We start from the raw sequence: 57,671 nt of genomic DNA, 5'->3' as shown, positions 1-57,671 counted from the left end.
ACCGGACTAGTTCTTCCTGCGAAGGAGGAACGCCGCACCAGCCACCAGCGCCAGAGCGCCGAAGCCCGCGTCGCAGCCGCCGCCGGAGCTGGACTTCTTGTCGGAGCCGCCGCCCTTGGTCACGGTGATGCTGGTCGTCGCGGAACCCTTGACCGTCGCGTCACTCTTCAGGACGGAGGTAGCGGTAACCGTCATGGTGCCCTCGGCACCGGCCGTCAGAACGACCTTCTTGCCGGCAAGCGGCGTCTTGATCGTGCCGCCCGTGACCGTCACGTCCTCTGAAACCACGTCGGCCGAGGCGTTCTTGTAGGTCCACTCGCCCAGGGTCACGGTGACGTCGGCGCCAGGAGCCACGGACGTCGCAGAAGGCGTCAGGGTGGCTGTCAGCTTATCCTCCGCAGGAGGCGTGGGATTGCTCGGGTTCACCGGGTCGGTGACGTTGGCGCCGAACTCGATGAGGATCGTGTTGCTGTTCTCGTCGAGGTGCGCAACCGCCTTCGTGTTCTCGGGCAGGTCAGAGGTGTTGGACCACACAATGCGGACCTTCGCGTAGTCCTCGTAGTTCACGTTGCTGTTCTCACGCAGGAAGTGCAGGCGGTTCCACTGAGGAGCGTTGGTGGAGAAGACCGCCTTCACCCAGCCGGCGGGGATGCTCTTCGGGTTGCTGAGCTTGGAGGTATCCAGCTGGATGACCAGACGACGGTCGCGGTCCTTCTGGCCCGCGCCGAGGCCGGTGTAGTCGATCTCGTGAGCCTGGAACACCGGGGCCTTGCCCATGGCGTCCGCGCGGCTCGACGCGATGTCGCTGTCGTTCAGCACGAGGTTGATGCGGCTGTCGTCGGTGACCCACAGGTTCATGCGGTGCGCCTTGTCCAGGTTGAAGTCGCGGACGCCGTCGGCCAGGGAGAGGACGGCCTCGGGCCACACGAAGACGTGCATGAAGGGCTCCGCATTCGCGGGGATGAGGCTCGTGCTCATGGGATAGCTGTCGAGGCGCAGCGCGCCGCGCTCGATATCAACACGCGTCGGGTTGCTCATCGTTCCCGCCACGTCCCAGCTGCCGCTGCCGCCGAAGGCAACCGTGCCGGTCCAAGAGTCATGGAAGGCGTTGCCCGTAGGCGTCGCATCCGTCGTGAACTGCTCGCCGCTCTTGTCGCTTCCCTGGTAGCCGTAGCCCAGCTTGACGGCGCGCGGGTTGATGCGGAAGTTGGCCGTCTTGGCGATGCCGCGGTTCAGCAGGGAGAGGTCCTTGAAGGTCAGGGTCGCGCCGTTCACCGCGCCCGCAGCGCCCAGCTTCTGGCCGCGCGTCACGTTCGGCAGGTCGAAGCTCGCAGCGGCTGCAAACACGCCGACTTCTTGGGTCGTATAGCCGCGGTCCCAAGCCTCAGCCCCCTCAGCACCGATGGTGACCTCGCCGGCGCCGATGGACTTCGCCTTCGCGATCTGGAGGACGCCCGTGCTCACCAGCGTGTCGCCCTTCTCGCCGGCGCCGTTGCCGCCGATCTCGTTCTCGCCGTTGATGTAGAGCACCGCCTGCTGCGGGTCGATAAGGCCATCGTCCTTCTTGTCGTCATCGGGACGAAGCGTTCCAGCACCCTTAGCTTCAAGGATCAGGTCGAAGTTACCCTTCAGCAGGCCGTCGGCCACGCTGTTCTTCTGGTGCAGGAAGATGGCGATCTGGGGATAGAACTTCTTCCCGGCGATCAGGTAGTCGTCGGCCTCGAAGACACCGCCCGTCACGATGTTGAAGTCGTCGAAGAACTGGCTGCGGTCCACGATGACCTTACCCTTGCCCTCCACGCGCAGCGGGTTGTAGATGTCCACGTGGTTGGCCACCTTCACGAAGTTGGCGTTGCCGTCGGCAGGGGCATAAGCAGCCGAAGACCCCTGATAGGGGACCCACGTTCTGCCCAGCGAGCCACGGAAGTGGTCGTTGTTCACGGCGCCTGCGCCGGCAATCACCTGCAGGGTGCCGTCCACCACCGTGGTGCCGCCGCGGTGGAAGGCGCCGTCCAAAGCGAAATGCTTACCCGCTACGCTGGCATTGCCTGCCACGTGCGTCGCATCCGTCGCCAAGCTGGTGTCCTTGGCGCTGCCATAGATCTTCATCATGCCGTTGCCGGTCTTGACCAGACGAAGGTAGTGCCTATCGGTTTCCGTCGCAGGCTTGACCGGAACGTCTTTAGCAGCCTGAAGGGTGGGCTTCACCATGTCCAGCTGGGCGAGGCCGTCCCGGAACTCGAGGCCCTGCAGCGCACCCGCCATGCTGCTCGGCGTGGAGTCCACCACGACGTAACGGAGCTCATTCTCCTTGGGGCCCGCCGTGGCCTGATCGGCCCACAGGAGGTAAAGAGGCTGACGGCCGGCTACAACCACGGTCCCGTCCGGGTCGGTGTGGCCGAAGATCAGGGAGTCCACGCCCTCGCCCATAAGGACGGGAGCACTCTTTTCCCCGCGGCCCATCACGCCCACCCAGCCCTGGCCGATGGCGTTGCTGTTGGTCAGGCCCAGCGTGCCGCCCATCAGGACGGTACCGCCGGCGAAGACGTTGCGGGTAGCCGCCAAGGGGTTGTCCTTGTTGGCGCCCCTCAGGACGACCTTGCCCTCCTCGCCCTCGGCGTTGACGACGATCTGGGCGTCATCATTACCTTTGAGCGTCTTACCATCCTTAGGCGCTACGTCGAGGACATCATCCTTCGCCGCGCCCTTCAGGTAAAGGTGGTCAAGCGTGAAGTCAATAGTTCCCGTCGTCTTGCCCGCCTTGCCGGAACCCACAAGGGTGTTTGCGGTAGCGACCGCCGTCTCGTAGTCATTGGGGTCCTCGGTCGTCACGGTTATGACGTTGGTCATAGCCACCGCCCAGGCCACCCCGGCCGTCAGCGCCAAGGTCAGCGTCAGCAGGCCAAACAGTTTCAGTTTCTTACTCAACCGAAATTCCTCCTCTCAAAATCCGAATCCCAAGGGCAGGTGCAGCGCCCCGAGGATTCAAGCCACAAAGCGCGCGTCCGTTTTTCAAACGGACAAATTTAAATCCTGATCTTGCCTGTTATCCTTCCCTAGTTGCGATAACATGCCGCGGCCCTAGAGCCGCACCGCGCGCGCCGCCTTCCTTACAGGCAGCACGGCGTAAGCGCAGAGGGCCGTTTCCAGCCCGCAAAGCCAAAGAACGCCAGCGCCGACAAACACTCCTTTCTGGCAGAGACTCCGCCCCCACGGCGTTTGGTTCGTCGCACGGGCGCGGCCGCCGGGGACGTTTTTGAAGTTCGGCAGAAGACAAAGCGACGCCGATAGAGAAGCCGCGCCTTTGGTATAGAATTATACACGCAACGCCGCGGTAAATGCAAGACCTAGGGACCCTTTTTTGCAGAAAACCGCAAGTTTGTTCCGGGAGGCGCGGGGAAACGGCCGGAGGAGCGGAAGATAACCCCCTCCACCTCACTTCGTTCGGCCACCTGATGAAGCCCCTATTTGTCTAACATCTCCCGCTAACGCCGAAAGACGACAATAAATTGTCCTCTTTCGGCACAGCCGACCGACACGACGCCGACCGCCTGTCGGCGTCCGTAAGTCGTGTCGTCTGGCCGAACCCCTCCGCTACCGCTTCTGCAGGGCCCGGACCTCCTCCGGCGTCATCCCCACCGCCCCGGCGATCTGCTCCGGCGTCAGGAGTCCCGACGCGCAGAGTTGGGCCACAACCTCCGCGCGGCCCAGCTCACGGCCCTCATCCTTCACGTGCACCAGGATGCTCTCCATCTTCGCCCGTTCCTCCGCGCGGCCCTCCGCGCGGCCCTCCGCGCGGCCCAGCTCACGGCCCTCAGTACGGCCCAGTTCCTGCCCCTCGCGCATCAGTCTTTCCGAGTACAGCTCAAGAACCTGTCCGCCCATAACCTCGTGAACCTCCCTTCGTATCCTACTCTCAGTCCCCAGCATGTGGTCCACTACCCTCATGATCAGCTCCATCAGGTCCGCTCGCGAAAGTTCCTCGTCCTCGTCCTGCACCAGCCCCCTCAGGATCGCCTCAAACTCCTGACGAAGCTCCGCAAGCCTCCCCTCGTCCTCCTCGATCCGACAGAACTGCTTCTCGTAGCGCATGACGTAGTACGGCAGAAAAAACAGCAGCCGCTTCTCGAAAATCTTCTCCCGCGTGTACTCCTGAACCTTGACTACAGGCGTCCTGTACCAGAACACGCCCCCGTCCGGCAGGTTCACCTTCACCTTGAGCTCCTCAGGAGTGGTCCGCCCGTGGCGCAGGTACAACACGCAGGAGTGCGGAAAGCTCATCTCGCAGCTCCCTCCGGCCCTCAGCGCCCCATCCAGCGCGATGCGAAAGTCGTACTCGATCATCCGCACCGCCATCGTCCCGTCCGGCGTGCTCTGGCACTCCACGTGGTACGTCCTGTCCCGAACCTGCAGCACGGAGTCCGTCACCGTCCTCCCGCCAGGCCCGATCTGCTCGTTGCGGAACTGCTCCATGCGTTCGTCCGGACCATAGTCCGTCCCAAACACCTCGTTCAGCACCGCTGGCACAAGACGCGGCAGCTTCTGGAGCATCGTCCGAAACACGTCGTCAAAGATCGTCCCGCTGCCAGGCTCCCCAGCCGGACGCCCCTCCAGCTCCTCCGTCCCCATCGTCCTCTCTCGCCTCCACACCCTCGACTGCACTTCTCCGCCTGCATTATAACCCAACGGCGCACCGTACAAAAAGGGCGGAAAGGCCGCAACCTTCCGCCAAAAACCGTTCAATATGCCCACTTCCCCGACAGAAGGCGGGCCGAAAAACGACCCCTCCCACCCTTCGGGCCACCTCCCCTTTCAGGCGAGGCAGGGCAAGCGCCGAGTATTCCCCTGTTTCGGACGGTTTTGAGCGAGAGGGCTTGTTTGTTATAATGAGGCCAGGAGCTGAAGGGATGGGGGGATGGTGCGGATGCTGGTCAACACGCCCTACGACGACGTGTTCCGAACGCTTCTGAACGATTGTTCGAGCCTCATTATCCCATTGGTGAATGAGATATTTCACGAGTCGTACTCCGGGGACGAGGCGGTGGAGCTCTACCCGAACCAGCACTTTATCAACGGTCAGGACGGCAAGGAACGTGAGCGCATCACGGACTCGTGTTTCGGGATACGGGGCAAGTCGCTGAAGAAGTACCACATCGAGTGCCAGAGCACGTCGGACGACACGATGCTGGTGCGGATGTTCGAGTACGACGCGCAGATCGCGCTGGATGCGGGCGAGGTCGAGGGTGGCGTGTTGACGGTTCGTTTTCCTGCGTCAGCGATCCTGTACCTTCGGTGCCGCGCGACCACGCCGGACGTGCTGACGGTCCGCATCGAGCTGCCCGGCGGAAGGTCTGCGGCCTACGATATCCCGGCGATGAAGGCCCAGCGGTACACGCCGGAGGAGATATTCTCCAAGGGACTGCTGTTTCTCATCCCCTTCCACATTTTTGCGCATGAGAGGCGACTTGGGAGGTACGAGAGGGACGAAGGGTTGCTGCGGGACTTTCTGTCGGAGTACGCAGGGATACGGGATCGGCTTGAGGGGCTGGCGGAGAGCGGGAAGTTGACGGAGTACGTGAAGCGGACGCTCGAGGAGATGTCTGGTAAGGTGTTGGAGCACGTAGCCCGTCGACACAAAAAGGTGAGGGAAGGAGTGAAGTCCATCATGGGAGGCAGGGTGTTGGAGTACGAGGCGAAGACGATCCTGAGGGAGGGCATCGCTCTGGGCGAGGCCAGAGGGCTGGCCAAAGGCCTGAACGAGGGTATCGCCTCCACGGCACGGCGGATGCTGGTGCGGGGCGTCCCACTGGAGCAGGTCGTTGACTTCACCGGGCTGTCCCTCGGCGAGGTTGAGGCGCTGCGGAGCGGGGAACCGTGAGGTTGCCGGCGAAGCCCAAAGATGCGATGATTGCACAGGCGCTCCCCGCGTGGGGAGCGCCTGTGCTTTAGCTCCCCGAAGGGGGGTGGGGAGACAAACTTACGCAGTAGGTTTCACTGAAAACATTTGTCTGACATCTCCCGCCAACGCCGAAAGACGACAATAAATTGTCCTCTTTCGGCACAGCCGACCGACCGGCCCCCTCCGCCCCCGTCCGGCTAGCGCCTCCTGAGAAGGAGGAGGCCCGCCACGACGGCCAACCCCATCAGGCCCGACAGGCCGGCGCTGCACCCGTTCAGGCCCTCGTTCTTCCGGTCCGAGTCCAGACTGAAGGACAGGTCCCGGCTGTACTGCCGCCCGTTTATCTTCCAGTGGAGCGTGGAGCGCCACTCCCCCTCCCCGATGCGGAACCTGAACCGGTACTGGTAGAAGCCCTCGCTGCGGCGCGCGTCGTCGTATTCGAACCTTCCGCTCAGGCTCCCGTTCCGCTGTCTCAGGACCATGTAGACGGAGCCCGTGTCCGGCTGGCGGTTGAAGCGCGCCGTCGTGGTCATGTAGTCGCCCGGGTAGGCGGGGTCGGAGGTCACCCGGTAGGAGGCGAGACCATTCTCAACGCTTTCCTCCCGGATCAGCGAAATGCTCTCCTCGTACCGCTTCGTCTCCGCGTCCCCACCCGGAGCGTTCCAACGGAGGAAGGCGCGGCGCATCCCGGACTCCGCCTTGAAGGTCACGGAGACGCGCCACTCGGAGGCGCCCTCGTACGTCCGCTGCTCGCCGTCGCTCTCCCGGAGGGACCAGGAGCGGAGGGTCCTGCCCTCAGCATCCGTCACGGAGACGACCAGCGTCCCGTCCTGGGGACGGAGGCCGTAGCGAAAGCGGACCGTCAGCGTCATGTTCTCGCCCGCGACGGGTTCGTCGGGGTAGGACCGGAACTCGATCAGCCCGACGTCCCCGGAACTCGTCACCCCCGCCTCCGCAGCACAGGGGAAAAGGCAAAACGCCGCCAGGGCCGCCAAAAGCAGCCCCACCCCTCCGAAAGCCCTCAACGGTCCGCACACAAATTTCCTCATCAAATCAACATGCTCCTTTCAATATATATTGATGCTCGATATTTTATGATGCTCTTACGCTCCCCATTGCCGTTGCACCACCCCTCGGCGGAGCGTTTCAACGCGCTCAGTTGCCGATGTGCAGCAGGTTGTCCAGCAGTTGCTCCGTGATCTGGTCCTTCGTGGACCGATCCTCCGGGCTCCCGCCGCCGGGGCCGGTGGGGAACTTCAGGTTCAGACGGAACTGGGTGTCATCCCTCTGCTTCTGCTGGTTTCCGTTGAGGGAGTCCAGCGGAAGGTAGTCCTGCAGGGGCTTGTCGATCTTCAGGTTCAACAGGCGCAGCTCCTGCCAACTGTTGGACAGGGTGAAGGATACGTCCTGGAAGTCCCGGCCCCGCAGCCCGATGGCGCGGCCCAGCGTGTCGCGCACCAGGCCCCCGGACAGCCCGCCCGTCATGTACTGAAACACGCCCTTCAGGGCCCCAAGGATCTGGTCCAGCAGCTTGAGGTCGAAGCGCCCTTTGCAGACCAGCTTCAGCCCCTTGCCGGGGATGCCCAGGGAGCCGTTGACGGAGAAATAACGGTAGAGCGGCTCCTCCGGCCCCGCCGTGGCCTGGGACCCCGGGTTCAGGAAGAGGTCCGACCCGTCCCAGAAGAAGGTCCCCCGGACGTGCTCAAAGCTGATGCGCTTCGTGGGGGAGATCGCGTCGATGAGCTCCATCCCCCGCAGACAGCCGCTGGAGGTGATGAAGCGCCCCGCGGCAAAGCTCGTGGCCAGGAAGCCGAAGTTCCCCTTCAGGTCCGCCTCCAGGTCCGCGCTGCCCACCAGCTCTCCCTCCGTCAGGAACGGCGCGGTGAGACGACCCAGGTCCACGTCCCGCGCGGTCAGCCGGCCCTTCCATCGGGAGCCCTTCAGGTCCGCCTCGACGCTCAGTCGGACGACACCCCCCGCCAGGTCGGCGCTGCCCTCCTTCATGAGGACCTTCCCCCTCCCCGTCAGGACCGTCATCGGGAGGGAGACGTTCGCGACGTCCACACTGCCCACGGCGGTGAGCTTCTTCGAGGCGACCGTCACCTCGATGGGCCCGTCCCCCGGCGCCGTGCCCCTGACGCTCACCGTCGCCGCGCCGGAGACCATGCCCACGGCCTGAGGGGCCACCTCCGCCGCCAGGACCCCCAGGTCCATCGGCGCCGTCCGCACCGTCCAGGCCCACGCCTTGCCCGCCCGCTTCAGGACGCCTTCCATGGAGAGCTTAAAACTCCCCTTCCGCCCGCTGGCCGTCAGGGCGTACCGGCCGGCCGATGGGGACGTGAGGGTGAGGGACGCAGCGTCGATCACCACCTGGTTGACGGAGACGGGGGAGTCCACCCGCAGCGTCAGGGCGGGCCGCGCCAGGGTCCCCTTCAGGGCCAGAGAGCCGTCCAGGGAGCCGCCCAGGGGGGCAGCCTCCAGGAAGCGCTCGGCCAGCGGCCGCAGCGCCAGCCCCTTGACGCTCATCGAAACGTCCAGGACGCTGTCCGCCAGACGCTTCTTCCCCGCCGTGACCCGGCCGCTGCCCGAAATCAGGGCCGACCCCACCCTGGCTTCCAGCTTTCGAATGGAGACCTGGGCCGCGTTTCCGCCCGCCGCGAGCGTCACCGTCGGGACCTCGACCCCCCAGGCCCGCACCCCCTCCGCCTGGAGGCTCGCCTGCAGGGAGGCCGTCGAGAGCTCGCCCTTCACGCTGAGGTGGCCTCGCACCGTCCCCGCCACCGGGACGGAGGGCGCGAGGTCCTTCACCAGGCGGGCCAGGTCCAGCGCCGGGACGGAGGCCGAGAGGTCCAGACGCGGGGAGCCCGGCGCGAAGGTCACATCGCCCCGCAGGGACACGACGCCCCCCGCCAGGCTCACCCGCGTCTCGGGCAGGGAGAGGCGGCCCGCCGCGTAGGTGGCCGAGACGTCCAGGTTCCCCAGGGGGACGTTCGCCGCCCGGTTGTTCCGCCCCCTCAGGCGCACCGTCGCGCGGGGGTCCTCAAAGCCCCCCTCGACCTCCGCCTCCAGGTCGCAGAGGCCTCGAAGCTGCCCCGCCAGTTGGGGGAAGGTTCGGGGGTCCAAGTCTCGGAGGCTGGCCTGGAAGGACAGGGTCCGATCCCCCAGGTCCGCCGCGCCCGACGCGGAGAGGGAGGCGGAGCCCAGCCGCGCCGTCAGGGAGTCCAGGCTCGCCCGTCCCCTTCGCCAGCGGAGGTCCGCCTGAAGGCCCGACAGATTGAGGCCCGCCGCGGAGAGCTTCTCCGACGCGACCCGGCCGGAGACGGAGAGGTCCTCCGCCACCCTGAGGGTGACGGTGGCCCGGCCCGAAAGCCGGTGCTCCGCCAGCGCCGGCAGCACGGCGGCGGCGCTGGACAGGTCGGCGTTCACCACGGAGAGGATCAGCCGGGGCAGGAGCTTTCCGTCCTTCTCCGCCACCTCGCCGCGCCCGAAGAGCTTGCCGCCGAACACCTCCCCGCCACAGGAGACCCTGGGGGCCTCCCCAGCCCCCAGGCGGGCGTCCAGGGTCAGCCCCTTCACCAGGCGCTGCCCCCCTGCGGAGACCTCCGGGAGGCGCGCCGCGAGGCGCCCCTCCCACCTCTCCAGGTCCCCGGAGAGGTCGAAGCTCACCAGCCCCCCCTCGCCTTCCAGCCCCGCGCCCGGGGCTGCAATGCGCCCGATCTCCCTCAGGGAGAGGTTTTGCGCTTCGCCACGGGCCGCGACGCGCAGCGCTTCCATCCCGCGGCTCAGGTCCGCCGAGGCCTCCAGCCGGATGGAGGACGCCGCCGTCCGGAGCTCGCCCCCCGCCACCGACAGGACCCCACCGGCCCAGCGCCAGGGCACCCGCAGGGAGAGGGGAACGTCCGCCACCGCGCCCTTCCGGAGGGTGAGCACCCCCTCGGCCCTCACGTCCCCGGAGTCCGCACGGACCTGAAGCCGTCCGTGCAGGAGGCCGGAGGCCCGCGGGGTTCCATCGGGAGCCAGGGCCATGAGGGGCGCCAGCGGCAGCGCCGACAGGTCCGCCCTGAGGTCCAGCGCAGGCAGAATCCGGCCCTGAAGCGCCCCACGCCCCCCGCCGACGCGGAGGTCGGAGGAGAGGACCTCGAGGGGCTGAAAGCTCAGCCTCCCCTTCAGCGCGATCGGCAGGTCCTCCGCCGGGGTTTCCGCCCGCGGCCTGAGGTGGGCGGAGAGGGCCAGGTCCCCCTCCTCCGTCAGCGTCAGCTCGGAGAGGTCGAGAGTTCCCTGAGAAAGGATCAGGTGCAGGTCCCGCAGGGAGGCCCTCAGGGGGTACACGGCGGGGCTGGCCCCCTCCGCACCGCCTGCGAAACGTCCAGCCAGCTCTTGAATCCTCTCCACGTCGGCGCTTAGTCCCTGAACCTCAAGGGATCGGACCCAGGGGGTCCCCCGAAGGGTCAGCCCCCAATCCAGGCTGACGGCGGCCCGGTCCAGCGTCAGGTACGTCGCGTCCCCCGACGCCAGGACAAGGCCCTGCACCTCATAACCCTGGAACAGGGACCCCTCCACCCCCTCCAGCCTCAGGGCCGGCGTCATGGCGCCGCCGATCCATCGAGCCAGGGGTAGCACGAGCCAGGAGCCCGTGGGCAGCCAGAAGAGCGTCGCGGCCGTTGCCGCAACCAAAAGGAGCAGGGCCAACAGGCCCTTCAAGAACTTTGTCAAATGGAAAGACCTCGCTTCGTTCCTCATCAATTCCCACAACCGCAAAACAGCGAACGGACGCCGGGGCCACCTCTCCCCCGCGTCCCTGGACGCGATTATAAAGGAAACGGGGGGAAAAATCCTGGAGGCTTTTCCTCAATCTTACGGCCCCTCAAAAAACGCGCAGGAAGCCTGAGCCCTTCGACCTGCGGTCTGTGGGCTTCGAGGCTCCAATGCCGAAAGTGGGGCAAAAAATGAACCTTTGGTCCGTGTGGATGGAATTGTGGACAAGTGGACAACCCGGTGGATATTTTTCCGCGATGCGTTACGACATCGCCGTTCCGACCCGCAATGTGGATAAGTGGACGGTGTGGAAGAAGCGACGCCGGGGAAAAAATCAAGTCTTGACTTTTTTCGATTTTGACCTCAGCGTCCATTCCTCCATTCTCGCGAAAAGCACAAAAGGATTTCTACAAAATCGCAAAGTATGGTATAAATAGCCCCGTGCGCGCCGGAGAGCCAAGGTCCCGGAGCGCACACGACCGAACCCTTAAGGAGAAGTGCCCGTGAAAAAGACGCAGAAAAACCAGGCCCCATCAGACGTGCGGAGAATCCAGGGCGGCGCGGGGGCCCGCCGCATCTTCAGCGACGTGGAGCGCCGCTACATCGCGCCGGAGGCCCTGGCCCTGGCCTCGTCGCTCCTGGAGTCCTGGGCCGTCCCCATGGAAACGATGGAGAAGGCCCTCATACAGGCCCTCGTCCTGGGGATGGCCAGCAACTCCGCCACCGACGCCTCCACCCTTCAGAACCTGGTGGACGCCGTGTCGCTGGACCCCACCTTCAGTATCCCGCTCCTGCTGGCGCCCTCCCAGTCCCAGCCGAGCTGGGTGTGCTGATGAGCCCCGCCAAGAAAGCGGCGGCCAAAAAGCGTACGGCCCAGGGGCCGGAGGCCGCCACGGAAAAGGCACCCACGACCGCAGCAAAGGCGCCGGCCGCAAAGCGCGCGGCCAGGAAGCCAAAGGCTGTCGCAGAGAAGGCACCCGCGACGAAAGAGCCGGCCGCGAAGCCTGCGGCCAAGCGAACGAAGGCCGCCACGAAAAAGGCACCCGCGGCCGCAGCAAAGGCGCCGGCCAGGGCGTCCCGCAGGCGCACCGGCCCCCTCAGCGCCGAGGGGCGGACGCTGATCATCGTGGAGTCCCCGGAGAAGGCCCAGACCATCAATGGCTTCCTGGGGAAGGACTACCTCGTCCGGTCCAGCAAGGGGCACATCCGGGACCTGCCCCGCAGCCGCATGGCCATCGACATCGAGCACGACTTCAAGCCGGAGTACATCCTGGTCAAGGGCAAGGCCGCCCTGAAGAACGAGCTCCTGGCTCTGGCCCGGAGCGCCGCGAACGTCCTCCTGGCCTCGGACCCGGACCGCGAGGGGGAGGCCATCGCCTGGCACCTGGCGGAGGTGCTGGGGGTGGACCTGGCCAGCCGGTGCCGCGTGCGCTTCTACGAGATCACGGCCAACGCCGTGCGGAGCGCGGTGCAGGCGCCGGACTTCATCGACCAGAACCGGGTGGACGCCCAGCAGGCCCGCCGCGTCCTCGACCGGCTGGTGGGGTACACGCTGAGCCCCCTCCTCTGGAAGAAGATCCGCTACGGCCTCTCCGCGGGGCGCGTGCAGTCCGTGGCGCTGAACCTGATCTGCCAGCGGGAGCGCGAGATCCAGAAGTTCGTCCCGGACCCCTACTGGGTGGTGACGGTGCGGGCCTCCGCGCCGGGGGACCGCCTCTACGAGCTGAGGGCGGACCGGCTGGACGGGAAGTCCCTGATGAAGGGGACGCTGCCGCTCCTGATCAAGGACGAGGCCACGGCGGACGATATCCTGGAGGAGGTGCGGAACCACCCCCTGACCGTTTCGGAGTTCCGCCTGCGCGAGAGCCCCAGGGCGGCGCCGGCCCCCTTCCGCACCAGCACCCTGCAGCAGGAGGCCTCGCGGCGCCTCGGCATGGTGCCGCGGCGCACGATGCGCGTGGCCCAGGAGCTCTACGAGGGCCTGAACGTCCCCGGCCGCGGCAGCGTGGGCCTCATCACCTACATGCGCACGGACAGCCTGAGGCTCTCCGAGGAGGCTTTGGGGCTCTGCCGGGACTTCATCGAGCGGACCTACGGCGCCGAGCGGCTGCCGAAGGCCCCCAACGTCTACGCGGCGCCGGGCCGCAGCCAGGACGCGCACGAGGCGATCCGCCCGACGGACGTGACCCTCACGCCGGAGGCCGTCCGGGACGCGATGTCGCCCGAGCAGTTCCGCCTCTACGACATGATCTGGCGCCGGTTCACGGCGTGCCAGATGGCGCCCGCCGTCACGGCGAAGGCCACGCTGCGGGCGGAGGCCGGCCGCGTCGGCCTGAAGCAGGAGGGCGAGAGCCTGGTCTTCGACGGATGGAGCGCGGTGTGGCCCCTGGACCTGAAGGGGGAGCGGCTGGAGCCTGTCGAGGCGGGGACGGTCCTGACCCCCACCGACATGACGAAGGAGCAGCGCTTCACGCGCCCGCCGGCCCGCTACTCGGAGGCCAGCCTAATCAAGACGCTGGAGGAAAACGGGGTGGGGCGCCCCTCCACCTACGCCACGATCTCCGGCACGCTCGACGTGCGCGGCTACGTGGAGAAGAACGAGGAGAAGCGCTTCTGCCCCACCGCCCTGGGGATGACGGTGGACGAGTTCCTGATGCGCTACTTCGACCGCAAGGACCTGTCCTCCATCGTGGACGCGGGCTTCACCGCCCAGATGGAGCGGGAGCTGGACGAGGTGGAGGAAACCCGCCGCCGCTGGCTGGACGTGGTGCGGGAGTTCTGGACCGAGTTCTCGCGAACGGTGGAGGAGGCCCAGAGCGCGGAGCGCGTGCCCCTTCCGGAGCCGGAGCCCATCGGTGAGGACTGCCCCGAGTGCGGGAAGCCTCTGGTGAAGAAGCGCGGGCGCTTCGGGGAGTTCATCGCCTGCACCGGCTACCCGGAGTGCCGCTACACCCGCGCCATCCTGAAGACCATCGGCGTGCCGTGCCCCAAGTGCGGCTCGGAGCAGGGCGGCACGGTGGTGAAGCGGCGCAGCCGGACCGGCAGGACCTTCTACGGCTGCTCCCGATACCCCGACTGCGACTACACCTCCTGGAACCAACCGACGGGCGACCGGTGCCCGGAGTGCGGGGCGGACCTCTACCGGCGCGGACGGACCCGCTTCTGCACCCAGTGCGGCTACAAGGCCGCGGACGACGCGCCCTCCGACGAGTGACGGGACGAAGCCAAGAGATGGACGAAAAGGTCGGAGGGCTCATGGACATGCCGTTCACCGTCGTCGGCGGCGGGCTTGCGGGATGCGAGGCGGCGTGGCAACTGGCCCGGCGCGGCCTGCCCGTGCACCTGTTCGAGATGCGGCCCCTGGCCACGACGCCGGCCCACAGCACGGACCGGCTGGCGGAGGTGGTGTGCAGCAACTCCTTCGGGGCGGACCGGGGACGCGAGCGCCCCTCCGCGGGGGGCATCCTGAAGGACGAGCTGGCCCTGGGCGGCTCCCTGATCCTGGAGTGCGCCGAGGCCTGCCGCGTGCCCGCGGGCGGCGCGCTGGCCGTGGACCGGGAACGCTTCTCGGCCCTGGTCACGGAACGGATCACCGCCCGCCCGGAGGTCCAACTGATCCGCCAGGAGGTCACGTCCCTGCCGGAGGGCCCGGCGATCCTCGCCACGGGCCCCCTCACCTCCGCCCCCCTGGCGGACGCCCTGGCCGCGGCACTGGGCCGCGGGTACGTGGCCTTCTTCGACGCGGCGGCCCCCATCGTCACCCGCGACTCCATCGACATGGAGAGGGCCTACGTCGCGGGACGGTGGGGCGGGAGCGGGGACTACATCAACTGCCCCATGACGCGGGAGGAGTACCTGGCCTTTCACGACGCGCTGGTCCACGCGGAGCGCGCGCTGCCCCACGACTTCGAGCGGGGGATGTACTTCGAGGGCTGCATCCCCATCGAGGCCCTGGCGGAGCGGGGCACGGACACCCTGCGCTTCGGCCCCCTCCGCCCGGTGGGGCTGGAGGACCCCCGGCCGGGACACGGCGGCCGCGCCTGGGCCGTCGTGCAGCTGCGGCAGGACGACGCCGCGGGGACGCTCTTCAACCTCGTGGGCTTTCAGACCGGGCTGAAGTGGGGAGAGCAGCGGCGCGTGTTCTCCATGATCCCCGGCCTCGAGCGCGCCGAGTTCGTGCGCCTGGGGGTGATGCACCGCAACACCTCCGTCTGTGCGCCCGCCGTGCTGGACCCGTGGCTGCGCCCCGCGCCCACGGGGCGAGGGGACCTGTTCCTGGCGGGACAGATCACGGGGGTTGAAGGGTACATGGAGAGCACGGCCATGGGGCTCGCGGCCGGCCTCCACGCCGCCTGTCTGGCGACGGGCCGCCCCCTGCCCGTCTGGCCCGACGAAACGGTCGTCGGGTCCCTGATGCGCTACCTTCGAACCGCGGACCCAGAGCGCTTTCAGCCCATGAACGCCAACCTGGGCATCCTCCCTCCGCTGGAGAGCCGGATACGGGACAAAAAGCTCCGCGCGGCGGCCTACCGCGACCGCGCCCTGGCCGCCGCCGAGGGCTTCTGGCGGGCTCAGGGCGTCCCCGCGCCTTGACGTCAGCACGGCGAATCAATAAAATAGTGCCATCTTCAGCTTAAGGAGGTCGTGTTATGAAAAGGATTTGCGTTATTCTGGCCGCCCTGCTGGCCGCGACGCTGGCCGCGTGCCCCGCATCGGCTGAGTTCGTGCGCAGGGTCGTGCCCCTGGAGCGAGAGGGCGTCAAGCTCTTCCTGGAGTCCCTCGAAAGCGGGGACGCGAGCGTCCCCCGGAAGCCGCTGCTCCTGGTCCATGGACTGACCTACTCCTCCCACGAGTTCGACGTGGACTATCAGGACTACAGCCTCGCCCGCTTCTTCGCGGAGAAAGGCTACGCGGTGTGGCGCCTGGACATCGCGGGCTACGGCTCGTCCCAGGCCGTTGAGGACGGCTTCCTGCCAAACTCGGACTACGCGGCGGAGGACATCGCGGCCGCGGCGGGCGTCATCCTGAAGGAAAGCGGAAGCGCAAAGCTGGACGTGCTGGGCTGGAGCTGGGGCACCGTCACCAGCGGGCGCTTTGCCGCAAAGTACCCGGACCTGGTGCGCAGGCTCGTGCTCTACGCCCCCATCGTGGCCGGCCTGGGGGCCGTCGAGGTGACGAAGCCCTTCAACCACAACACCTGGGCCCACGCGGCGGGCGATTTTCAGACGCGCCAGGACCAGAGCATCGACTACGACATCGTGGAGCGCGCCGTGGCGGACACGTTTCTGTCCAACTGCTGGCGCTACGACGGGGACTCGAGCCCCAACGGCGGGCGCCGGGACCTCTTGGTGTCGGACGACGTGCGCCTGATCCCCACCGCACAGATCAAGGCGCCGACGCTGATCATTGCCGGATCAGTGGACCCCTACGTTTCCCCGGAGCTCTGCCGGGAGGCCTTTGAAACCCTGCCGAACAAGGGTTCAAAGCTGGAGATCGTTGAGGGCGCCGCCCACGCCATGATGATGGAAAAGCCTTGGTACCAAACCTTCCGGGAGAAGGTGCTGGACTTCCTCAAAGAGCAGGACTGACCTCGGACGGAGGGGACGGCGAAGGGCGCGGCAGTCGAGGTCGGACTGCCGCGCCCTTTTTTGTGCCCGGCCCCTAGCGGAACGACACGACGGTCACGCCGAAGCCGCCCTCCCCCTCGCCCCCGAGGCGAAAGTCCTTGACGTACTTCAGCCGGGCGCAGAGCGCGTGGACCTCCCGGCGCAGGATGCCCTCGCCCCGCCCGTGGATGACCGTGACGCTCGTGTGGTTGGCGCGGTAGGCGCGGTCCAGGTAGCTCTCCACCAAGGGCATGGCCGTCCCCACGTCCATGCCCCGCACCATGATGGAGCTGGGGACCGTTTCCGCCCTGGACATGGCCTCGGCGTTGGGAGGCGGCACGGCGACCTTGGCCTTTTTCTCCGTCGGGGCCAGCTGCTCCAGGGGGACCTCCACGCGCATGGGGCCCGCCATCAGCGCCGCGCGGCCGTTCTTCACGGACTCCACCACGCCCACGATGCCGCTGCCGGCCACCTGCACCGTGACGCCCGGCTCCACGACAAAGGTGGCGGGGCGGCTCGCGATCTCCCGCTCCACGCGCCTGCTGCGGCGCCGATCGATGCCGCTCCGTATCCTCCGAATCTCCTGCCGGCGGCCCTCCAGCCCCTGACTCGCACTCATCTTCACCGTCTCCTCCAGGTCGCGGATCATGCCCTTCGACGCCGCCTCCGCCCGGCTGAGCAGCTGCTCCGCCCGACGGTCCGCCGCCTCCATGATGCTGTCCCGCTGGCCGTCGATCTCCCGCACCCGGTCCTGATAGGCCTGCCGCAGGCGCTCCGTCTCCTGAACGGTCGCCTGGAAGCTCCGCTCCGCCTGGTCCAGCGCCGCTCGCCGCTCCACCAGCTCCCCCATCAGCTCCTCCGCCGAAACCTCGTGGGTGGCCAGCTCCCCCTGAGCCAGCTTCAGGACCTCCTCCGGCATCCCGTAGCGCCGGGCGATGGCCAGGGCATTGCTCTTTCCGGGGACGCCCATGAGGAGCCGGTAGGTTGGGGCCAGGCGCTCCGCGTCGAACTCCATGCTGGCCGTCTCCACTCCGGGCGTCGTCAGGGCATACTGCTTGATGGGGTTGTGGTGCGTGGTGGCCAGGGTCGTGCAGCCGCGGCCCCGCAGGGTCTCCAGGATGGCCGTCCCCAGGGCCGCCCCCTCCTGGGGGTCCGTCCCCGCCCCCAGCTCGTCCAGCAGCACCACGGACTGGCGCGTGGCGTCCCGCAGGATGCCCACGATCTTCCTCAGATGCGCGCTGAAGGTGGAGAGGTTCTGCTCGATGCTCTGCTCGTCGCCGATGTCGGCGAAGAGGGCGTCGAAGCTGCCGATCCGGGTGCCGTCCCGGGCGGGCACCGGCAGGCCGCACCAGGCCATCAGCAGGAGCACTCCCACGGTCTTGAGGACCACCGTCTTGCCCCCCGTGTTGGGCCCGGTCACCACCAGGGTGGAGAACCCCTCGTCCTCCCCGCAGGACACGTCCACGGGAACGGCCGCGTCCTTCAGCATGGGATGCCGCGCCCCCACCAGGTGAAGGCCGCGCTTCCGGCTCAGCGCCGGGACGATCCAGCCCCGCCCACGCACCAGCCCGTCGCAGGCCGTCATCAGGTCGAGCTCCCCCAGCACGCGCTCCGCCGCGTCCAGGGCTCCCGCGCGGGCCAGGACCTTCCGCGTCAGGTCCAGCAGGATCAGCTGCTCCTCGTCGCGCTCGTCGTGGGTCCGCATCAAGAGGCCGTTGTTGATGGAGGAGAGCATCCGGGGCTCCATGTAGACGGAATTTCCGGAGCTGGAACGCTCCACGGCAAGGCCGGGGAAGCGGTTGACGTACTCCTGCCGCACCAGGAGCAGGAAGCGCCCATCCCGCCAGGCCAACGTCCGCTCCTGGAGCATGTTCAGGACGTTGGGGTCGTTCAGCAGCCGCTCCGCCGTGCGCCGCCCGGACCGCTTCAGAGATTCAAGCGCCTCCCGAATCTGAGCCAGCTTCGGGCTGGCCCGGTCCGCCAGGCGCCCCGTGTCCTCCACCACGGAGAGGGCCTCGATCTCCGGGGCAAAGTCCCTCAACCTCCGGCGCAGCGCCTCGAGGGCGGGACGCGGGACGTCCGCCAGGCCGTCCCGCACGCGCTTCGCCGCGCCCATCAGGGCGCGCACCATCAGGAGCTCGCCCCCCGACAGGATGCCGCTGCGCCGGGCCCCCTCGAAGAGGGGGGTGACGGCGGGCAGGTCCGCGCTCCACTGAGGGGCCCCCTGGGCGTCCAGCAGGTCCTGCCACTCCCTCAACAGGTCCGCGCGACGGCTGAGGCGGGCGAAGTCCTCCGCAGGGGCCAGCCGATCGAGGGCCAGGGCTCCCAGCTCTCCCCCCAGGCGTTCCCGCAGGGGCGACAGGGCCTTGCGGAACTCCAGGAGCTCCAGGACGGAGGGCTCCGCGTGCATCAGTGGCTCACGTCCGGCGAGGCGGGCACGGCCAGCACGTCCTCCGACCGGACCACCCCCTCGTCCTGTGAGGCTGATGCGGGGAGAGCCAGGGCGGCGGTTCCGACGGATAGGGCCCCGGACCGCAGCTTCTCCAGGTCCAGCAGTCCCTGCCCCTCGAGGAAGCGCACCGCAGGCGGCCAGGCTATGGCCGCCGCGCGCATGGCGCGGCTCTCCGCCATCCAGTCGGTGGGGACGACGGCGGAGAACATCGTCAGCAGGCCGTAGACGAAGATCAGGACGCAGAAGGTCTTGACCGCGCCCATGGCGAGCCCCAGCACGTGGTCCGGCAGCGACAGGTTGGCCGCCGCGATCAGCATGGAGAAGAGCTCCGCCAGGGCGGCGAAGAGGATGGACATCGCAAAGAAGATGGCGACGGCGCAGCCCAGCCCCGTCAGCCGAAGGTCCCAGGAGGGGAAGTGCCTCAGCACGAACTCCGCGGCAGGCCCCGCCAGGGTCCAGGCGGCCACCGCGCTGACGACGGAACCCACAAGGCTCAGGACCTCACCAAAGAAGCCACGCAGCGCCCCTCGCACCAAAAAGAAGGCCAGGAGGCACGCAGCCAACACGTCAACGATCAAAGCAATACTCATGGAAATTTCTCTCCTTAAGTTGTTGATATACGCCCAATTGGGGCGGCCGTCACGCCTCACCCGGCGCGCCGGCGTACTCCACCCGATTGCGTCCGTTCTTCTTGGCGGAGTAGAGCGCGTTGTCCGCACGCTCCACCAGGGTTTCCGGCGTGTCCTCCCGGGTCAGCTCGGACACCCCCAGGGAGATCGTCACCTGCTTCCCCTCCCCGAGGCTGCGGGAACGGACCTCGCAGGAGCTGCGGATGCGCTCGGCGATGGCAACGGCGGTCATCATGGGCGCGCCGTCCAGGACGGCGCAGAACTCTTCCCCGCCGTAGCGCGCGGCGATGTCGCACTCCCGGAGGGAACCCTTCAGAATCTCCGCTATCAGGATCAGCGCGCCGTCCCCCTCCTGATGGCCCCAGGTGTCGTTGAAAACCTTGAAGTGGTCGATGTCCATCATGATGAAGGACAGGGGACGGTTTCTGGAGCGGACGCTCGCGATGCGCTCGGCCAGCGAGTACTTCAGAAATGCGTGGTTGTACAGGCCCGTCATGGCGTCCCGCTGGCTGAGCTCCCGGTAATAGCTGCTCTGGGCCTGAAGCCGGGTGTAGTCGTGGAAGCGCGTCCGCGTCTCATAGAGCGGGATGCAGGTGACGCCCAACAGCAGGATCAGGAAGAGGCCCATGCTGACCATGCCCATGAAGAAGGCCCCGCCGAGGGACAGGAAGGTATAACAGAAGAGCCCCACGAAGGACAGGGCAAAGGCGAGGTTGACGGCGAAGAAGGTCAGCAGGTAGAAGTCCCGCCGTCCCATGCGGTACAGGTGGAACGCCAGGTTCAGGAAGCCCGCGACGTTGACCAAGAAGGCCAGAAGGATCGCCGTCACGAGCAGGCCCGGACGGTTCGTCTGGCTCAGCAGCGTCACGGAGAGGCCCAGCAGGACCTGCGCCCACGTCATGGGGCTGCCTCCCCGGGTGCGCTCCCCTCCAAGGGAGTAGAACACCGCGTGGTTGAGTGTGGACCAGACGACGTTCAGGACGCCGTAGAAAAGCCAGGTGAGGAAGTAGATCAGGCGCATCGGCAGGTCGAAGTAGAGGCTGGGATAGCGGTTGAAGAACAAAATGAAGAAGAAGAACGCGACCTGCCCAACGATGGCGCTGCGGTAGAACGGGCTGCCCGTGGAGAGGTAGAACAGGAGGTAGGCCAGGATGAAGCCCAGAAGGGAGCAGATAAAGAGGGTGTGGAACGAGAAGGCCTCCATCTGTCGCGCAATGAACTGGTCCTGGTCCAGGATGTGCAGGTAGGCGCTCAGCGGCAGGGTGTTCAGGATTCGCAGGTAGACGTGGCGGCCCGGCCGCGCGTCAAAGAAACAGGGCATGAGGAAGACCGGGTGCGGGTTACGGATCGCGCCGTTCCCCTCGAGGGGCCTGCCGCTCCAGGAGGCCCAGAGCATAAGGCGGTCGGAGTTCACGGGGTCCGGCACGAAACACTCCACCCGCGTGACCTGGGTGGTGGACAGCAGGGCCACCTGGCTGCGACGCAAAAATGGACACCCACTGTCATGGACGAACTGCGCGACGGGAATCCGAAACCAACGCTCTCCATTGAACGACGCCATCTGCATCACGCCGTTCCTCATGGGGACGAAAGCCTCCGACCTCAGGGCCTCGACCCGGCGCGCCCTTTCCTCCGCCGTTTCCCCGTCAAGGGCCGGCAGCCCGGCGGACGCGGGAAGCTCCTCGATCGCCGCAAGGCGATACTGCCCCCAGTTCTCGCCCGCCCGGTACGCCATGCACATCACGGCCAAAAGGAAGACGACTACTAGAAGGAAACCCAACCACCATCGCAGCCTCTTCAATTTATCCCTGTCCTTTCCGTGCCCTCTCGGCCCACCAGGCCGCTATTCGCATCCCAAACACATCAAAAGAAGCTCAAACGGGCAGATCGTGCAGGACAGCCGTGCAGAGGCCTCCGCCACAGATGAACCATAAGTAACAATGATACTTCCCCCCCACAGAAATTTAAAGGGCCGGTCGATGGGCCATTCCCCGCGAAAAAGAATTCTAAACCACTATAAATGCTTAATTTACGCCGTTTCTTTTTCATCCGATGGGCACAAAATAAGGCCGTTCAACCCATAAAACAATATCCTTTATTCTTGCCAATTCAGGAGCTTGAGGCACCTAACCAGTGAGCTTACCGCACGATGCCTATGAGCCCTTCGACTCATATCTCCGAACGATTCCACCCACCCTTCGCCTGCAGCCCCTTCGTCCGACGGCGGGGCGGGGGGACGAACGCCGGCGTTTTCCTGAAAGCGCGGCCAAAACCCCGTGCAAACCCCTCACGAAAATGCTAGAATAATGCCGTCAGTTTTAATGAAGTTCGGTCAAGTTTAATCGTTTATCTTTAAGGAGGCGTTTTGTAGTGAAGAAATTTGCGGCGGCGTTGGCGTGTCTTTGTGCTCTGCTCTGTGGAAGCTGTGCCTTTGGCGAGGATAAGCCCCTGGTCGTGGGCTTCGCCCAGATCGGGGCGGAGAGCGGCTGGCGCACGGCGGAGACCGACTCCGTGCTCTCCGCAGCCAAAGAGCTGGGGATCGATCTCAAGTTCAGCGACGCTCAGCAGAAGCAGGAAAACCAGATCAAGGCCATCCGTTCCTTCATCGCTCAGGGCGTGGACGGAATCCTCCTGGCTCCCGTCGTCGAGACCGGCTGGGAGCCCGTCCTGAACGAGGCGAAGAAGGCCGGCATCCCCGTGATCCTCTTGGACCGCGGCATCGTCACGGACGACGACTCCCTTTACGTCTGCAAGATCACGTCGGACTTCGTCTTCGAGGGACGGGAGGCCGCCAAGTGGGTCGCCAAAGAATTGAACGGAAAGGGCAACGTGGTCCAGCTTCAGGGGACCCCCGGCGCCTCCGCCGCCCTGGAGCGGCAGAAGGGGTTCGAGGAGGAGCTCGCCCAGCACCCCGACATCAAGATCCTGGAGTCCCAGACCGGCGACTTCACGATGGAGCTCGGAAAGCAGGTCATGGAGGCGTTTCTGAAGAAGTACGGGAAGGACATTCAGGTGGTCTACGCCCACAACGACGACATGGGGCTGGGTGCCGTTCAGGCGATCCGCGAGGCTGGATTCAAGCCCGGAACGGACATCAAGGTCATCACGATCGACGCGACCAAACACGCCTTCCAGGCGATGGTTGATGGGGACATCAACGCGGTCGTGGAGTGCAACCCGCTGCTTGGCCCCCTGGCCTTCGAGACCCTGAAGAAGGCCATCGCCGGCGAGACGCTGGAGAAGTGGATCGTCCAGAAGGACGAGCTGTTCGAGATGTCCCAGGCCGCGGAGCTGATCGGGCTTCGCAAGTACTAGGTCAAGTACTGGGCTTTAATGGTGGAGCCTCCCGACCCCCTTTCGAGGACGTGTCGGAGAGGGATATTTTTTGGGGCAGGTGATCTTGAGTGGTATCGGAAGGAACCGTCCTGCTGGAGGCATCGAACGTTTCTCTCTCCTTCCCCGGAGTGAAGGCCCTCGACCACGTCGACTTCACGCTCCGGCGGGGGGAGGTCCACGCCCTCATGGGGCAGAACGGGGCTGGAAAATCGACCCTGATCAAGGTCCTCTCCGGCGTCTGTCGTCGCGATGAGGGGTCCCTGCGCTTCAAGGGGCGTGAGGTTTCCTTCGGGACGCCCCTCGACGCGCAGAGGGCCGGCATCGCGACGGTGCATCAGGAGGTCAACCTGATCCCCACGCTCTCCGTGGCCGAGAACCTCTTTCTCGGCGCGTTCCCCAGGCGGGGGCTCCACCGGATCGACTGGGCCAGGATGTTTCGGGAGTCGGAGGAGCTCCTGGCCCGGCTGAACCTTCGGATCGACGTGAGCGAACGACTGGAGAGCTACTCCATAGCGGTCTGGCAGCTCGTGGCCATCGCGCGCGCCCTCCGGATGTCCTCGGACGTCCTGATCCTCGACGAACCGACGTCGAGCCTCGACGCGGAGGAGACGGCCCTCCTCTTCGACGTGATGCGGGACCTGAAGCAAAAGGGGCTGGGCATCCTCTTCGTCACCCACTTCCTGGAGCAGATGTACGAGGTCGCCGACCGCGTCACGGTGCTGCGCAACGGGTGTCGGGTCGGGGAGTACGAAGTCGCCGACCTGCCCCGCATCGACCTGGTCACGGCCATGGTGGGGCGGCAGGTGGAGGAGGGGACCGGGGCGCGCCGGACCGAAAAGGGTCGGGGCGGGTCCACTCCCTTCCTCGACGTTCGGGGAGCGGGCCGCAGCGGGGCGATCGAGCCGCTGGACCTCTCCATCGGCCGGGGGGAGGTCGTCGGCCTCGCCGGCCTCCTGGGGTCGGGCAGGAGCGAGGCGGCGCGGATGATCTTCGGGGCCGACCCGGCGGACCGCGGGGAGTTCCTCGTGGAGGGACGGCGGGAGAGGATCGCCTCCCCCAGCGAAGCGATCGCCCTGGGGTTCGGCTTCTGCCCGGAGGACCGGAAGGCGGACGGGCTCGTCGGCAAGCTCTCGGTCCGGGAGAACATCATCCTGGTGCTGCAGACAAGCCGCGGCTGGGCCAGGCTCTTGAGGCGCGCCGAACAGGAGCGGATCGCGGACCGATTCATCCGGGCGCTGCAGATCAAGACCCCCGGCGCCGAGCAGGCGGTCGAGAAGCTCTCCGGAGGGAACCAGCAGAAGGTCGTCATCGCCCGCTGGCTGGCCTCCAACCTGCGGTTTCTGATCCTCGACGAGCCGACCCGCGGCATTGACGTCGCGGCGAAGTTCGAGATCCAGAAGCTGATCCTGTCCTTGGCGGACGACGGCCTGGCCGTGCTCTTCATCTCCTCGGAGCTGGACGAAACGGTCCGCTGCTGCGGGCGCGTCGCCGTCCTTCGGGACCGGCGCAAGGTGGAGGAGCTGTCGGGCGCCGACGTCAACCGGGAGAGGATCCTGCAGGCCATCGCCAACGCCTGAGGAAGCGCCTCTTGCCTTGCGGGCAGGCCATTGATTGAAGCTTGAAGGGGGAGTCGTCGTGCTGAAGCCATCGGGGAACCGAACGTCGCGGCCCTACCTGTGGGCCCTGTCGTTCTGGCTCCTGCTCCTGATCTTCAACCTGTTCTTCACGGAGAACTTCTGGGCCATCGAGGTCCGGGACGGGCACCTCTACGGCAGCCTCCTGGACGTCCTGCGCCGGGCGGCGCCCACCGTCCTGCTCTCCATGGGGATGACCCTGGTCATCGCCACCGGAGGCATCGACCTCTCCGTAGGGGCCGTCATCGCCATCGCGGGGTCGGCAGCCGCCCTTTTGGCCCGCGCCCACTGCCCCCTGCTCCTGGTCGTCGCAGCTCCGCTGGCCCTCGCGGCCGTTGCGGGGCTCTGGAACGGGCTCCTCGTGACGCGCCTCGGCATCCAGCCCTTCGTGGCGACGCTGATCCTCATGGTGTCGGGGCGCGGCATCGCCCAGCTGCTCTGCGGTGGGCAGATCGTCCGCTTCTCGTACCCCGCCTTCGAGTTCCTCTCGTCGGGGTTCCTCCTGGGCCTGCCGTTCTCCCTCTACGTGACCGCGCTCCTCTGCATTGGAGCGGGCCTCGCGGCGCGCAGGACGGCCCTCGGACTTTTCGTCGAGGCGATCGGGATCAACCCCTCCGCCAGCCGCTACGCGGGCGTCAACGCCTCGGCGGTCAAGGCCCTCGTCTACGTCCTCTCGGCCCTCTGCGCGGGCGTCGCCGGCCTGCTCCTGACGACGGAGATCCGGGCGGCGGACGCCAACAACGTCGGCCTGAACCTGGAGCTGGACGCGATCCTGGCCACGGTCATCGGGGGGACGCCGATGACCGGCGGACGCTTCTGCCTCCTGGGCTCCATCATCGGAGCGCTGATCATCCAGACCCTGACCACGACGATCCTGGCCCAGGGCGTGCTCCGACCGGCGACGCTGGTGGTGAAAGCGCTGGTCGTCATCCTGATCAGCCTCATGCAGTCGCCTGCGGTGCGCGCCGGCATGGCGCGGATGAGGGCTGCGCTGTGAGGCCCCTCTGCGGACGGAGGCCGGGGCGGATCAGGGCCCGCCACATCCCGTTGCTGGCCACCCTGTCGGTCTTCCTGCTGCTCTTTACGGCGGCCTCCCTGCGGTTCCCCAGCTTCTTCTCCCTGAGGGTGTTCGTGAACCTCCTCATCGATAACGCCTTCCTGGGCGTCATCGCGGTGGGCATGACGTTCGTCATCCTGTCGGGCGGCATCGACCTCTCCGTGGGGTCCGTCGTGGCCTGCACCGGCGTCCTGATGGCCAGGCTCGTGTCCGTCCACGGGCTCAACCCCTTCCTCGTGATGGGGCTCGTCCTCGTCCTCGGCACGGCCTTCGGCGCCCTGATGGGCGTCCTGATCGCCTGCTGCGACCTCCCCCCCTTCATCGTGACCCTGGGCGGCATGTTCTTCCTGCGCGGCGCCGCGCAGATGATCAGCCTGGAGTCCATCCCGCTGAAGTCCCCGTCGCTGACGGCGATGGCCTCCTTCGGCATCCCTCTGACGGAGCGGGTCAACCTGCCCTTCGTGGCGCTCGTCTTCCTGGGGGTCGCCGCGGCCGCCACCTGGGTCGCCCAATCGACGGCCTTTGGCAGGAACGTCTACGCGATAGGGGGCGGCGAGAGCTCGGCCGCCATGATGGGGCTGCCCGTCCGCTCCTGCAAGGTGCAGGTGTACGCCCTGTCCGGCTTCTTCGCCGCGCTGGGGGGAATCCTGTACAGCCTCTACACGTTCTCAGGCTACGCCCTGGCCGGCATCGGGCTAGAGCTCGACGCCATCGCCTCGGTCGTGATCGGGGGCACGCTCCTGTCGGGCGGGATCGGCACCCTCCCCGGCACCATCGTCGGGGTCCTGATCCAGGGGGTGATCCAGTCGTTCATCAGCTTCGAGGGAACCCTCAATTCCTGGTGGACGAAGATCGTGGTGGGGGCGCTCCTCCTCCTGTTCATCCTCCTTCAGACCTGGGTGGTGCGGTCGGCGCGCTTCGCCGTCCCCACAAAGAAAAACCCTCCGGAAGCCAGCCAGTAGGGCGGCCTCCGGAGGGTCGGCTGACGGCCTCAGCTCCTGGGGATCGGGACCGTCCAGCCGAAGGGGTCGGGGCGGCTGCCCCACTGCAGGCCCGTCAGCTCGTCGTAGAGCCTTCGGGAGGTGGGGCCGATCTCCCCCCCGTTGACGACGTAGCTCTTGCCCTCATAGGACAGCTCTCCGATGGGAGAGATCACCGCTGCGGTGCCCGTGCCCCAGGCCTCCTCCAGCGTTCCCTCCTCCGCGGCCCGCGTCAACTCATCGACGCCGATCTTCCGCTCCTCCACCGTCATGCCCCAACTCCGCATCATCTCGATGCAGGACTTTCGCGTGATGCCCGGCAGGATGGACCCGTCGGCCAGGGAGGGGGTGACGACCCGCCCCCCGATCTTGAACATGACGTTCATCGCGCCGACCTCCTCCACGTACTTGCGCTCCACGCCGTCCAGCCACAGCACCTGAGCGTAGCCCTTCTCCATGGCCCGGTCCCCCGCCCGGTTGCTCGCCGCGTAGTTCCCTCCGCACTTCGTGTAGCCCGTGCCGCCCCGCACCGCCCGGACGTCCTCCGTTTCAAGCATGATTCGGACGGGCTTCAGGCCTTCGGGGAAGTAGCTGCCCACCGGCGACAGGATGATGGCGAACGTCGCCCGATGGATGCCGTGCAGCGCCAGCGCAGGGTCCGTCGCAAAGACGAAGGGGCGGATGTAGAGCGACGTTCCGGGGTCCGACGGCACCCAGGACTGATCCGTCCTGACGATCTCCTTGATGGCCTCCACCGTGTCCTCCGGGTTCAGCTGGGGCAGGCCGATGCGCTCGCAGGAACGGTTGAGGCGCAGAGCGTTCTCCATGGGGCGGAACAGCTGCACGGCGCCGTCCGCGCGTCGGTAGGCCTTCAGCCCCTCAAAGACCTCCGCGCCGTAGTGAAAGACGCTGGCCGCAGGCGACAGAACGATGGGGCCGAAGGGGACGATGCGCGGCCCGTGCCACCCCTCCGCGTCGCTGTAGTCCATCAAAAACATGTGGTCCGTAAAGACGCTCCCCCAGCCCAGCTCCTTCGACGGGGGCAGCTTCCCCGGACGCTCGTTCCTCGTAAACGCAATCTTCATCGTCATGACCTCCAGAACCTAAGACAGCCCCCGGCCGCTAACGGATCTCCAGCGCGTGCGCCATGTTCGCGCGCACGTCGTCGCAGCATCCCTTGAACTCCGCCAACTCCTCCGCCGACATGGGGATCTCCACCACCTGCTCCGCGCCCCCTGCGCCCACCACGGCGGGCACGCCAATGAAGATCCCGCTCTCCCCGTACTCGCCCTCGAGGCGCGTCGCGACGGGCAGGATCTGCTTCTCGTCCAGAAGGACGACGCTCGCCATGCGCGCCGCCGTAGAGCTGATGCCGTACTCCGTGCACTGCTTGCCGCTGAACACCACCCAGCCCGCGTCCCGCGCCTCCTTGCGGATCGCCTCGTGATCGAAGCGGAAGCGCTCGTCCGTCTTCTCCCACTCCGTGAGGGGCTTACCGCCAAAGGACACCGCAGACCAGGGCACCATCTGGGACGCGCCGTGCTCTCCCATGACGTAGGCGCAGATGGACTTGTGGTCCACCCCCGTCTGACGCGCCAGGGCGGACCGCAGGCGCGCCGTGTCAAGCCCCGTGCCCGTGCCGAACACGCGACCCCGCGGCAGCCCCGACAACTCCGCGAAGCGCCAGGCCACCACGTCGCAGGGGTTCGTGATGTTGATGACGACCCCGTCAAAGCCGGACTCCATCACCCGATCCACGTAGCCGTTGACGGCCCGGATGGTGAAGTCCATCTCATCCAAACGGGTCTTGTTGCCCGTGGCCAGCAGTTGGATGTGCCCCGCGCTGTTCACCAGCACGTCGCAGTCCTTCAGGTCCGGGAAGTCCCCGGAGCGCACCTCGACGCGGTGCGGCAGGTAGCAGACGGAGTCCATAACGTCCTGAGCTTCGCAGTCCGCCTTCTTTCTCTCCTTGTCCACCAGGATGATCTCGTCCGCAATGCCCTGAACCGCAAGGCTGTAGGCGACGTGCGCTCCAACGTGTCCAATGCCGATGATGCCGACCGTCCTCTTCTTTCTCCGCATACTCGATTCACTCCTTGACTTCTTGTTTCCTTAAAAGCCAACGCCCGTTGACTTTAAGAAAGCTGCCGCACGTCCCCGAACCCATCCGGGGGCGGAGGCACCGATAAGACCATGCCACCGTCCCCGCGTGGGGAACCAGCCGGCGCGTTCAGCGCCTTTCTCTCTCGCTGCGCCCGAGGGTCAGGACCATTCGGAGCAACGCCCCTCCGTTCTTCGCCACGGCCGTCCAGACTGCGGCCGCCAGGAACACGAGCGCCCCCAGGCCCAGCACCATCCTACCGTACTTCCTTGGGTTGTTGTCGAAGTACTGCAACATTCGGTCCGCGTATCCCGCCCGAACGTCCTCCTCCGGGAGGCCGCGCGCAGCGGCCTGCAGCGAAAAATACGTTTCGACGCGCGTCCCCTCGTAGGGCTGGACCAGGACAAAGAACGAAGAGGCCGGCCCCTTCTCCCGCCTGTGGAGGCTCTTGACCAGGACCAGCTTGTCCTCCAGCCGGATCGTGTAGAAATACGACGCACTGTTCTTCTTGTCCCTTGGGAAGTGCACGCCCGTGTCCTCCAGCGCAGCGGTGACGCGCGCGTACCTCGCCTTCGTGGTGTGCAGGACCTTTAGATCGACGATCTCGGGGATGCCGTGGGACGCCACATCCCAACAGATGACCCCGCCCGCAAAGATCACAGCGAGCCCCACGATGAACGAAAAGGCCTGCAAGGCCATCAAGAGCTTCCTGATCACTGAAAACACCCGCCAATCTTCGAAAGATCGCAAAGCCGGTGCCGGAATGCCCTCTCCCTGCGCGCCTTGGCCGACACCCCGACCTCGCCTTAAGCATAATTGATCTATTATACAGCATTTTCGGACCCGTCCCGGCTCCTCGCGCCCCGGTGACACTTCCTTTTGACGGCACTTCCCGATATAATACGTCAAATTCCGGGCGGGCTGCCCGGCGTATCTTTGACGGACGGGAGTTTTTCGATCATGACCAACGAGGACAGAGGGTCCGCGCGGCGCGCTCTCTTCGACACGCTGCCGGTCGTCGCCGGCTACATCGTCCTGGGGACGGGGTTCGGCGTGCTGCTCAGCACGAGGGGCTATGGCGCGCTGTGGGCTCTCGCCATGGGGCTCGTCGTCTACTCCGGCACCATGCAGTTCGTGGACCTCGAGCTGATGGCAGGGGCCGTGTCCCTTCCTACGACGGCCCTCACTGCCCTCATGGTCAGCGCCCGGCACCTCTTTTACGGCATCTCCATGGTGGACCGCTACCGGGGCGCGGGCTGGAGGAAGCCCTACCTGATCTACGCCCTGACGGACGAAACGTGGTCCCTGGCCTGCAGCGCGGAGGACCGGCCGGGCTTTCACCGCTACTGCTTCCTCGTGTCGCTGTTCAACCACGCGGCCTGGCTCGCCGGCACGACGCTGGGCGCCCTGCTGGGGCCCTTCATCCCCTTCGACACGAAAGGAATCGACTTCGCCCTCACGGCGCTCTTCGTGACCCTCTGCGCCGAACAGCAACTGACCGCCCGTCGTCGTTCCCCCGCCCTCGTGGGGCTCGCGTCGTCCCTCGTCTGCCTCGCGATCTTCGGTCCGGACCATTTCCTGATCCCGACGATGCTTTCCATCTCAGCGGCCCTGCTGCTCCTGCGCGGAAGACTGGAGGAAGACAATGACTGACCTGTTCTGCGGCCCCCACGCGCACGACGCCCTCATCGTCCTCGTCAGCGGCGCCGTGACGCTGGCGCTGAGGTTCCTGCCCTTCATCACCTTCGGGCGCAGGACGCCCGCCATCGTCGCGTACCTGGGACGGGTCCTGCCCGGAGCCATCATGCCCATGCTGGCGGTCTACTGCCTGCGGAACGTAAACCTGACCGCCGCGCCCTACGGCGCGCCGGAGTTCCTCGCCTGCGCCGTGGCCGCCCTCCTGCACGTTCGGCTGCGCAGCCTGCTCCTCAGCGTCCTCTGCGGCACGGCGTGCTACATGTTCCTGGTGCAGACGGCGTTCTAAAAGGCGCCCGCCCCCGCCTTCCCTAAAAGCGCAGCACGCGCCCGGCCCGCTCGCCCGTGAGGCGGCCCCGGTGCGCCGCCAGCCGTCCGGCCACCCACACGGACTCGATGCCGACGGGTGGGTCCGTGGGGTGTTCGTAGTCGTTGCCGTCCGCGATGGTCCCCGGGTCGAAGAGCACCATGTCCGCGTCCATGCCCGGCCGCAGGAGGCCCTTGCGCGTCAGCCCAAGCCGCGACGCGGGCAGGGAGGTCATCCTGCGGACGCCCTCCTCCATGGAGAAGAGCTTCAGGTCCCGCGCGTAGCGCCCCAGGACGCGGGGGAAGGTCCCGCAATAGCGCGGATGGACGAACTCGCCCCGGAGCGCGATGCCGCCGTCGGACCCCACCATCACCAGCGGGTTCACCATGACGTTCCGAACGTCCTGCTCCGTCATCGTGAAGTAGACGCCCTGATCGCACCCCCGGTTCTTCAAAATGACCTCCAGCAGCGCGTCCACCGCGTCGGTCCCCATGTCCTTCGCCACAGCCTCCAGGTTCATCCCCTTGTACTGCGGCGTTCCGGGCAGCTCTCCAAGGACGATCCCCCGCGGCCCGTTCCCGTGCTCCATGCACTTCAGCCAGCGCTCGGACGCGGCCATCTCGTCGTGCAGCGGCCTGCGCCGCACGGGGTCCGACAGGAGCTCCACGATGCCCGCCACGCCACCCTCGTGCACCCACTTCGGCATGAGCGAGCGCATGGTGGAGCTGGCGGCCGTGTAGGGGTACTGGTCCACCGTGACGTCGACGCCCTCCGCCCTGGCCCTCTCGATGATGCCAAAGAGGTGCGCCGCCATGCCGGGCCGGTCCCCCTCCCGTGCCTTGAGGTGCACCACCTGGACGGGGATGCGGTTCACCCGCCCCACGTTGATGGTGGCCTCCACGCACTCCGGCGACCTGTCGGCCTGGTTTCGCATGTGGGAGAGGTAGAGCCCCCGACGCTTCGTGAGGCCGCCCGCCACGAACTCCAGTTCCGCGTCCGACGAGTAGATCCCCGGCGGGTAGGCCAGGCCGCTGGTCAGCCCGAACGCCCCCTCCTCCATGCCCTGTTCCACCAGCTCCCGCATCCGGTACAGCTCGTCCTGCGACGGGGCCCGACTCGCGAAGCCCATGACGCACAGGCGCACCGTCCCCTGACCGATGAAGGAGCCCACGTTGACCCCCAGGGGGAGCTCCTCCAGGCGCGACAGCCACTGGCCGAAGCTCTGCCAGTTCCACTTCAGCTTCCGGCCGGACCGCGTCACCCCCGCGTACTCGTCCAACTGGACCACCCGCTCCGGGACGACGGGCGCCGGGCTGATGCCGCACTGCCCCATGACGATCGTCGTCACCCCCTGCAGCAGGAGGTTCTCTCCCTCCGGGTGCAGGGGCAGGACGAAATCCGCGTGGCTGTGGATGTCGATGAAGCCAGGAGCCAGCATCCTGTCCCCCGCCTCCACCTCCGCCGCGCCGCCGCAGGGCGCCACGTTCCGCCCCACCTCCACGATGACCCCGTCCCGGACGCGCACCCCGCCCCGATACCACGCGCTCCCGCTCCCGTCACAGATACGGGCGTTCGTTATAACAAACTCCGACATGCAATCCCATCCCTTGGTAAAACAACATAATGACAAAGACGACAGACTCCACCATCGCAAGGTTCATTATTTCACGAATAAAAAAATCGCTCAAGTCAAAACGCTCCCCTTATGGTAAGATAGATGCGCTTTTCCTTGCAGGATAACGCGTTTCAATTTCTTTCTTTAAAATAATGAAAGGATTTGCACAAAGCCACACATTTACGAAAGGCCCGCAGGACGGTCGCGCCTGCCGCAACGCACGACGCTCAACGGTTCCGGCTTTGTCGCATGGTTCCGAGCTAATCTTTCTCAAGGAGGGTTCCTGGTGTTAAAGTACACGCTGCGCCGACTTCTGATGCTCATTCCCGTGCTTGCGGGAGTCGCGCTGATCGTCTTCACGCTCCTCTACATCACCCCCGGCGACCCCGCCCGAATGGCCCTGGGCGAGGACGCACCCGCGGAGGCGGTGGAACAGTTCCGCATCAACTACGGCTTGAACGACCCCTTTTTCGTCCAATTCGGCCGCTACTGTTACAAGGCCGCCCTCAAAGGCGACATCGGGCGGTCCTACGTGACGAAGGCCCCCGTCAGCGAGGAGCTGATGGCCCGGTTCCCCATCACGCTGAAGCTGGCCTTCTGGGCCGTGGTCCTGGGTGTGGCCCTGGGACTTCCCTTCGGAATCATCTGCGCCATCCGACAGTACTCCTTCTTCGACTCCATCACGATGGTCCTCGCCCTGATCGGCGTCGCCATGCCGAACTTCTGGCTGGGCGTGCTCCTCATCCTGCTCTTCTCCGTCAAGCTGGAGTGGCTGCCACCGTCGGGCTTCAACACCTTCGCCGAGATGATCATGCCGGTGTTCACGCTCTCCGGCGGCACGCTGGCCGTCATCACCCGCATGACGCGCTCCAGCATGCTGGAGGTCATCCGCTCCGACTACATCCGCACGGCACGCGCCAAGGGGCAGAAGGAGTCCGTCATCATCTGGCGGCACGCGCTGCCCAACGCCCTGATCCCCATCCTGACCATCATCGGGATGCAGTTCGGCAGCCTTCTGGGCGGCGCCATCCTGACGGAAACGGTGTTCTCCATCCCCGGCATCGGACGCCTGGTGGTGGAGTCCATCAAGATGCGCGACTTCCCTGTCGTCCAGGGCGGCGTGCTGTACATCGCCGTCGTGTACTGCATCATGAATCTCGTCGTAGACCTTCTCTACGCCTGGGTTGACCCCAGGATCAAGGCCAAATACCGCTAGGGGGAACGTGAAGAGATGATCCTGAAGAAGAACAGCATGCTGCGGCTGACGCTGATCCGCCTGCGGCGCAACAAGCTGGCCATGATCGGCCTGGCGGTCCTGATCCTGCTGATCCTCGTCGCCGTCTTTGCGGACTACGTGGCGCCCTTCAAGTACTCGCGCCAGAACCTGCGGGAGGTGCTCCAGCACCCCAACGCCAAGCACCTCCTGGGGACCGACGAATTCGGGCGCGACGTCCTGAGCCGCCTGATCTACGGCGCGCGCGTGTCCCTGCAGGTGGGGCTGGTGTCCGTTTCCATCGCCCTGGTGCTGGGCGGCGCCCTGGGCGCCATGGCGGGCTACTACGGAGGCTGGTTGGACAACCTCCTGATGCGCCTGATGGACGTGCAGCTGGCCATCCCCTCCACGCTCCTGGCCATCGCCATCGCCGCGGCCCTGGGTCCCGGCCTCTTCAACCTGATGATCGCCGTGGGCATCTCCTCGGTGCCGCGCTTCTCGCGCCTCCTGCGGGCCTCCGTGCTCTCGGTGAAGGAGATGGAGTTCATCGAGGCTGCCAGAGCCATGGGCGCCAGCGACTTCCGCATCATCCTGCTGCACATCCTGCCCAACTGCTGCGCCCCGCTCATCGTCCAGGCGACCTTGAGCGTGGCCGGCGCCATCCTCTCCTCCGCCGCCCTGAGCTTCATCGGCCTGGGCATCCAGCCACCGTTCCCGGAGTGGGGCGGCATGTTGTCCAGCGCCCGCGGCTACCTGCGCGGCAGCGCCTACCTCAGCATGTTTCCGGGCATCGCCATCGTCGTCACCATCATCGCCCTGAACTTCCTGGGCGACGGCCTGCGGGACGCCATGGACCCCAAGCTGAAACGCTGACGGGAGGGGCTCGACGATGAACGACAACGAACTGCTCCTCGACGTCCGCGACCTGTCCGTCCAGTTCGACACGGACTCCGGCGTGGTGCACGCCGTCAACCACCTCAACCTCCAGCTCCGGGAGGGACGCGCCCTGGGCTTCGTGGGCGAGACGGGAGCCGGAAAGACCACCACGGCCCTGGCCATCCTCCAGCTCATCCAGTCGCCCCCCGGCGAGATCACGGGCGGCGAGATCCTGTTCAAGGGGCAGGACGTCCGAAAGATGACGGACGCGGAGCGCCGCCACATGCGCGGCAGCCAGATCGCCATGATCTTCCAGGACCCCATGACCTCCCTGAACCCCATCATGACCGTCGAGGAGCAGATCATGGAGATGATCTCCCTGCACACGGACCTGAAGGGCCACGAGGTCCGGGACCGCGCCTACGAGATGCTGGGGCTCGTGGGGATCCGCACGGAGCGCGCCAAGGACTACCCCCACCAGTTCTCCGGAGGGATGCGCCAGCGCGTGGGCATCGCCATCGCCCTGGCCTGCCGGCCGAGCCTGCTCATCGCGGACGAGCCCACCACGGCCCTGGACGTCACCATTCAGGCACAGGTGCTGGAGCTGATCAAGGACCTGCAGCAGAAGGTGAAGACCTCCATGCTGCTGATCACCCACGACCTCGGCATCGTGGCGGAGACCTGCGACAGCGTCGCCATCATGTACGCGGGGCGCCTCGTGGAGTACGCGGACCTGCGTCAGCTCTACGGGAACCCGCTGCACCCCTACACCCACGGGCTCTTTGACGCCGTTCCCGACCTGGACACCCCCCTCGGCCAGAAGCTGGCGGTGGTCCCGGGCCTCCCGCCCGACCCCACGAACCTGCCCACGGGATGCAGCTTCTCTCCGCGCTGCTCCCAGGCCCAGTCCGTCTGCTTCGAGAGGGCCTGCGGCATGGTCGAGGTGGAAAAGGGGCATTTCGTCGATTGTCACTTTCCGAAGAAGATCGAGGGGGGAGCCAGGCTATGAGCGGCACAAAGACGGCCCCGGAGGCGTTTCTGGAGATTCGGGGACTCAAAAAATACTTCGGCGTACACGGAGGCCTGCTCCACGCCGTGGACGACGTGTCACTCTCCATCGGCCGGGGCCGAACCCTGGGGCTGGTGGGCGAGTCCGGCTGTGGGAAGTCCACCCTTGGGCGCGTCGTCATCGGCCTGATCGAGGCCACGGGCGGTGAGGTGCTCTTCGACGGCCAGGACTCCCTCAAGTTCACGGGGGCGAAGCGCAGCGAGTTTCGCCGCAGGGCCCAGATCGTCTTTCAGGACCCCTTCTCGTCCCTGAACCCGCGCATGTCGGTGTCGCAGCTCATCGCGGAGCCCCTCGTCATCAACCGGGCCTGCCCCCACCGGGAGCTGGACGCCCGCGTCAAAAAGCTGATGGACACCGTGGGCCTGGCCTCACGGCTCATCACCTCCTTCCCCCACGAGCTGGACGGCGGGCGGCGGCAACGGATTGGCATCGCGAGGGCCCTGGCCCTGGACCCGGACTTCATCGTCCTGGACGAGCCCGTATCGGCGCTGGACGTCTGCATTCAGGCCCAGGTGCTGAACCTCCTGGAGGAGCTGAAGAAGGAGAGGGGCTACACCTACCTCTTCATCTCCCACAACCTGAGCGTGGTGCGCTACGTTTCCGACGAGGTGGCGGTAATGTACCTGGGGCAGGTCGTGGAGAAGGCGGACAACACCACCCTGTTCAAGAACCCCGTCCACCCCTACACGCAGGCCCTGCTCTCCGCCGTGCCGACGGCGCGCCTCAGCGGGCGCCGTCAGAGGATCATCCTGGAGGGTGACGTGCCGAGCCCCATCAACCCGCCCAGCTCCTGCCGCTTCATGGGGCGCTGCGCCTACCGTCAGGACGAGTGCCTGGGTGGGACGCCGCCCCTCACGGAATACGAGCCGGGGCACTTCGTGGCCTGCCGCTTCGCCGGGCGCCTGACCCGGAGCCGATCTTCATGAGCGGAGAACGGGCCGAGGGCACCCTCCCCTCCCGGCTGCGCTGGTACGTCGGCGTCCCGCTGGGGACGAACCCCCTGATCCTGCTGGACCTCTCCATCCTGCTGACCATCGGCTGGTCCGTGAGCTGGCTCTCCCTCCTGGCGCTTCAGGCGGGGTTCGGCGGCTACGTGGACGCCTCCCACGTCAAGGGGGCCGCCCTCGTGTCGGGCTACCTGGTCCTGGCTTTCCTGGGGCTGTTCGCGGTCGTGTGCTTCGTCGTCATGAGGAATCGCTACGCGGCGCTCTACCGCTTCGACGAGGAGGAGGCCTTCTGCGACAACATGAGGTCCAACCCCCACGCTGTGGACGGGCAGCGCCTGCACTTCACGGGCTACCCCATCGAGCCGGTCATGGAGGTCATTCGCAGTACGGAGCGCCGCGCCCGGTGGGAAGACGTGACGGCGGTGCAGCCCATGGACGCGATGCGGGTCCTCCTGCTAAGGGGCCGCCGGGGCGTGCTGATGCGGGTCTACTGCCCGGACGACGCCACCTACGACCAGGCGCTGCTCTACGCGGAGGCGCACCGGAAGAAAACTGATACCAGTTCGCGTTAAAAAGAAGTGCTTGGTGCTCTTGCCCCCTGTAAGTGGGGCGTCCCTTTAACCATTGATCATAGGGCCTCTGCGAGGCCTTATACTACCCGGAAGGAGTGTTTTGTTTTGAAGAAGCGCGTTTTTCTGTTCCTGTTGGCGGCGGCGTTCGCAGCTCTGGCCTGCGGCCTCGCCGTGGCAGCGCCCAAGGACGAGATCGTCGTGGGCACGGCGTCGGACGCGAAGTCCCTGGACCCCCAGATGGCGAACGACACCTCGTCCAGTTGCGCCCTGATCCAGATGTACGAGCCGCTGTTCGAGTTCTCGCCGGACAAGAAGCTCGTCGGATATCTGGCGGAGAGCTGGAAGCAGCTCGACCCGACGACGTGGGAGATCACGCTGCGCAAGGGCGTCAAGTTCCACAACGGCGACGAGCTGACCGCCGAGGACGCCGTGTTCACGCTCCACCGCATGACGACGCCGAAGGCTGCAGCCGTGAAGTCCTACGGCGCCAACATCGACCCCGAGGGGCTCAAGGTCATCGACCGGTACACGTTCCAGGTCAAGTCCTCCGCCCCCATGGCCGGCTTCCTGGCTTACCTGAACCACTCCTCCTCCTACATCCTGAACAAGAAGGTCGTGGAGGCTGCGGGCGAGGACTACGGCAAGGAGCCCATCGGCACCGGCCCCTTCAAGTTCGTCTCCGCGCTGAAGGGCGACCACATCACCTTCGAGCGTTTCGAGGACTACTGGGGCGAGAAGCCGAAGTTCAAGACGCTCAAGATCCGCACCATTCCGGAGACCACGAGCCGCGTCATCGAGCTTGAAACGGGGAACATCGACATCGCCTACGGCCTTCCCACCAGCGACTTCAAGCGCCTGCAGGAGGAGGGCAAGGTCAACGTCTACAACAAGCCGGGCCTCTCCATCACCTACATGGGCTTCAACACGCAGACGCCGCCCTTCGACAACCCCGAGGTCCGTAAGGCCATCACGATCGCCATCGACCGCGAGGCCGCTCTGGACGTGGTCTATCAGGGGCTGGGCCGCGTGCCCACCAGCCCGCTCCTGCCCATCAACAACTACTTCCCCGAGCCCGTCCCCGTGGAGTACGACCCCGACAAGGCCAAGGAGATGCTGGACAAGGCCGGCGTCAAGGACCTTGCCTTCACCATCTACACCAACGAGAACAAGCAGCGCAAGGACTACGCCGAGGTCATCCAGAACATGCTCTCCGAGCTGGACATCAAGGTCGAAATCCAGGTCCTGGAGTGGGGCACCTTCCTGGATCAGCTGAAGGCCGGCAAGCTGCCCGTCTTCATGATCGGCTGGTCCGCCTCCGACATCAACCCGGACCCGGACGCCTACATCAAGGCGGCCATGCACTCCAAGTTCGCAGGCCCCTCCAACCGCGTCTGGCTGAAGGACGCCGAGGTGGACGAGCTGCTGGACAAGGGGACCGTCACGCCGGACGGCCCGGAGCGCGCGGAAATCTACAAGCGCTTCTGTGACCGCGTGAACGAGCTGAACCCGTGGTGCTACCTCGCCATCGCCGACACCCTCTACGGCACCAACAAGGCCCTGAAGGGCGCGGACAACTTCTATCGCGGCATCATCAACCGTCTTGACGGCGTGTACTACGAGTAGCGCATCGGCACCTCAAAACGACGACGAGGGGGCCCGGGCGTTTGCCCAGGCCCCTGTCGTTTCGCCCGTCGGTCGCCGGCGCTTCAGGACCGTTTTTTGACGATGCGGTCCCCCAGCCGGGCGCCCCACACCTCCCCGTCCTCGCCGAAGTAGAGCCGAAACTCCGTCTCGGACAGGCCGGACCTCAACACCGCCCGGAAGGGGTGGACCATGAGGACCTCCATTGCCTTGCCGCTGTTTGTGGCGGCGACGCCCTCTCCGTCGCGCTCCATCAGGATGTCCGCGCCCTCCCCCGACTCGTACCGTCCACAGGCGGAGCGAAGGGTCGCGTCCGTCCAGGGACAGCTACGCCAGCGGCTCGCCGGTCGAGGATCAAGTCCCATGGAGAGCCGCAGCGCCGCGTCCGCCAGCAGGGACACGGGAACGTCCTCCGTGTTGCACAGCACGATGGCGCCGCGCTCCAGCTCCGGAGACCAGGCCATATGCGACGACACGCCGGGCAGGCTGCCGCCGTGGCGGATCACCGTGACGTCCTCAAGGAAGCTGATGGAGAGCCCGTAGCCATAGAACTGCTGGCTGCGCGTTGGGATGCGCGGGCGGCACATGGCGCGGACGCCCCTGGCGGAAGCCAGACGGCCGCCTCCATCAATGGCCCCTTCGTTCAGGTACATGCGGAGGTACTTCTTCATGTCGGCCAGAGTGGACTTCATCGCACCGCCGCCCATGAGGACGAAGGCGTTGCGACAGAAGTTCAGGTCCCCCTCCGGCGCCGCCTCGGAGTAGAGCTTCGCGACGTTCGCGTCCTGCGCGGGGCGCAGAAACTCGCAGGAGCTGCGGGTCATCCCCAGGGGCTCCAGGACCTCCCGCCTCACGCAGGCAGCGTAACTGTCCGCCCCACTTGCGCGGTGGATGACCTCAGCCAGGAGGCCGTATCCATCGTTGCAGTAGCTCATGTACTCCCCCGGCTCGCCGATGCGCTCCGACGCGGCGCTCATGGCCCCCGCCACCCTGTCGACGCCCGCACGGGCCAGCTCGTCGCTGAAGGCCGGGTCCTCCGGACCGTCAAGCGGGAATCCCAACTCCTTCGCCACGGGCTCCAGCGTCGTCCGCGGCAGGGGGAAGTACCCGCCGCTGTGGCTCAGGAGATGGGCCAGCCTCACGGGGTTCGGGCCCGTGTCCTTGAAGGAGGGGCAATGGGCCGACATCGGGTCCTGAAGGGAGAGAGAGCCCCGCTCGGCCAACTGCGTCATCACCAGGGCAGTGAAGGATTTTGTGATGGACGCCAGCCCGAAGATCGTGTCCTCGTCGATCGCCAGGCGGCGCTCCGCGTCGCGGTATCCGGCCAACTTCTGCCAAAGCGTGCGCCCCACCCGGTCGATCACGGCCACGGCGACGCCCCGGGCGCGGTGAACCTCCATCACCTCCGCCAGATACTCCTCGTACCGACGCTCAAGATCGCTGTTCAAGCTCATCAAGCTCCTCCTCCGCCGCCCACGACAGGGACCGGCCTTTCATCGTATCCAAGTATCATCCCGCGCCGTTGCCCGCAAGGGGCCCCTCGCAGGAATTCCCGCTGTCCACCGCAAGCCGGACCAGAGCGTCCGACACCGCCCCCGCGATGAGGGCCACGGCCTCCGCAGCGTCATGGGCTGCTCCTAGAGGGGCGGCGCAGACGCCCATCGTCGCCAGAAGCCCCCGCGCAGCGGACAGCGCCTCGTCGGGGGAGAGCAGCCCCCACTCCGCCTGGTCCATCAGGTGCACGACCAAGGACACGGGGGCCAGCAGGCCGTCTCGGGCATCTAGCCCCGCCAGAGCCGCGGCGAAGCGCGCGCGGTCCAGCGCTCCGCCCCCGCGGCGATAGCGCGCCCACAACGACTCCTCCGTCACCCCGAAGCGCTCCGTGCGCCGCAGGACGCCGTGCTGGCTCTGAGGCGTCAGGCCGCTCTGCAGCCGCAGGGCCTCCTTCACCGCGGCCTTCACCACGCGCCCCACCGCCGAGCCCAGCTTGCTGTGGTTCCCCGTGTCGGTGAGGCGCAGGGAACTCGCTGCGTTGGCCACCACGATGGCGCCGTCCGTCCCCGACCCCGTCGCGATGCCGTGGGAGTAGCGGCTGGGGACGGCCAGCTCCTGAAGGGCAGCGGCCTTCGCCTCCGTCAGGGTGATCAGGGCGCGGGTCAACGCCCCCTCGCTGAGGTCGCAGTTGAAGTGCAGGATGACGTTGACCGTCCCCGCTGGGGAGGCGGAGCGACGCTCCGCCTCCTCGTCCCAGTCGGCCGGGTCGCCGGAGCGCCCCGCGTTGACGTCGAGCCCGGCGGTCACCAGCGCAGTGACCTCAGCGGAGCCCCAGCCGTCCTCCAGGATCGCCATGTGCCCCATCCCGGCGGAGGTGGAGAGTCCGACGCTGACGGCGGGGTCCAGCCCAATCTCCCGCGCGATCAGGGCCAGGTGCTCGGCATAGGTCGGAGCCCGCATCGTGCAGTACTCGCCGCCCTTGATGCTGTAGCTGTAGTTGAAGGCCTGCCGCAGGTCCGTGCGCAGGCCACCGTTGAAGGGCGACGTGCTCAGAACGCGGCGTGGCCCTCCGAAGGTCAGCACCGCGGCCCGGCCCGCCTCCCCCAGGCGCCTCGCCACGTCGCCGCACGCCGAGCTCCAGACCTTCATTCAAAAAGCGTCCCCCAAGGGAAACGGAAACTCCAGTTTCTTTGCGGGCCATAAGGCCATATCGACAGAGGTCATCCTGTCCACCTCCGGGTCAAATTATACCCCAGACAAACTCGTCGTTCCGAACGTCCAGAGCGTGCCCTTGCGGCGCGGGCCGTACAGTTTCCCCGCCTCATGGCACTAGGATTTGATAGAGGCTTCACATTGGATACCGGGAGGCGTACACTGTTCCTGGGCAAGCCGGGGGCGTCCCTGCGCGTTGAACGAGCGGGAGCGCTACCGGAACGCCTGAGATCGCGCAGCCAAATTTGAGAACAATCTGGAGGAAACCCATGAAGCTGTTTTTGACGTCCTATCTCGCCGGAACGAAAAACCTCGTGAACGATTTTTTGTCGGAGTTGCAGCCCAGGGAGATCGTCTTTGTGCCTACCGCGGCGAACGTTGAGGAATATCGAGGCTACGTCGATGAAGCGATCGCCGCATTTCAGGAAATGGGCTTCGAGCTGAGGATGTTCGACGTTTCCAAGGCGGAGCCGGAGGAAGCGCTTTCGATGATCAAGGCCTGCCGTTGTCTTTACGTTTCCGGAGGAAACACCTTCTACCTGCTGCAGGAGTTGAAGAAAAAAGGGCTCGTCACGGTCATCAAAAGCAGGGTGAAGGACGGCATGTTGTACGTAGGAGAATCGGCAGGGGCAATCATCGCTGCCCACAACGTCGAATACAGCCAAATCATGGACGACAGGTCCATCGCTGTCGAGCTTGAAGACTGCTCCGGACTTGGCCTCGTCGATTATTGCGTCCTGCCGCACAGCGGCGAGTTTCCCTTCGTCGAGGCTGCTGCCGAAACCATTGCCAGGTATGGCGAGGAATTGAACCTGGTCCCGCTGAACAATCGTGAAGCCGTCGTCGTCGATGGGAATGGCTACAGCGTGAAACTCGAAGAGTAGGGCTGATTCCCGTTCGGGTTTTCAACGCCACCCATGGGACAAAAACCGCTCCCCTGGTTTAACCCGTCATGCGCCTGAAATTTTCAGGAAGGGGAGCGGTCGCTCGAAAAACGTCTAGGGCTCTCCCGTTCAGCTTCCCTTCAAAAACTCCTCCGAGAACTGCAGCTGACGGCCAAGCGCAAAGACGGCTTCTCTCAGGTCCGCCGGGGCGGCGCAGAGCTCGCCGCGCCAGCGCCGAAGCATCTCGTAGTAGAGGTTCTGCGCGTCGTAGAGGCTCAGGCGCCATTGAAAGCCCTCCTGAAACGTCCGCACCATATCCGTCGCGGCCCGGACCTGCTCAAGGTCCAGGGGGTTGCCGCACAGGCGCATCGTGCGCGTCTTGAGCCACTCCGAAACGGCAAAGCAGAGCCGGTCGGACCGGAGCGCGATCTGGCGCTGGACCGACAGGGACAGGATGCGGTTCAGGGCCTCGAAGTCCGGGAGGTCCTGCCTCAGGATGTCCAGGAGGGAGGCAGTCATGACGATCTTCGCCGCGGAGGCGATGATCTCGGGCGGGCGCACCTCCAGGGTCGCCATGTACTCCAGGAGCTGGTCATAGTTCTGCACGATGCTGCGCACCACGGCCTCGATGCGCTGTACGTCCTGCTTCAAGAGCTCGTCCAGCAGGCAGCGTTGGGCGTCCGCAGGGATGTGCCTCAGGGAGTACAGCGTGTAGCCGAAGCGATCGACCATGGGCCTCTCCATGGCGGGAGCAAAGAGGCGCCTCAACTCCAGAGCCTCCTGGTTGGAGACGGGGCGCATCTCCTTCTCCGGCGTCACGCCGCAGAGGAGGGATATCCCGCCCCGATGGTTGGCGGCGAACAGGAAGGCGCTGCTCTCCCCGGTGATGCGGGAGGTGACGCGCACCGTCCCCGCGGAGAAGGCGGAGGCGTCCTCCGAGTTGTCCCGCAGGATGAGGGTACTCCCCGCCAGGTTCCAGCACCCCTCCCGGAAGCTCTGCCTGAAGCCCTGAAGGAGGGAGGTGATGCCGTAGTAGGCGGCCAGTTGGGGCATGTCAACGCGCCCCTGCTTCACCAGGAGCTCGTAGACCTTGGCCCCGTTCTTCAGCTCCGGGACGTTGCTGGGGGCCTCGCTCAGGAGGTCCAGAAACGCCGGCTCCAGGTCGCGGCCCAGGAACCGGTCCGCCAGCTCCATGGCGTGTGCCGCGTAGCGCATGACCTGCACCGGCTCGATGCGGGACACCTCGTCGAAGAACCAGCCGCAACTGGTGAACATCAGGAGCGCAGCCCGCTGCATCTCCAGGAGGGAGATGGCGCGAACGCGCTCCTCGTCCGTCAGGGAGCGGGAAGCGTTCTGCTTCAGCCAGTCCTCCACGCGCTCCGGCGTGCGGTCCAGGATCAGGTCGATGTAGCGATTGCGGGCCTCCCACGGGTCCTTGAGGAGCTTCCCCGCCTCCCGCTCGAAGGGCGCGATGAGCTCGTCCCGAAGCATGTCCATGGCGCGACGCAGGGGGGCGCGCCACCTCTGATGGAATCCGGGCGTCCCCGTGCTGCACCCGCAGTCGCTGCGCCAGCGCTCCACGCCGTGGGCGCAGCTCCAGGAGGAGTTCTCAATGATGCGGACCTCCCAGTCCGGCGGGTAGAAGGCCAGGTACTCGCCGTAGACGGTGAGCGTCGCGTCCCTGGAGCGGTCCACCGTCTCGAGGCAGTAGGCCAGGGCCATGTCCCCGTGGTCGTGGTGGTGCCCATAGGACTCGCCGTCCGTGGCCACGTGGGACAGGAGGGGGAAGCCGCGGTCCGGGTGGGCCTCGATGAGCTGACGGGCGAAGTGTTCGCCGTTGTCCAGCATCCCCCCGAAGGCGATCTTCTGGGACAGGAGGCCGTCGTAGAAGAAGAGCGCGATGCTGCGGCCCGATGGGAGGCTGCAGCGGTAGGGTCGGGTGGTGTCGATACGGCCTCCCTTTGCGTCCTGCCACACGCCCCCGCCGCAGGGGCGCACGGAGTCCGCCTGATAGGGGGAGAGCACCGTGAAGAGGATGCCGTGCTCCGCCAGCACCTCGAGGGTCTCCGTATCGACGGCGGCCTCCGCCAGCCACATGCCCTCAGGCCTGCGGCGGAAGCGCTTCTCGAAGTCCGCTATGCCCCAGATCACCTGGGTTTCCTTGTCGCGTCGATTCGCCAGGGGCATGATGACGTGGTTGTAGACCTGGGCCATGGCGGGGCCGTGGCCTGAGAAGCGGCGCACGCCGATGGCGTCGGCCTCCAGGATGGCGTCGTAGCACAGCGGGTCGTTCTCCTGAAGCCACGAGAGCAGCGTCGGCCCAAAGTTGAAGCTCATGCGCGAGTAGTTGTTGCAGATCTTGACGATCTTTCCGCCGTCGTTCAGAATCCGGGAGGCGGCGTTGCGGCTGTAGCACTCGGCGGCGATCCGGGCGTTCCAGTCGTGCCACGGCGCGGCCGACTCCTGAAGCTCCACCGTTTCAAGCCACGGGTTCTCGCGCGGCGGCTGGTAGAAGTGGCCGTGAATACAAACGTAACGAGGCATGGTGCAGATTGCAGCTCCTTTCGGAATGAAGGGACCGGTTCCCTTGTCCCGCGGCCTGAGGGACGGGCAGGGAGCCCCGCCCTACGCCCTCCCCTGAGGTTCTCCGGAGGACGGAGCCCCCGTGAAGTGAAAGACCACGATCGCCAGGGGCGGAAGGGTGAGGGGGAGCGAGCAGGGCAGGTTGTGGCAGGGGATCGTTTCCGCCTCCATCCCGCCCTTGTTGCCCATGCCGCTTCCGCCGTAGACGGTCGCGTCGCTGTTCAGGACCTCGCGCCAAAAGCCACCGCAGGGGACCCCCACCCGATAGCCCTCGCGGGGCACCGGCGTGAAGTTCGCTGCGCAGAGGACGTATTCGTCCTTGCGCTCGCCCATGCGCAGCCAGACGAGGACGCTCTGCTGCCAGTCGGTGCAGTCCACCCACCGGAAGCCCGCCGGGTTGAAATCCCGCTCATGGAGCGGGGGGTACCGCTTCAGCGCGCCGTTCAGGTCGCGCACCCACTGCTGGATGCCGCGAAACTCCGGCTTGTCCAGGAGGTGCCACTCGAGCGCCGCGTCGTTGTTCCACTCCAGACCCTGCCCCAGCTCGCAGCCCATGAAGAGCAGTTTCTTGCCGGGGTGCGTCCACATGTAGCCATAGAGCAGGCGCAGGTTCGCCCGCTTCTGCCACCAGTCGCCCGACATCTTGTTCATGAGAGAGCGCTTGCCGTGCACCACCTCGTCGTGGGACAGGGGCAGCATGAAGTTCTCGGAGAAGGCGTACCAGATGCTGAAGGTCAGCTGGTTTTGGTGCCAGGCGCGGTAGACGCTCTCCAGGCTCATGTAGTCCAGGGTGTCGTGCATCCAGCCCATGTTCCACTTCATGCCGAACCCCAGCCCGCCCAGGAACACGGGCCGTGTGACCATGGGCCAGTCCGTGGACTCCTCCGCGATGGTCTGGACGTCGTGGAACCTCCCGTAGAGCTCGCGGTTCAGGTCCTGGAGCAGGGAGATGGCCTCCAGGTTCTCGCGCCCGCCGTAGACGTTGGGCGTCCACTGCCCCTCCTTGCGGGAGTAGTCCAGGTACAGCATGGAGGCCACGGCGTCGATGCGCAGCGCGTCCGCGTGGTACTGGTCGATCCAGAAGGCGGCGCTCGAGATGAGGTAGCTGCGCACCTCGTTGCGGCCGTAGTTGAAGATGTAGCTGCCCCAGTCGGGGTGGTAGCCCTTGCGCGGGTCCTCGTGCTCGTAGAGCGCCGTGCCGTCGTAGCGGGCCAGGCCAAAGTCGTCGGTCGGGAAGTGGCTGGGCACCCAGTCCAGGATCACGGCGATGCCGCTCTGGTGCAGGGCGTCCACCAGGGCCATGAAGTCCTCCGGCGTCCCGTACCGGCTCGTCGGGGCGAAGAAGCCCAGCATCTGATACCCCCAGGAGCCGTAGAAGGGGTGTTCCATCACGGGCAGGAACTCCACGGCCGTGAAGCCCATATCCGTGCAGTAGACGGGGAGCTCCTCCGCCATCTCGCGGTAGGAGAGGGAGAGGCCGTTGTCCCAGTGGCGCCGCCAGGAGCCCAGGTGGACCTCGTAGACGGACCAGGGGGCGGAGAGGGAGAGGTTCTTCGGCCGGGCCCGCATCCAGTCGCCGTCGCCCCATTCGTACTCAGGCCAGTGGACGACGGAGGAGGTTCGGGGCGGCACCTCGAAGGAGCGCGCGAAGGGGTCCATCTTGTCCTTCTCCTCGCCCCGGCTGTTCCTGAGGTGGAACTTGTAGAGGTCCCACCTCTTGAGGCCGGGGACGAAGCCCTCCCAGATGCCGCTCCCGTCCCAGCGGGGGGAGAGCGGGTGGGCACCGGGGGTCCAGCCGTTGAAGCCGCCCACCACGCTGACCTCCTGGGCGTTGGGCGCCCACACGGAGAACGCCACGCCCTCCGTCCCGTCCTTGTCCGCAAACCTCTGGGCTCCCATCTTGTTGTAGAGGCTGTAGTGGGTCCCCTGCTTGAACAGGAAGATGTCGTAGTCGGTCAGGGGGGAAACACCGTAACGCACTGCGTTCTGCTGTTTCATGGCCGTCTCCTTCCTCGTTTTCGGAACAGCTGACGGCAGCGTGCGAAGGAACAGCTGTGCCATGAGCCCTTTCTTTAATCCCGCCGGAAGCGGTCTGGCACTAAGGAAACCCTGATTAAGTCGTTGAGAACTGTCAACCGTATGGGCTCCCTTTAGTGGCTGAAACTTCATCAGGCCGCGCGAAGCGCGTGGGGATTGGGGCGTAGCCCCATTTTAATTCAACCCATAGTGGGACAGGCGCCGCTTCACCTCGTCCCGTCCCAGGTGAACGGCCACGTCGAAGATGCCGGGGCTGACCTTCATGCCCGTCAGCGCCCAGCGCAGGGGCATGGCGCAGTCCTTCATCTTCACGTTGCGCTCGGCGGTCCAGCTCCGCGCAAAGGCCTCAAGGCCCGCGGGCGTCCAGTCGGCCAGGCCCGTCATGGCGGAGAAGAACTCCTTCAAGAGCCCCCGCTCGTCCGCCGTGAGGGCACTGCCGTCCCAGCGGGCCTTCACCGGCTCGAAGGACAGGAAGTAGTCCGAAAACTCCGCCATCTCCTTGGCCGTGCGGCCGCGTCCCTCCATCAGGGTGAGGGCCCCGGCCAGCCACTCGTCGCCGTGCTCCTTCACCGGCAGCCCCATGGCCTCCCAGAAGGGGCGCACCATGGCGAGGCGCGTCATGGGGTCCAGCCGCTTCAGGTGCTCCTGATTGATGAAGTTCAGCTTGTCCACGTCCAGCACCGCGGGCTTGCGGGTGACGCGCGACAGCTCGAAGAGGTCCGCGGCCTCCTGGCGCGTGAAGATCTCGTGGTCGTCGCCGGCGGACCAGCCCAGGAGCGCCAGGAAGTTGAACACGGAGTCCGGCATGTACCCCATGTCCCGGTACTCGTAGACGCTCGTGGCCCCCAGCCGTTTGCTCAGCTTCTTCTTGTCCTTGCCCAGGATCATGGGCAGGTGGGCGAAGCGCGGCGTTTCCCACCCCAGGGCGCGGTAGATGAGGATCTGCTTTGGCGTGTTGGAGATGTGGTCCTCGCCCCGGATGACGTGGGTGATGGCCATCAGATGATCGTCCACCACGACGGCGTAGTTGTAGGTGGGCATTCCGTCGCTCTTGATGAGGACGATGTCCTTGAGCTTTCCGGTGTCCTTCTCCTTCAGCCCGTCGCTCATGCTCTCGATGCGCCCGTAGACGCAGTCGTCGAAGGACACGTCCTGCCCGGGCTCCACCTTGAAGACGATGGCCTCCCCGTCGCGGTAGGCCCTGCCCTCGTCCAGCAGTTGCCGGGCGTACTGCCGGTACAGGTCCAGTCGCTCGGACTGGCGGTAGGGACCGTAGTCGCCGCCCCGGTCCGGGCCCTCGTCCCAGTCCAGCCCCAGCCACCTCATGCCGGACATGATGGTCTCCTCGTATTCCTTCGTCGAGCGGGCCCGGTCCGTGTCCTCGACGCGCAGGATGAAGCGTCCCCCCGTGTGGCGGGCCCACAGCCAGTTGAACAGGGCGGTGTGCCCGCCCCCGATGTGCAGGGCCCCCGTTGGGCTGGGCGCAAAGCGCACCCGCACGTTTTTGTTCTCCGTCATGATCCTTCCTCCAATGTCCACAGCGTGGATTCGGCACGGCCGCTCCGGCGGCGCTCGTGGCCGGATGCGGCGGATATCCTCTATAATGGTATCTTAAAAGATTATAGCGCAAGTGGGGAAGGGCCGTGAAGCCCCCGACGGGAGGGGGCCGGTCCCCGAAAGCGCTTTGGACGGAGGTCTCTGGGGTTCGATGCACGACAGCATAGGCGACAGGATAGACGAGAGGATCGACGCGGGGCGGGACAGGCTTCTGATCGTGGATGGGCACGGCCTGGCCTACCGGGCCTTTTACGCCATGGAGCGTCAGGAGCTCAGCGCGCCGGACGGAACGCCGACGGGCGTGCTCACGGGCTTCATGAACATGCTGTCCTTCGCGGAGGAGGAGGTGAGGCCCCGCGCCGTGGCCGTGGCCTTCGACGCGCCGGGCCCCACGTTCCGCCACGAGATGCTGCCCCAGTACAAGGCCACGCGCAAGCCGAGCCCGGAGGAGTTCAAGGCCCAGGTACCCCTGCTTCAGGAGCTGCTGCGCCTCATGGGGTACCCCCTGCTGATCCAAAGCGGCGTGGAGGCGGACGACGTCATGGCCTCCCTGGCCCTGAGGGCGACGGAGAAGGGATGGCAGGCGGTGCTCCTCTCGTCGGACAAGGACCTAATGCAGGTTCTGAGGCCAGGGGTCCTGATCATGCGGCCCCTCAAGAGCGGCGTCTCGTCGGCCGAGATCTACAGCGTCGCCGACTTCGAGGCGGAGAAGGGCTTCTCCCCCTCCTCCGTTCCAGACTACCTGGCCCTCCTGGGCGACAAGGCGGACAACGTGCCGGGGGTGGACGGCATCGGCGAGAAGACCGCCGGGGAGCTGATCTCCCGATGGCCAACGCTGGAGGCGGTCTTCGACGGGCTGAGCGAGGTCCGACCCGCCGTGCGAAAGAAGCTTGAGGCCTCCGGCCTCGAAGCGGCTCAGCGGTCCCGCGACCTCATCCGCCTGCGCCTCGACGTTCCCCTGGACCTCGATCGGTGCCTCAGTGCCCCTGCGGACCCCGCCGCCGCGCTGGCGCTCGCGGAACGTCTGGCGCTCAGGAAGGTGGCCCGCCGCATCATGGCGGGGCCGACCCAAGCGGCTCCTGCGGCGGGGCCGGAGGTCCGGTTCGTGCCCCTGGCGGAGCTGGCGGAAGCCTGTTGTACCCAGGGGCCGCCCGTCCTGGCCATGGCCCCCCTGCAGGACGGGCGGGTGCAGGTCGCCGCGGAGGACGGCAGGGCCGCGGACTGCTCCGGGGAGGAGGCGCTGGCCCTCCTGGAACGGGTGCGACCGGCGGAGCTCCTGCTATACGACGGCAAGGCGATGGCCGCGCGCGGCCTGACGGTCCCGGAGGTCGGGGTGTGGGACCTGCGGACGGCGCACTACCTGCTGCACCCGGACGTCGCCGAGAAGACGTTCCCGTCGCTGATTGCGGAGGGGGAGGCCCCGGCACCCGCGCTCTTCCGGCTGCGGCAGGGGCTGGACGCGGCCATCGCCCGACACCATGGGCTGCGCGACGTGATGGAAGGGATCGACCTGCCCCTCATTCCGGTCCTGCTCAGAATGGAGCGCTGGGGCGTGCGGCTGGACCCCTCCCGCTTCGCTGCGCTTCAGGAGGAGCTGGCGGATCGGATCCGCGCCATCGAGGTCCAGGTGGAGGACATGGCGGGGACAGCCGCCAACCTGAACTCGCCGAAGCAGGTCGCGGACCTCCTCTTCGTCCGGTTGGGCTTCGCGCCGGAGGGGAAGACCAAGGGAAAGACGGGCTTCTCCACCAGTGCGGCCGTGTTGGAGCACCTGGCCCGCCTGCCCGGAGGCGAGGTGCCCGCCCTGCTGCTGGAGCACCGGGAGCTCTCGAAGATGCAGAGCGGATTCGTGGTGCCGCTTCAGAAGGCGGCGGAGGAGGGGGAGGGCGTCATCCACACCACCTTCGAGCCCGCCCTCACGGGCACGGGACGCCTCAGCAGCCGGGACCCCAACCTGCAGAACATCCCCGCCTTCGGCCAGTGGGCGGAACGCATCAAGCAGGGCCTCGTCCCCGTGCGGGAGGGAAACGTATTCGTGGCCGCGGACTACTCCCAGATCGAGCTGCGCGTCCTGGCGCACATGTCGAGGGAGCCCCGCCTCGTCGAGGCCTTCCGGAACGGGCGGGACATCCACCGGGAGACGGCCTCCTGGGTCTTCTCCATGGCGCCGGAGTTCGTGACGCCGGAGCTGCGGCGCGTGGCGAAGATGATCAACTTCGGCCTGCTCTACGGGATGAGTGCCTTCGGCCTGGCGGAACGGCTGGACATGCCCCGCGGGGAGGCCTCCATGATCGTGAAGCGCTACTTCGAAGCGCTGCCCGGTGTGCAGAGCTTCCTGAAGGACATCGTGAAGGAGGCCCACGCGGCCGGCTTCGCCCGCACGCTGGCGGGGCGGATTCGGCCCGTGGACGAGGTGACCGCGCCGGGCCGGGGAGGGCTGGACCGGGTGCTGGTGAACACCCCCATCCAAGGCACGGCGGCGGACATCGCCCGCAAGGCCATGGTGGACTTCGACCGCGCGTTCCGCCACGACGGGGAGGTGCGCCTCTTTCTTCAGGTCCACGACTCGCTGGTCTGCGAGTGCCCCGCCGCCAGGGCGGAGGAGGTGGGGCGCTCGCTCCGGGAGATCATGATGAACGCCGCCACCCTCTCCCTGCCCCTCGAGGTGCAGCTGAAGACGGGGAGCTCCTTGGCAGAGGCGTAGGGCCGAAACAACCCCTCACGCCCCCTTCGGGGAGCCTGAAAAACGCGCTTCTTCATTTTTGCCTCCCCTGAAAGGGGAGGTGGTCCGCGTCAGCAAACCGGAGGGGCATCCTCTGAAGTCGAGGCGTTCAGTTTCCGAGCCCGCTACGTTTATCTAGTCCCGGTTTCCCGCACCCGGTCCGGAGCGCAGCAGCTTCCATGCGATCGTGGAGAGCAGCACCGCCCCCAGGAGCAGAAGGCCCCACACCAGCCGACGCTGCCATTCGCCGTCCGGACGGTCGCGGCCGGCCCGCAGGCCCTCTCCCGCCGGACTGGGGTCCACGGGCACGCCGACCTTCGCCTCCACGGCGGCGCTCGGCCGCACGTCCTGAAGCAGGTACGGGCTCTGCAGCTCCAGGTCTTTTCGGGCGCTGCCGTAGGCCAGTATCCACGGGGCCCGGCCCTGGGCCAGAAAGTACAGGGTGCCGGAATGCCATCCCACCCTCAGCCGGGGCGGCGCCGCGGAGAAATCCCGATCGAAGTCCAGACGCCAGTAGCGGTCTTCACGCCGGCCAACGCTCATGGCGGCATTCGTCCGGAGGGTCCCCGCCTCGCGCACCCTGAAGAGCACCGCCGACCCGGCGGCGCGCCACGGCGTCCCCGGGTCGGGGCGGGAGGAGCAACGCGCCCCATACAACCCCGACTCCTGCAGGACGAAGTCGAGCTGCGTGACGGGGAACGCCCCACCGAGGTCGTACTCCACCGCCCGGTGGTCCGGGGTGGCCACGCCGTCGAACTCGGCGCTCCCGTCCTCGGACGCCCTCCGCTGCAGCAAACGGGAACAGCGCACCTCCGCAAGCGCGAAGGTCGGGTCCACGCCGCGCACCCTCAACAGAAGGTAGCGGCCTGGACGCCGGGGCAGCTCGATCTCGCTTCTGTCGAGGCGCGCGTCCCCCCTGCGGAGTCGGAGCAGGGGCATGTCGGAACACACCGCGTTCCAGTCCCGCAGGTTTTCGCTCTGGAGGACGTCGGCCTTTGCGTTCAGTGCCGCCTCCCCGGCGGTCTGGAGGTTCAGCCGGTACGAGCCTGGAGCCCCGCCCGACGCGATGGCGGCGAGGTCCAGGAGATAGCTGCGGTCGGCCCCGCCATCGTGCGGGCGCCGTTCCCGAAGCGCGACGATGCGGCCGTCCGCGTCGACCCGAACGGAGAGGTCCGCGAGCAAAGCCCTCTCCGCGCCCCCTCCGTCCTCTTGAGGGAGCTCAAAGAACGGCACGGACGCCTCGACGCGCGCCGGCGGCGCTTCGGAGTTCGCGGCCTCCGAGATCACGACGAAGGGGACGACCTCTCCGGTCGAGTCGAAGACGGCAAGGTCGCAGTTCTGAGACTGAACCAGCCCGCCGTAGACCTCCTGAGGGATGGAGACCCTGCAGAACGCTCCGCCAAGCTCCTGCCCCGTCAACTCGTTCGCATGAACGAAATCTTCCAGCAAAACCGGCTTTTGGGGGATCGCGCCCCAGGCCCCGCAGGGCAGCAGGAAGATCAGCACCAGCAGGAATGTCGCTGCCCGACGCGCCGGCAACTCGCTCCTGAGCATCGTTCTCACTCCTTCCCTTGATCTGCAACCGTCTCCCTGGGAGGCAGCGGCGCGGCCCAGCCGATCAGCAGAAACAGGCCTCCCAGCACCAGAAAGGCAAAGATACGGGTCAGGGTAGCGCTGCGGTTCAGATCGACGAGCAACAGTTTGACCATGTCCGCGGCCAGCAGCCCCGCGCCCGCACGCCAGAGCGAACGGCTTCTCAATCGCTTCCCCTGAAGGATACCCGCGAGGCCAAGGACGCCCCACAGGATGGCGACGATCCCCTGACAGTGCGACGTCCTCAGCACCATCCAGATCGAGGTAAAGGCCTCGCCCGAGTACCACCACGCCGCCCGCGCGGCGACCTGGTTGATCCAGACGAACAGGAACCCGCAGAGCCCCTGCCGCAGGGGACGGGACGGGCGGCCGTCCTTGACGAAGGAACAGCGGAACCAGAGGACGCAGGACAGGATGAAGATCGCCTGCCACAGTTCGAGGGGGTTCAACAGGGGGACGAACAGCCCGCCGACGGCGGTCCCCTTCCACTTGAAGCTGTCGACGAAAGCGGGCAGTTGCAGCAGCAGGGGAAGCGCTGTGGCAAAGGCCAGGGATTTGGGGCTCCCCGCGAAGGCCGAGCGCTCCCGCGCCCGCGACACGTGGAGCAACAGCGCCGCCAGGGGCAGGAGCGAGAGCAACTGCGCCCAGTCCCCTCCCCAGCGGAACCCCCATTGCTCCAGGGCCATGTCGGCCAGCCTCAGCCCCACGAGGATTGCGGCGAAGTGGAAGATTTCGATGCCTCGAAAGCCGGCCTTCGTTTGGTACAGCAGGCGAAGCGACGGCCCGATCGTCGCCGCGTAGACGATGGCGCTCGCCGTCAGGCTGCGCCCGATGCCGAAGAAGTCCAGGGTCACGGGGCGCAGGACGAAAGGCAGCGTCTCGAAGACCCAAAGGATGCCGGCGATCAGCGGGCCGAACAGGAGGAGTTGGGCCGCACGCCAGTCGAGGCGCAGGGAGGTCCAACAGGCGGCCAGGGCGGTCAGGCAGACGACCGGGAAGGCCGAGAGCCAGGGGAGCCCTATGCGGGGCACCTGGTCGCCCATGGTCCCCCACCACCACAAGGCCCCTGTACCCGTCAGAACCCAGGATAAGACGACGCAGGCCGAGTGTACGTTTGAACGGAGAAAGTCCGACGCCTGGCGTTCCCATCGGGTTCCATGAGGGAGGTCTTCCTCCCGCAGCCGGAAGCGCATAACCCAGAAGCCACTGCACCAGAGGGCGGCAGCGAACAGGACGCCGCTGGCGAGGATCGGGCTCAGCGCCGAATCGACCGTCAGGTCGACCCGAACCAGTTCGGGGGCGTAGAGGCAGAGGGCCCCGAACTGCAGAAGAATTCCGCCCAGCAGGGCTTTCAGGCTTCCGTAACGACAGGCTGCGACGACCAGGAACGCCCCTTCGGCCGCCCACACGGCGGACGAGAGCACGCGCTCGAAGGCGTAAGGGAGGACGAGGTTCGAGAACAGGATGCTCAGCGCGGCAAAGAGGCGCCAGACCACGGGCTGATACCGCTCCCCTCTTTGGCGCAGCCAGACCCCTAAGATCAGGTACCACCCCCCAAGCCCCAGGCAGGTCGAGGCCGTGCCGTAGGCGAGGTGTCCCGCTGCGTGGGACTGCAGGAAGAAGAAGACGAAGGGGACGAGGACGGTCAGGGGCATATCGGCGGCATCGAAGGGCTCCCCTTCGGCACGGCGCATCGCGAAGCGAAGCGTGATCAGCGTGTAGGTTGCAAGGAAGATCAACAGGAAGGGCTCCACCGCAGAGAGGAGATCGGGCCTCCAGTTGCGCTGACCCCAGAACAGGGCGATGCCGGCGGTGAGGAGGAAACCCATCCGGTTCAGGAGGCGCCAGCGGCGTCGGAACGCGATGACCAGGATCTCGAAGTTCAACAGCGTGCAGATGGAGAAGAGCGTTACGGGATGATTACGGGCGCCCGCCTGAAGCAGGTGGGGGGCGGCAAAGCCGCCCAAGATCGCAAAGAGCGCCAGGGGCTCGTAGTCCTGCGCCAGTGCCAGGACGACGGTGACGACGGAGAGGAAGAGCATCGCCCCAACGGCCGGCCCCTCCGGCAGGATGGGCACGTTGGTGGAGGCCGAATGGAGTTTCGCGGCAGCCAGCACGACGAGGTAGAGCACGCCCATGCCGCCTCCCTGAAGGACCAGCGCGTAGGCACGACGCCTCAGCCTCATACGAAATCCGAAGGCCACCATCAGGAGTCCCGTGACGGCGGCACCCGTCAGGCGCATCTCCAAGGTCAGCAGGCCGAGGTGGACCGCGTAGCTGAAGAGCAGGCCGAACCCTACGAGGAAGAGGAGCACGCCCGTGCAGACCCAGATGTTCCCCTCGTCGATCAGCCAGGTGAGGAGGCGGGACCACGCGACGGCGACGGAGCCGGGTTGGCGGGACGACGAAACGCCGTCGCGGGCACCGTTGGCATCGTTGGGGTCGTTGAGACTGTTGAAATGGAGGGCTGCTGCTGCGACGGGGAGTTCCTCGACGGCGGGCTCCCCAGGCGTCTCCCGGAGCGTTTCGGAGGGGCCCGGCGTCTCAAGAGAGACTTCCGGCGCCTTCGGAAGCTCAAGGTCGATGGGCAGCACTTCTTCCACGGAAAGCTCGACGGAGGGCGGCACCTCCGGCAGCGGCAGCTCCTCGGACAGGAGGTCGGCAGAGGGCTGCACCTCGGATAGAGGCATGACGGAGGGCTGTTCCTTCGAGGCTTCTTGCGGAATCGAGCTCTGCCGCATCGCGTCGAGCGCCTTCTCCAGCGCCGTGATGCGGCGGCTCAGGCGTTCCGTTCCATCGCCTATCTTCTCCAGGATCAGGAACGGCGCCAGGATCAACCAGAAGATCGCAAGCACCAGGAGAACCAGCATGGCTCTGAACCTCGCTTTCCTTAATTTTTTCTATATTGATTATACGACGACTGCCGCCCTTCTGCATGTCCGGTCGTGCTTCCCTCGGTCCCAAGGGCGCGTTGGGGCGTGGCGTTAGACGACAGAGCGCCCCCTGCAGGGGCGCTCTGTCGTCTGCCTCCGTATTTGAACCGGGGGCTCAGGAAGGCTTCAAGCCATGCCTGTTTTTTCTCGCTGGATTGCTTTCCGCAAACAGTTTCAACCTTGGTTTTAACGACTGGCGGAGGACAGAGGATTCACATAAAATTCAAGAATCCTCTGTCTATCAATAGTTGTGTTCAAGTTTTGTTCCAAGGTACCCGCTTTTGTACCCGTATTGTTATCTGGCTGAGCGGCGCGAGAGGGTGCAGGCGCCCAAGATTAGCTGATTAAAAATTTATGAAGGGAATGCCCCCCATAGCCACGGAGCTATCCCCAATAGAACCCCTTTATGCGCATGAATTCAAAAAGGTCGATACAATGAGCCCCTAAGTCTGCTGCGACGTCAGGGATTTTTATTGCGCTTGACGGTTGGTTGCGGTTGCGGCTCCCCTTTGGCAACTCCAAAGTGACGATGGCGCCACCCCTCGCCAAAGCTGCGGCAACAAGCCACGGGTCTGCAATATCAAACTCATGCCAGCGTTTTATGGCATTTTGTTTGTAAAACCCACAATTCCCAATATGCGGCAGAACCTTATCCGTATACTGCTTAAAAACCTCGACGTCGTTCCGCTGAAGCAAATGGACCCCTTTAAGTTCTTTAAGCCACGTAGCGAGATCGTCACCCCCATTCATTATTTCTTCCCGCACGATATCCAACAGAAGGACATCCTTATGCCCCATCACGCCCTCAAGTTGTCTCCAGAAACCGGGCGCAAAATCACGAGCGTAATATTGCCTTGCGGCTGTCATAAAGCAGTTAGAATCAAGCAAATAATCTTCCGATCTCATCGCGCCGTCCCCGCCATATCCACCAACTTTTCAAAAGCGTCGCCTCTGGCTTTTGTCAATCGATAAGCCTCTGTGTACGGCGTCTCACCGCTTCGCACACTGGCGGCCAATGCCCTGAGAAAGTTGTGATCCAGGCGACTGCCCATGGTGTTGTAAAAGTTTCCGCCACCGCCTTGTTTCACCTTGTATCCCGACCTCCACTCTTTCGTGAATGCTTCTATGAGGCCGGCATACTGAGTGCGCGTTATCTTGTGATGGTCCAATGCTCGGCGGGCAATGACGAACGGACTGCATTTAAAGTAATCGGCCAATGCCTTTGCCTTTTGCGCCGTGCTGCCTGCGGCATTCTCCCAACGTCTCTGAAAATCTGCCGATGGTGCCAAAAGTTCCGCGGCCACGGCATTGCAGAGCTGCTCATCCGAAGTGGGGTCCTCTTGGTTGTCCGGCATGGCGTTGAACAGGCTTTTGTTGCCAAGCCAGATGTGCGTGGTTTCGTGCGCGAGAGAGAACAAACGTCCTGCGGCAGTATCAATGGCGTTGATAAAGATCAAGGGGACGTAGTCATTTAACAGCGTGAATGCACGAAACTCGGAGAGATTAAGTGGCCTGTGAGTATTCCCTCCGACGATCCCGTTCATCATGACCAGCACACCGACTTCCTGCAGCTTTTCGCGAAAAACCCTGAAGGCCTCAGAGGTGTCGGAGACGGCATTGTACCACTGCGTATCAAGCCCCAACGTACCGCGGATGTCCCGGACGATGGCGTTCTTATCGTCTTGATGATCCTTGAAACGTCCCACAAAGGGCAGCCTGTCTCGTCCTTCCGCCCGGCAAAAATCGGACATCCAGTCTTGGATGTCTGTCATGGAACTGATGGTGTCCAGTAGATCGCGGCTTGCTTGGGGAATGGGCGAACTGCCAACAGTACGGTATTCCGCCAAAGGATTCTCATCTTCCGGCGGTGTTTCCATGAAGAAGTATCCGAAGGGAATGTGTATCTTCCTACTGAGTTCTGCCACCTTGTGGAATGTCGGAGTCTTACGTCCCTCCCTCCATGCCGTTAAGGTGTCCACAGCGTCTTGGGGCGCAAGAGCATTGGAAAGCTGAGACAACACCCAGTCCAGGATTCCAGGATTTATACTCACTTCAACTTTCGGCATCTTACGCACCCCCTCTCGTCCTTTTTAGAATAGCACTGGGTCCGCGAAAATACCTCTGTAAAAAATAAAAAACGCAATCTGAATCATGGAGGTTAGAAAGAAAGTTGGTTTGCCCTATCCCGCCCCCGCCAGGAGCAGGGCTGCAAGAAAAGAGAGAGCGAGGCGCTTGAGCATGAGAGCAAGACCTCCTTTTAACTTCCCCTTGC

The 57,671-nt window shown here is 65.9% G+C and carries 39 protein-coding genes; 19 read left to right on the top strand and 20 right to left on the bottom strand.

All coding sequences use genetic code 11. The features are described from left to right. Nucleotides 1-6: 6 nt before the first annotated feature. Together ACO41U_RS02175 and ACO41U_RS02170 are read right to left on the bottom strand one after the other, a co-directional pair. Nucleotides 7-2,928 carry a Synerg-CTERM sorting domain-containing protein gene (locus ACO41U_RS02175; RefSeq protein WP_485941302.1) on the bottom strand — a complete coding sequence of 974 codons (2,922 nt, stop codon included), beginning with the start codon at nucleotides 2,926-2,928 and terminating at the stop codon, nucleotides 7-9. 666 nt (nucleotides 2,929-3,594) lie between these two features. Next, nucleotides 3,595-4,662 carry an RpnC/YadD family protein gene (locus ACO41U_RS02170; protein ID WP_485941301.1) on the bottom strand — a complete coding sequence of 356 codons (1,068 nt, stop codon included), beginning with the start codon at nucleotides 4,660-4,662 and terminating at the stop codon, nucleotides 3,595-3,597. A 253-nt stretch (nucleotides 4,663-4,915) separates the two neighbouring features. Here ACO41U_RS02170 and ACO41U_RS02165 point away from each other — a divergent pair, with 253 nt between their 5' ends. After that, the gene (locus ACO41U_RS02165; RefSeq protein WP_485941300.1) at nucleotides 4,916-5,878 is read left to right on the top strand and encodes an RpnC/YadD family protein; all 963 of its coding nucleotides are present in this window, start codon (nucleotides 4,916-4,918) and stop codon (nucleotides 5,876-5,878) included. A 218-nt stretch (nucleotides 5,879-6,096) separates the two neighbouring features. On the opposite strand, the gene ACO41U_RS02160 is transcribed toward ACO41U_RS02165, so the two are convergent. Then, entirely contained in the window at nucleotides 6,097-6,948 is an 852-nt protein-coding gene (locus tag ACO41U_RS02160; protein WP_485941299.1) for a hypothetical protein, read from the bottom strand. Between the two features lie 106 nt (nucleotides 6,949-7,054). Continuing rightward, on the bottom strand, nucleotides 7,055-10,612 hold the full coding sequence (locus ACO41U_RS02155; protein WP_485941298.1) for a hypothetical protein: 3,558 nt from the start codon (nucleotides 10,610-10,612) through the stop codon (nucleotides 7,055-7,057). 545 nt (nucleotides 10,613-11,157) lie between these two features. Between ACO41U_RS02155 and ACO41U_RS02150 the strand changes: the two genes are divergently transcribed. The 4 genes from ACO41U_RS02150 to ACO41U_RS02135 are packed head-to-tail and all read left to right on the top strand — an operon-like array spanning nucleotide 11,158 to nucleotide 16,242. Further along, nucleotides 11,158-11,487 carry a hypothetical protein gene (locus ACO41U_RS02150; protein ID WP_208873550.1) on the top strand — a complete coding sequence of 110 codons (330 nt, stop codon included), beginning with the start codon at nucleotides 11,158-11,160 and terminating at the stop codon, nucleotides 11,485-11,487. Continuing rightward, nucleotides 11,487-13,868 carry a type I DNA topoisomerase gene (gene topA, locus ACO41U_RS02145; RefSeq protein WP_298780801.1) on the top strand — a complete coding sequence of 794 codons (2,382 nt, stop codon included), beginning with the start codon at nucleotides 11,487-11,489 and terminating at the stop codon, nucleotides 13,866-13,868. Before ACO41U_RS02150 ends, topA begins: the two co-directional genes overlap by 1 nt. 17 nt (nucleotides 13,869-13,885) lie before the next feature. Beyond that, nucleotides 13,886-15,247, top strand: coding sequence for a methylenetetrahydrofolate--tRNA-(uracil(54)-C(5))-methyltransferase (FADH(2)-oxidizing) TrmFO (trmFO, locus tag ACO41U_RS02140; protein WP_485941297.1), 1,362 nt, complete (start codon nucleotides 13,886-13,888; stop codon nucleotides 15,245-15,247). A 56-nt stretch (nucleotides 15,248-15,303) separates the two neighbouring features. Further along, nucleotides 15,304-16,242, top strand: a complete 939-nt coding sequence (locus ACO41U_RS02135; RefSeq protein ID WP_298780808.1) for an alpha/beta fold hydrolase — start codon at nucleotides 15,304-15,306, stop codon at nucleotides 16,240-16,242. Between the two features lie 73 nt (nucleotides 16,243-16,315). Here ACO41U_RS02135 and ACO41U_RS02130 read toward each other — a convergent pair whose 3' ends face one another. The 3 genes from ACO41U_RS02130 to ACO41U_RS02120 are packed head-to-tail and all read right to left on the bottom strand — an operon-like array spanning nucleotide 16,316 to nucleotide 21,142. After that, on the bottom strand, nucleotides 16,316-18,670 hold the full coding sequence (locus ACO41U_RS02130) for an endonuclease MutS2 (protein WP_485941296.1): 2,355 nt from the start codon (nucleotides 18,668-18,670) through the stop codon (nucleotides 16,316-16,318). Further along, nucleotides 18,670-19,302 (bottom strand): CvpA family protein, encoded by a 633-nt coding sequence (locus ACO41U_RS02125; RefSeq protein ID WP_485941295.1) that lies wholly within the window; start codon nucleotides 19,300-19,302, stop codon nucleotides 18,670-18,672. The genes ACO41U_RS02130 and ACO41U_RS02125 overlap by 1 nt, the downstream gene beginning before the upstream one ends. A 49-nt stretch (nucleotides 19,303-19,351) precedes the next feature. Continuing rightward, a complete protein-coding gene (locus tag ACO41U_RS02120) occupies nucleotides 19,352-21,142 on the bottom strand; it encodes a GGDEF domain-containing protein (RefSeq protein ID WP_485941294.1) in 1,791 nt (596 codons plus the stop codon). 569 nt (nucleotides 21,143-21,711) lie between these two features. Here ACO41U_RS02120 and ACO41U_RS02115 point away from each other — a divergent pair. The 4 genes from ACO41U_RS02115 (at nucleotide 21,712) to yjfF (ending at nucleotide 26,330) form a co-directional block, all read left to right on the top strand. Then, a complete protein-coding gene (locus ACO41U_RS02115) occupies nucleotides 21,712-22,656 on the top strand; it encodes an ABC transporter substrate-binding protein (RefSeq protein ID WP_485941293.1) in 945 nt (314 codons plus the stop codon). A gap of 89 nt (nucleotides 22,657-22,745) precedes the next feature. Beyond that, the gene (locus tag ACO41U_RS02110) at nucleotides 22,746-24,254 is read left to right on the top strand and encodes a sugar ABC transporter ATP-binding protein (RefSeq protein ID WP_485941292.1); all 1,509 of its coding nucleotides are present in this window, start codon (nucleotides 22,746-22,748) and stop codon (nucleotides 24,252-24,254) included. Nucleotides 24,255-24,288: 34 nt separating this feature from the next. Then, complete coding sequence (locus ACO41U_RS02105; RefSeq protein WP_298780822.1) at nucleotides 24,289-25,308, top strand: ABC transporter permease; 1,020 nt, start codon at nucleotides 24,289-24,291, stop codon at nucleotides 25,306-25,308. Beyond that, on the top strand, nucleotides 25,305-26,330 hold the full coding sequence (yjfF, locus tag ACO41U_RS02100; protein ID WP_485941291.1) for a galactofuranose ABC transporter, permease protein YjfF: 1,026 nt from the start codon (nucleotides 25,305-25,307) through the stop codon (nucleotides 26,328-26,330). Before ACO41U_RS02105 ends, yjfF begins: the two co-directional genes overlap by 4 nt. Nucleotides 26,331-26,359: 29 nt before the next feature. On the opposite strand, the gene ACO41U_RS02095 is transcribed toward yjfF, so the two are convergent. From ACO41U_RS02095 to ACO41U_RS02085, 3 genes are all read right to left on the bottom strand, one after another. Beyond that, nucleotides 26,360-27,433, bottom strand: a complete 1,074-nt coding sequence (locus tag ACO41U_RS02095; protein ID WP_485941290.1) for a branched-chain amino acid aminotransferase — start codon at nucleotides 27,431-27,433, stop codon at nucleotides 26,360-26,362. A gap of 37 nt (nucleotides 27,434-27,470) precedes the next feature. Then, on the bottom strand, nucleotides 27,471-28,430 hold the full coding sequence (locus ACO41U_RS02090; protein ID WP_485941289.1) for an L-lactate dehydrogenase: 960 nt from the start codon (nucleotides 28,428-28,430) through the stop codon (nucleotides 27,471-27,473). 148 nt (nucleotides 28,431-28,578) lie between these two features. Beyond that, complete coding sequence (locus ACO41U_RS02085) at nucleotides 28,579-29,175, bottom strand: hypothetical protein (protein WP_485941288.1); 597 nt, start codon at nucleotides 29,173-29,175, stop codon at nucleotides 28,579-28,581. Nucleotides 29,176-29,409: 234 nt separating this feature from the next. Here ACO41U_RS02085 and ACO41U_RS02080 point away from each other — a divergent pair, with 234 nt between their 5' ends. Both ACO41U_RS02080 and ACO41U_RS02075 read left to right on the top strand, forming a co-directional pair. Beyond that, nucleotides 29,410-30,102 carry an AzlC family ABC transporter permease gene (locus ACO41U_RS02080; protein ID WP_485941287.1) on the top strand — a complete coding sequence of 231 codons (693 nt, stop codon included), beginning with the start codon at nucleotides 29,410-29,412 and terminating at the stop codon, nucleotides 30,100-30,102. Next, nucleotides 30,095-30,433: a branched-chain amino acid transporter permease gene (locus ACO41U_RS02075; protein ID WP_485941286.1), complete on the top strand. Its 339-nt coding sequence runs from the start codon at nucleotides 30,095-30,097 to the stop codon at nucleotides 30,431-30,433. Before ACO41U_RS02080 ends, ACO41U_RS02075 begins: the two co-directional genes overlap by 8 nt. A gap of 22 nt (nucleotides 30,434-30,455) precedes the next feature. On the opposite strand, the gene ACO41U_RS02070 is transcribed toward ACO41U_RS02075, so the two are convergent. Beyond that, a complete protein-coding gene (locus ACO41U_RS02070) occupies nucleotides 30,456-32,045 on the bottom strand; it encodes an N-acyl-D-amino-acid deacylase family protein (protein ID WP_485941285.1) in 1,590 nt (529 codons plus the stop codon). A 307-nt stretch (nucleotides 32,046-32,352) separates the two neighbouring features. Here ACO41U_RS02070 and nikB point away from each other — a divergent pair, with 307 nt between their 5' ends. The 6 genes from nikB to ACO41U_RS02040 all read left to right on the top strand — a co-directional run bounded on the left by nikB (nucleotide 32,353) and on the right by ACO41U_RS02040 (nucleotide 38,366). After that, a complete protein-coding gene (gene nikB / locus ACO41U_RS02065; RefSeq protein ID WP_298778915.1) occupies nucleotides 32,353-33,282 on the top strand; it encodes a nickel ABC transporter permease in 930 nt (309 codons plus the stop codon). A gap of 15 nt (nucleotides 33,283-33,297) precedes the next feature. Continuing rightward, nucleotides 33,298-34,152 carry an ABC transporter permease gene (locus ACO41U_RS02060; RefSeq protein WP_298778917.1) on the top strand — a complete coding sequence of 285 codons (855 nt, stop codon included), beginning with the start codon at nucleotides 33,298-33,300 and terminating at the stop codon, nucleotides 34,150-34,152. A gap of 16 nt (nucleotides 34,153-34,168) precedes the next feature. Beyond that, nucleotides 34,169-35,164 carry an ABC transporter ATP-binding protein gene (locus ACO41U_RS02055; protein ID WP_485941284.1) on the top strand — a complete coding sequence of 332 codons (996 nt, stop codon included), beginning with the start codon at nucleotides 34,169-34,171 and terminating at the stop codon, nucleotides 35,162-35,164. After that, the gene (locus tag ACO41U_RS02050) at nucleotides 35,161-36,150 is read left to right on the top strand and encodes an ABC transporter ATP-binding protein (protein WP_298778921.1); all 990 of its coding nucleotides are present in this window, start codon (nucleotides 35,161-35,163) and stop codon (nucleotides 36,148-36,150) included. The genes ACO41U_RS02055 and ACO41U_RS02050 overlap by 4 nt, the downstream gene beginning before the upstream one ends. Next, nucleotides 36,147-36,743, top strand: a complete 597-nt coding sequence (locus ACO41U_RS02045) for a hypothetical protein (protein ID WP_298778923.1) — start codon at nucleotides 36,147-36,149, stop codon at nucleotides 36,741-36,743. The genes ACO41U_RS02050 and ACO41U_RS02045 overlap by 4 nt, the downstream gene beginning before the upstream one ends. Nucleotides 36,744-36,848: 105 nt before the next feature. After that, nucleotides 36,849-38,366, top strand: coding sequence for an ABC transporter substrate-binding protein (locus tag ACO41U_RS02040; protein WP_485941283.1), 1,518 nt, complete (start codon nucleotides 36,849-36,851; stop codon nucleotides 38,364-38,366). Nucleotides 38,367-38,449: 83 nt separating this feature from the next. On the opposite strand, the gene ACO41U_RS02035 is transcribed toward ACO41U_RS02040, so the two are convergent. Beyond that, on the bottom strand, nucleotides 38,450-39,838 hold the full coding sequence (locus ACO41U_RS02035; RefSeq protein ID WP_485941282.1) for a serine hydrolase domain-containing protein: 1,389 nt from the start codon (nucleotides 39,836-39,838) through the stop codon (nucleotides 38,450-38,452). 55 nt (nucleotides 39,839-39,893) lie between these two features. Next, entirely contained in the window at nucleotides 39,894-41,027 is a 1,134-nt protein-coding gene (locus ACO41U_RS02030; protein WP_485941281.1) for an adenosylcobinamide amidohydrolase, read from the bottom strand. A gap of 332 nt (nucleotides 41,028-41,359) precedes the next feature. Here ACO41U_RS02030 and ACO41U_RS02025 point away from each other — a divergent pair, with 332 nt between their 5' ends. Continuing rightward, entirely contained in the window at nucleotides 41,360-41,974 is a 615-nt protein-coding gene (locus ACO41U_RS02025) for a Type 1 glutamine amidotransferase-like domain-containing protein (protein WP_485941280.1), read from the top strand. 129 nt (nucleotides 41,975-42,103) lie between these two features. Here ACO41U_RS02025 and ACO41U_RS02020 read toward each other — a convergent pair whose 3' ends face one another. From ACO41U_RS02020 to gltX, 3 genes are all read right to left on the bottom strand, one after another. Next, the gene (locus ACO41U_RS02020) at nucleotides 42,104-44,518 is read right to left on the bottom strand and encodes a DUF3536 domain-containing protein (protein ID WP_485941279.1); all 2,415 of its coding nucleotides are present in this window, start codon (nucleotides 44,516-44,518) and stop codon (nucleotides 42,104-42,106) included. A gap of 81 nt (nucleotides 44,519-44,599) precedes the next feature. Beyond that, nucleotides 44,600-46,555 (bottom strand): 1,4-alpha-glucan branching protein GlgB, encoded by a 1,956-nt coding sequence (gene glgB / locus ACO41U_RS02015; protein WP_485941278.1) that lies wholly within the window; start codon nucleotides 46,553-46,555, stop codon nucleotides 44,600-44,602. A 213-nt stretch (nucleotides 46,556-46,768) separates the two neighbouring features. Further along, on the bottom strand, nucleotides 46,769-48,112 hold the full coding sequence (gene gltX / locus ACO41U_RS02010) for a glutamate--tRNA ligase (protein WP_485941277.1): 1,344 nt from the start codon (nucleotides 48,110-48,112) through the stop codon (nucleotides 46,769-46,771). 190 nt (nucleotides 48,113-48,302) lie between these two features. On the opposite strand from gltX, the gene ACO41U_RS02005 reads away from it, so the two are divergent. Next, nucleotides 48,303-50,855, top strand: coding sequence for a DNA polymerase (locus ACO41U_RS02005; protein WP_485941276.1), 2,553 nt, complete (start codon nucleotides 48,303-48,305; stop codon nucleotides 50,853-50,855). A 153-nt stretch (nucleotides 50,856-51,008) separates the two neighbouring features. Here ACO41U_RS02005 and ACO41U_RS02000 read toward each other — a convergent pair whose 3' ends face one another. The 4 genes from ACO41U_RS02000 to ACO41U_RS01985 all read right to left on the bottom strand — a co-directional run bounded on the left by ACO41U_RS02000 (nucleotide 51,009) and on the right by ACO41U_RS01985 (nucleotide 57,465). Continuing rightward, nucleotides 51,009-52,427 (bottom strand): DUF3999 family protein, encoded by a 1,419-nt coding sequence (locus ACO41U_RS02000; protein WP_485941275.1) that lies wholly within the window; start codon nucleotides 52,425-52,427, stop codon nucleotides 51,009-51,011. A gap of 5 nt (nucleotides 52,428-52,432) precedes the next feature. After that, nucleotides 52,433-55,336, bottom strand: a complete 2,904-nt coding sequence (locus ACO41U_RS01995) for a DUF2339 domain-containing protein (RefSeq protein ID WP_485941274.1) — start codon at nucleotides 55,334-55,336, stop codon at nucleotides 52,433-52,435. 447 nt (nucleotides 55,337-55,783) lie between these two features. Continuing rightward, nucleotides 55,784-56,305, bottom strand: coding sequence for a DUF4411 family protein (locus ACO41U_RS01990; RefSeq protein ID WP_485941273.1), 522 nt, complete (start codon nucleotides 56,303-56,305; stop codon nucleotides 55,784-55,786). Beyond that, nucleotides 56,302-57,465: an ImmA/IrrE family metallo-endopeptidase gene (locus tag ACO41U_RS01985; protein WP_485941272.1), complete on the bottom strand. Its 1,164-nt coding sequence runs from the start codon at nucleotides 57,463-57,465 to the stop codon at nucleotides 56,302-56,304. Before ACO41U_RS01985 ends, ACO41U_RS01990 begins: the two co-directional genes overlap by 4 nt. Nucleotides 57,466-57,671 lie beyond the last annotated feature (206 nt).

The organism is Fretibacterium sp., from assembly GCF_057312375.1.
Note: the sequence above shows the minus strand (reverse complement) of the source record. Positions and strands in the feature narration are given on the sequence as shown.

Excerpts from the sequence above, each read along its gene's own strand:
- ACO41U_RS02165 (WP_485941300.1), top strand. The coding sequence starts at position 4,916 with ATGGTGCGGATGCTGGTCAACACGCCCTACGACGACGTGTTCCGAACG.
- ACO41U_RS02160 (WP_485941299.1), bottom strand. The coding sequence starts at position 6,948 with ATGAGGAAATTTGTGTGCGGACCGTTGAGGGCTTTCGGAGGGGTGGGG.
- topA (WP_298780801.1), top strand. The coding sequence starts at position 11,487 with ATGAGCCCCGCCAAGAAAGCGGCGGCCAAAAAGCGTACGGCCCAGGGG.
- trmFO (WP_485941297.1), top strand. The coding sequence starts at position 13,886 with ATGGACGAAAAGGTCGGAGGGCTCATGGACATGCCGTTCACCGTCGTC.
- ACO41U_RS02135 (WP_298780808.1), top strand. The coding sequence starts at position 15,304 with ATGAAAAGGATTTGCGTTATTCTGGCCGCCCTGCTGGCCGCGACGCTG.
- ACO41U_RS02130 (WP_485941296.1), bottom strand. The coding sequence starts at position 18,670 with ATGCACGCGGAGCCCTCCGTCCTGGAGCTCCTGGAGTTCCGCAAGGCC.
- ACO41U_RS02125 (WP_485941295.1), bottom strand. The coding sequence starts at position 19,302 with ATGAGTATTGCTTTGATCGTTGACGTGTTGGCTGCGTGCCTCCTGGCC.
- ACO41U_RS02095 (WP_485941290.1), bottom strand. The coding sequence starts at position 27,433 with ATGAAGATTGCGTTTACGAGGAACGAGCGTCCGGGGAAGCTGCCCCCG.
- ACO41U_RS02090 (WP_485941289.1), bottom strand. The coding sequence starts at position 28,430 with ATGCGGAGAAAGAAGAGGACGGTCGGCATCATCGGCATTGGACACGTT.
- ACO41U_RS02080 (WP_485941287.1), top strand. The coding sequence starts at position 29,410 with ATGACCAACGAGGACAGAGGGTCCGCGCGGCGCGCTCTCTTCGACACG.
- ACO41U_RS02075 (WP_485941286.1), top strand. The coding sequence starts at position 30,095 with ATGACTGACCTGTTCTGCGGCCCCCACGCGCACGACGCCCTCATCGTC.
- ACO41U_RS02070 (WP_485941285.1), bottom strand. The coding sequence starts at position 32,045 with ATGTCGGAGTTTGTTATAACGAACGCCCGTATCTGTGACGGGAGCGGG.
- ACO41U_RS02060 (WP_298778917.1), top strand. The coding sequence starts at position 33,298 with ATGATCCTGAAGAAGAACAGCATGCTGCGGCTGACGCTGATCCGCCTG.
- ACO41U_RS02055 (WP_485941284.1), top strand. The coding sequence starts at position 34,169 with ATGAACGACAACGAACTGCTCCTCGACGTCCGCGACCTGTCCGTCCAG.
- ACO41U_RS02050 (WP_298778921.1), top strand. The coding sequence starts at position 35,161 with ATGAGCGGCACAAAGACGGCCCCGGAGGCGTTTCTGGAGATTCGGGGA.
- ACO41U_RS02045 (WP_298778923.1), top strand. The coding sequence starts at position 36,147 with ATGAGCGGAGAACGGGCCGAGGGCACCCTCCCCTCCCGGCTGCGCTGG.
- ACO41U_RS02035 (WP_485941282.1), bottom strand. The coding sequence starts at position 39,838 with ATGAGCTTGAACAGCGATCTTGAGCGTCGGTACGAGGAGTATCTGGCG.
- ACO41U_RS02030 (WP_485941281.1), bottom strand. The coding sequence starts at position 41,027 with ATGAAGGTCTGGAGCTCGGCGTGCGGCGACGTGGCGAGGCGCCTGGGG.
- ACO41U_RS02025 (WP_485941280.1), top strand. The coding sequence starts at position 41,360 with ATGAAGCTGTTTTTGACGTCCTATCTCGCCGGAACGAAAAACCTCGTG.
- ACO41U_RS02020 (WP_485941279.1), bottom strand. The coding sequence starts at position 44,518 with ATGCCTCGTTACGTTTGTATTCACGGCCACTTCTACCAGCCGCCGCGC.
- glgB (WP_485941278.1), bottom strand. The coding sequence starts at position 46,555 with ATGAAACAGCAGAACGCAGTGCGTTACGGTGTTTCCCCCCTGACCGAC.
- gltX (WP_485941277.1), bottom strand. The coding sequence starts at position 48,112 with ATGACGGAGAACAAAAACGTGCGGGTGCGCTTTGCGCCCAGCCCAACG.
- ACO41U_RS02005 (WP_485941276.1), top strand. The coding sequence starts at position 48,303 with ATGCACGACAGCATAGGCGACAGGATAGACGAGAGGATCGACGCGGGG.
- ACO41U_RS02000 (WP_485941275.1), bottom strand. The coding sequence starts at position 52,427 with ATGCTCAGGAGCGAGTTGCCGGCGCGTCGGGCAGCGACATTCCTGCTG.
- ACO41U_RS01995 (WP_485941274.1), bottom strand. The coding sequence starts at position 55,336 with ATGCTGGTTCTCCTGGTGCTTGCGATCTTCTGGTTGATCCTGGCGCCG.
- ACO41U_RS01990 (WP_485941273.1), bottom strand. The coding sequence starts at position 56,305 with ATGAGATCGGAAGATTATTTGCTTGATTCTAACTGCTTTATGACAGCC.
- ACO41U_RS01985 (WP_485941272.1), bottom strand. The coding sequence starts at position 57,465 with ATGCCGAAAGTTGAAGTGAGTATAAATCCTGGAATCCTGGACTGGGTG.